The organism is Blastomonas natatoria (genome assembly GCF_003201955.1).
GTDB lineage: Bacteria > Pseudomonadota > Alphaproteobacteria > Sphingomonadales > Sphingomonadaceae > Blastomonas > Blastomonas natatoria.
Genome location: NZ_QJJM01000007.1, coordinates 5891 through 63561, shown reverse-complemented (window position 1 = coordinate 63561; position 57671 = coordinate 5891). Strand labels below are relative to the sequence as shown.

At 63.5% G+C, this 57671-nt stretch carries 54 protein-coding genes and 2 tRNA genes (1 of these 56 cut by a window edge); 38 read left to right on the top strand and 18 right to left on the bottom strand.

Annotation, left to right across the window (positions count from 1 at the left end):
- Positions 1–278, top strand: the 3' portion of a protein-coding gene (locus C7451_RS10110) for a sensor histidine kinase (protein ID WP_110298844.1). Its footprint begins 808 nt before the window's first position; the window shows 278 of its 1086 coding nt (coding positions 809–1086); its start codon lies off the left edge, out of view; the stop codon is at positions 276–278.
- Between the two features lie 33 nt (positions 279–311).
- Here the strand turns inward: C7451_RS10110 and C7451_RS10105 are convergent, their stop codons facing one another.
- Positions 312–743, bottom strand: coding sequence for a response regulator (locus C7451_RS10105; protein ID WP_208625189.1), 432 nt, complete (start codon positions 741–743; stop codon positions 312–314).
- A 262-nt stretch (positions 744–1005) separates the two neighbouring features.
- On the opposite strand from C7451_RS10105, the gene C7451_RS10100 reads away from it, so the two are divergent.
- The 5 genes from C7451_RS10100 to C7451_RS10080 all read left to right on the top strand — a co-directional run bounded on the left by C7451_RS10100 (position 1006) and on the right by C7451_RS10080 (position 5707).
- Complete coding sequence (locus C7451_RS10100) at positions 1006–2826, top strand: DUF885 domain-containing protein (RefSeq protein WP_110298842.1); 1821 nt, start codon at positions 1006–1008, stop codon at positions 2824–2826.
- A 62-nt stretch (positions 2827–2888) separates the two neighbouring features.
- Positions 2889–3176 (top strand): DUF167 family protein, encoded by a 288-nt coding sequence (locus tag C7451_RS10095; protein WP_244181796.1) that lies wholly within the window; start codon positions 2889–2891, stop codon positions 3174–3176.
- Between the two features lie 105 nt (positions 3177–3281).
- Positions 3282–3914, top strand: coding sequence for a lysophospholipid acyltransferase family protein (locus tag C7451_RS10090; protein WP_244181794.1), 633 nt, complete (start codon positions 3282–3284; stop codon positions 3912–3914).
- Positions 3911–4720, top strand: a complete 810-nt coding sequence (locus C7451_RS10085) for a DUF1295 domain-containing protein (protein WP_341866622.1) — start codon at positions 3911–3913, stop codon at positions 4718–4720. Before C7451_RS10090 ends, C7451_RS10085 begins: the two co-directional genes overlap by 4 nt.
- Positions 4721–4798: 78 nt before the next feature.
- The gene (locus C7451_RS10080) at positions 4799–5707 is read left to right on the top strand and encodes a hypothetical protein (protein ID WP_110298840.1); all 909 of its coding nucleotides are present in this window, start codon (positions 4799–4801) and stop codon (positions 5705–5707) included.
- 12 nt (positions 5708–5719) lie between these two features.
- On the opposite strand, the gene C7451_RS10075 is transcribed toward C7451_RS10080, so the two are convergent.
- Complete coding sequence (locus C7451_RS10075; protein ID WP_167398504.1) at positions 5720–6544, bottom strand: universal stress protein; 825 nt, start codon at positions 6542–6544, stop codon at positions 5720–5722.
- A gap of 325 nt (positions 6545–6869) precedes the next feature.
- Here C7451_RS10075 and dmeF point away from each other — a divergent pair, with 325 nt between their 5' ends.
- The 3 genes from dmeF (at position 6870) to C7451_RS10060 (ending at position 9560) form a co-directional block, all read left to right on the top strand.
- A complete protein-coding gene (dmeF, locus tag C7451_RS10070) occupies positions 6870–7850 on the top strand; it encodes a CDF family Co(II)/Ni(II) efflux transporter DmeF (protein WP_110298838.1) in 981 nt (326 codons plus the stop codon).
- 48 nt (positions 7851–7898) lie between these two features.
- Positions 7899–9122 carry a tyrosine--tRNA ligase gene (tyrS, locus tag C7451_RS10065; protein ID WP_110298837.1) on the top strand — a complete coding sequence of 408 codons (1224 nt, stop codon included), beginning with the start codon at positions 7899–7901 and terminating at the stop codon, positions 9120–9122.
- A 99-nt stretch (positions 9123–9221) separates the two neighbouring features.
- A complete protein-coding gene (locus tag C7451_RS10060; protein WP_023837442.1) occupies positions 9222–9560 on the top strand; it encodes a PilZ domain-containing protein in 339 nt (112 codons plus the stop codon).
- A gap of 4 nt (positions 9561–9564) precedes the next feature.
- On the opposite strand, the gene recG is transcribed toward C7451_RS10060, so the two are convergent.
- A complete protein-coding gene (gene recG / locus C7451_RS10055; protein ID WP_110298836.1) occupies positions 9565–11622 on the bottom strand; it encodes an ATP-dependent DNA helicase RecG in 2058 nt (685 codons plus the stop codon).
- Between the two features lie 103 nt (positions 11623–11725).
- On the opposite strand from recG, the gene C7451_RS10050 reads away from it, so the two are divergent.
- Both C7451_RS10050 and mfd read left to right on the top strand, forming a co-directional pair.
- Entirely contained in the window at positions 11726–11992 is a 267-nt protein-coding gene (locus C7451_RS10050; protein WP_060979196.1) for an FAD assembly factor SdhE, read from the top strand.
- Positions 11993–12019: 27 nt separating this feature from the next.
- Positions 12020–15517, top strand: a complete 3498-nt coding sequence (gene mfd, locus C7451_RS10045) for a transcription-repair coupling factor (RefSeq protein ID WP_110298835.1) — start codon at positions 12020–12022, stop codon at positions 15515–15517.
- Between the two features lie 114 nt (positions 15518–15631).
- Here mfd and C7451_RS10040 read toward each other — a convergent pair whose 3' ends face one another.
- Positions 15632–17293 (bottom strand): GGDEF domain-containing phosphodiesterase, encoded by a 1662-nt coding sequence (locus C7451_RS10040; RefSeq protein ID WP_110298834.1) that lies wholly within the window; start codon positions 17291–17293, stop codon positions 15632–15634.
- Positions 17294–17379: 86 nt separating this feature from the next.
- Here C7451_RS10040 and C7451_RS10035 point away from each other — a divergent pair, with 86 nt between their 5' ends.
- Together C7451_RS10035 and C7451_RS10030 are read left to right on the top strand one after the other, a co-directional pair.
- Positions 17380–18168 carry an NAD kinase gene (locus C7451_RS10035; RefSeq protein ID WP_110298833.1) on the top strand — a complete coding sequence of 263 codons (789 nt, stop codon included), beginning with the start codon at positions 17380–17382 and terminating at the stop codon, positions 18166–18168.
- Between the two features lie 94 nt (positions 18169–18262).
- Positions 18263–18337 (top strand) — tRNA-Asn (locus C7451_RS10030).
- A 422-nt stretch (positions 18338–18759) separates the two neighbouring features.
- Here C7451_RS10030 and C7451_RS10025 read toward each other — a convergent pair.
- The 7 genes from C7451_RS10025 to radA all read right to left on the bottom strand — a co-directional run bounded on the left by C7451_RS10025 (position 18760) and on the right by radA (position 26847).
- Complete coding sequence (locus C7451_RS10025; RefSeq protein WP_110298832.1) at positions 18760–19512, bottom strand: sulfite exporter TauE/SafE family protein; 753 nt, start codon at positions 19510–19512, stop codon at positions 18760–18762.
- Positions 19513–19518: 6 nt separating this feature from the next.
- A complete protein-coding gene (gene secA / locus C7451_RS10020; RefSeq protein WP_110298831.1) occupies positions 19519–22242 on the bottom strand; it encodes a preprotein translocase subunit SecA in 2724 nt (907 codons plus the stop codon).
- Positions 22243–22362: 120 nt separating this feature from the next.
- Positions 22363–22641: a hypothetical protein gene (locus tag C7451_RS10015; RefSeq protein ID WP_110298830.1), complete on the bottom strand. Its 279-nt coding sequence runs from the start codon at positions 22639–22641 to the stop codon at positions 22363–22365.
- 70 nt (positions 22642–22711) lie between these two features.
- Positions 22712–24490 (bottom strand): monovalent cation:proton antiporter-2 (CPA2) family protein, encoded by a 1779-nt coding sequence (locus tag C7451_RS10010; RefSeq protein ID WP_110298829.1) that lies wholly within the window; start codon positions 24488–24490, stop codon positions 22712–22714.
- A 4-nt stretch (positions 24491–24494) separates the two neighbouring features.
- Positions 24495–24929 (bottom strand): iron-sulfur cluster assembly scaffold protein, encoded by a 435-nt coding sequence (locus C7451_RS10005; protein ID WP_110298828.1) that lies wholly within the window; start codon positions 24927–24929, stop codon positions 24495–24497.
- A gap of 23 nt (positions 24930–24952) precedes the next feature.
- Positions 24953–25456 carry a CvpA family protein gene (locus C7451_RS10000; protein ID WP_110298827.1) on the bottom strand — a complete coding sequence of 168 codons (504 nt, stop codon included), beginning with the start codon at positions 25454–25456 and terminating at the stop codon, positions 24953–24955.
- Between the two features lie 11 nt (positions 25457–25467).
- Positions 25468–26847, bottom strand: a complete 1380-nt coding sequence (radA, locus tag C7451_RS09995) for a DNA repair protein RadA (protein WP_110299013.1) — start codon at positions 26845–26847, stop codon at positions 25468–25470.
- A 126-nt stretch (positions 26848–26973) separates the two neighbouring features.
- Between radA and C7451_RS09990 the strand changes: the two genes are divergently transcribed.
- From C7451_RS09990 to C7451_RS09970, 5 genes are all read left to right on the top strand, one after another.
- Positions 26974–29310 (top strand): patatin-like protein, encoded by a 2337-nt coding sequence (locus C7451_RS09990; RefSeq protein ID WP_110298826.1) that lies wholly within the window; start codon positions 26974–26976, stop codon positions 29308–29310.
- Positions 29311–29348: 38 nt separating this feature from the next.
- On the top strand, positions 29349–30269 hold the full coding sequence (locus C7451_RS09985) for a TraB/GumN family protein (RefSeq protein WP_167398503.1): 921 nt from the start codon (positions 29349–29351) through the stop codon (positions 30267–30269).
- A gap of 119 nt (positions 30270–30388) precedes the next feature.
- Positions 30389–31000 (top strand): 50S ribosomal protein L25/general stress protein Ctc, encoded by a 612-nt coding sequence (locus C7451_RS09980; RefSeq protein WP_110298824.1) that lies wholly within the window; start codon positions 30389–30391, stop codon positions 30998–31000.
- 113 nt (positions 31001–31113) lie between these two features.
- Positions 31114–31683 carry an aminoacyl-tRNA hydrolase gene (gene pth, locus C7451_RS09975; RefSeq protein WP_110298823.1) on the top strand — a complete coding sequence of 190 codons (570 nt, stop codon included), beginning with the start codon at positions 31114–31116 and terminating at the stop codon, positions 31681–31683.
- Positions 31680–32510, top strand: a complete 831-nt coding sequence (locus C7451_RS09970; RefSeq protein ID WP_110298822.1) for a hypothetical protein — start codon at positions 31680–31682, stop codon at positions 32508–32510. The genes pth and C7451_RS09970 overlap by 4 nt, the downstream gene beginning before the upstream one ends.
- Here C7451_RS09970 and aac(3) read toward each other — a convergent pair.
- Positions 32507–33310 (bottom strand): aminoglycoside 3-N-acetyltransferase, encoded by an 804-nt coding sequence (gene aac(3), locus C7451_RS09965; RefSeq protein ID WP_110298821.1) that lies wholly within the window; start codon positions 33308–33310, stop codon positions 32507–32509. The genes C7451_RS09970 and aac(3) overlap by 4 nt on opposite strands.
- Positions 33311–33515: 205 nt before the next feature.
- On the opposite strand from aac(3), the gene C7451_RS09960 reads away from it, so the two are divergent.
- The 6 genes from C7451_RS09960 (at position 33516) to C7451_RS09935 (ending at position 41069) form a co-directional block, all read left to right on the top strand.
- Positions 33516–35417 (top strand): alkaline phosphatase PhoX, encoded by a 1902-nt coding sequence (locus C7451_RS09960; protein WP_110299012.1) that lies wholly within the window; start codon positions 33516–33518, stop codon positions 35415–35417.
- A gap of 125 nt (positions 35418–35542) precedes the next feature.
- Positions 35543–36538: an SDR family oxidoreductase gene (locus C7451_RS09955; protein ID WP_110298820.1), complete on the top strand. Its 996-nt coding sequence runs from the start codon at positions 35543–35545 to the stop codon at positions 36536–36538.
- Between the two features lie 90 nt (positions 36539–36628).
- A complete protein-coding gene (gene ychF / locus C7451_RS09950; protein ID WP_110298819.1) occupies positions 36629–37729 on the top strand; it encodes a redox-regulated ATPase YchF in 1101 nt (366 codons plus the stop codon).
- Positions 37730–37800: 71 nt separating this feature from the next.
- Complete coding sequence (locus C7451_RS09945; protein ID WP_110298818.1) at positions 37801–39357, top strand: alkaline phosphatase D family protein; 1557 nt, start codon at positions 37801–37803, stop codon at positions 39355–39357.
- Positions 39354–40562: an alkaline phosphatase family protein gene (locus C7451_RS09940; protein WP_110298817.1), complete on the top strand. Its 1209-nt coding sequence runs from the start codon at positions 39354–39356 to the stop codon at positions 40560–40562. The genes C7451_RS09945 and C7451_RS09940 overlap by 4 nt, the downstream gene beginning before the upstream one ends.
- A gap of 42 nt (positions 40563–40604) precedes the next feature.
- Complete coding sequence (locus tag C7451_RS09935) at positions 40605–41069, top strand: MaoC family dehydratase (RefSeq protein ID WP_110299011.1); 465 nt, start codon at positions 40605–40607, stop codon at positions 41067–41069.
- A 13-nt stretch (positions 41070–41082) separates the two neighbouring features.
- On the opposite strand, the gene C7451_RS09930 is transcribed toward C7451_RS09935, so the two are convergent.
- The 3 genes from C7451_RS09930 to mutL form a co-directional block, all read right to left on the bottom strand.
- On the bottom strand, positions 41083–41598 hold the full coding sequence (locus C7451_RS09930; RefSeq protein WP_146215343.1) for a hypothetical protein: 516 nt from the start codon (positions 41596–41598) through the stop codon (positions 41083–41085).
- Between the two features lie 11 nt (positions 41599–41609).
- The gene (locus tag C7451_RS09925) at positions 41610–41903 is read right to left on the bottom strand and encodes a hypothetical protein (RefSeq protein ID WP_110299010.1); all 294 of its coding nucleotides are present in this window, start codon (positions 41901–41903) and stop codon (positions 41610–41612) included.
- An 86-nt stretch (positions 41904–41989) separates the two neighbouring features.
- Positions 41990–43792 (bottom strand): DNA mismatch repair endonuclease MutL, encoded by a 1803-nt coding sequence (mutL, locus tag C7451_RS09920; protein WP_110298815.1) that lies wholly within the window; start codon positions 43790–43792, stop codon positions 41990–41992.
- Between the two features lie 161 nt (positions 43793–43953).
- On the opposite strand from mutL, the gene C7451_RS09915 reads away from it, so the two are divergent.
- The 6 genes from C7451_RS09915 (at position 43954) to C7451_RS09890 (ending at position 49822) form a co-directional block, all read left to right on the top strand.
- Positions 43954–44997 carry a rod shape-determining protein gene (locus tag C7451_RS09915; protein WP_110298814.1) on the top strand — a complete coding sequence of 348 codons (1044 nt, stop codon included), beginning with the start codon at positions 43954–43956 and terminating at the stop codon, positions 44995–44997.
- Positions 44998–45010: 13 nt separating this feature from the next.
- The gene (gene mreC / locus C7451_RS09910; RefSeq protein ID WP_110298813.1) at positions 45011–46033 is read left to right on the top strand and encodes a rod shape-determining protein MreC; all 1023 of its coding nucleotides are present in this window, start codon (positions 45011–45013) and stop codon (positions 46031–46033) included.
- Complete coding sequence (gene mreD / locus C7451_RS09905; RefSeq protein WP_110298812.1) at positions 46030–46545, top strand: rod shape-determining protein MreD; 516 nt, start codon at positions 46030–46032, stop codon at positions 46543–46545. The genes mreC and mreD overlap by 4 nt, the downstream gene beginning before the upstream one ends.
- A gap of 13 nt (positions 46546–46558) precedes the next feature.
- Complete coding sequence (mrdA, locus tag C7451_RS09900) at positions 46559–48478, top strand: penicillin-binding protein 2 (RefSeq protein WP_110298811.1); 1920 nt, start codon at positions 46559–46561, stop codon at positions 48476–48478.
- Between the two features lie 4 nt (positions 48479–48482).
- Complete coding sequence (gene rodA / locus C7451_RS09895; protein ID WP_110299009.1) at positions 48483–49601, top strand: rod shape-determining protein RodA; 1119 nt, start codon at positions 48483–48485, stop codon at positions 49599–49601.
- A 145-nt stretch (positions 49602–49746) separates the two neighbouring features.
- Positions 49747–49822 (top strand) — tRNA-Lys (locus C7451_RS09890).
- Between the two features lie 184 nt (positions 49823–50006).
- Here C7451_RS09890 and C7451_RS09885 read toward each other — a convergent pair.
- Positions 50007–50420 (bottom strand): transposase, encoded by a 414-nt coding sequence (locus tag C7451_RS09885; RefSeq protein ID WP_110298810.1) that lies wholly within the window; start codon positions 50418–50420, stop codon positions 50007–50009.
- Between C7451_RS09885 and C7451_RS20495 the strand changes: the two genes are divergently transcribed.
- The 5 genes from C7451_RS20495 to C7451_RS09860 all read left to right on the top strand — a co-directional run bounded on the left by C7451_RS20495 (position 50371) and on the right by C7451_RS09860 (position 53182).
- Positions 50371–50619: a glycerol-3-phosphate acyltransferase gene (locus C7451_RS20495; protein ID WP_110298809.1), complete on the top strand. Its 249-nt coding sequence runs from the start codon at positions 50371–50373 to the stop codon at positions 50617–50619. The genes C7451_RS09885 and C7451_RS20495 overlap by 50 nt on opposite strands.
- Before the next feature lie 82 nt (positions 50620–50701).
- Positions 50702–50911: an AraC family transcriptional regulator gene (locus tag C7451_RS09875; protein ID WP_110298808.1), complete on the top strand. Its 210-nt coding sequence runs from the start codon at positions 50702–50704 to the stop codon at positions 50909–50911.
- A gap of 432 nt (positions 50912–51343) precedes the next feature.
- Positions 51344–51781, top strand: a complete 438-nt coding sequence (locus C7451_RS09870; RefSeq protein WP_110298807.1) for an ester cyclase — start codon at positions 51344–51346, stop codon at positions 51779–51781.
- A gap of 12 nt (positions 51782–51793) precedes the next feature.
- On the top strand, positions 51794–52462 hold the full coding sequence (locus C7451_RS09865; RefSeq protein WP_110298806.1) for an SDR family NAD(P)-dependent oxidoreductase: 669 nt from the start codon (positions 51794–51796) through the stop codon (positions 52460–52462).
- A gap of 141 nt (positions 52463–52603) precedes the next feature.
- Positions 52604–53182, top strand: a complete 579-nt coding sequence (locus tag C7451_RS09860; protein WP_208625187.1) for a cytochrome P460 family protein — start codon at positions 52604–52606, stop codon at positions 53180–53182.
- A gap of 287 nt (positions 53183–53469) precedes the next feature.
- Here the strand turns inward: C7451_RS09860 and C7451_RS09855 are convergent, their stop codons facing one another.
- Positions 53470–53841 carry a hypothetical protein gene (locus tag C7451_RS09855; protein ID WP_110298804.1) on the bottom strand — a complete coding sequence of 124 codons (372 nt, stop codon included), beginning with the start codon at positions 53839–53841 and terminating at the stop codon, positions 53470–53472.
- Positions 53842–53910: 69 nt separating this feature from the next.
- Positions 53911–54456, bottom strand: a complete 546-nt coding sequence (locus tag C7451_RS09850) for a carboxymuconolactone decarboxylase family protein (RefSeq protein WP_066670912.1) — start codon at positions 54454–54456, stop codon at positions 53911–53913.
- Between the two features lie 95 nt (positions 54457–54551).
- On the opposite strand from C7451_RS09850, the gene C7451_RS09845 reads away from it, so the two are divergent.
- The 3 genes from C7451_RS09845 to C7451_RS09835 form a co-directional block, all read left to right on the top strand.
- Entirely contained in the window at positions 54552–55388 is an 837-nt protein-coding gene (locus C7451_RS09845; RefSeq protein WP_066670915.1) for an AraC family transcriptional regulator, read from the top strand.
- A 1135-nt stretch (positions 55389–56523) separates the two neighbouring features.
- A complete protein-coding gene (locus C7451_RS09840) occupies positions 56524–57147 on the top strand; it encodes a cytochrome P460 family protein (RefSeq protein ID WP_208625186.1) in 624 nt (207 codons plus the stop codon).
- Positions 57148–57149: 2 nt separating this feature from the next.
- Positions 57150–57671: cytochrome P460 family protein (locus C7451_RS09835; RefSeq protein WP_110298803.1), on the top strand; the 522-nt coding region annotated here is incomplete at its 3' end.

Below are 57671 nucleotides of genomic sequence, written 5' to 3'. Positions count from 1 at the left end.
ATTCGGCGAAATATGGCGCGCTGTCTTCTGAGCGGGGAACGGTCGATATCACGATCGCCTCTCGGAACGACGAGATCGCCTTGCACTGGATCGAGGCAAGGGGTCCTGAGATCCTGGGCGAACCGGCATCGACCGGGTTTGGCACCAAGCTGGTACAACTGGCGGTCACGCAACAGCTTGCAGGGTCAATCACCCGGCTTTGGGATCGACAGGGACTGCGAGTGGAGATGCGACTTTCCGCTGATCGATTGAAAAGGGCCGACGGCGCTCCGGTCTGAGCGGCGCCGACGGCGCTGGTGAAGCTGATCCGTTCAGTGAGACAGCAGCGTCAGCCCTGGCGGAGGAGCGGGCGTCGCCGAGCCCTCGCGCGCGGCAAGAGCGAAATCGACCGCCTCGACAACCTGACGGCTGTCTGCCGGCTTGATCATCACTCCCAGCGCTCCTGGGATGGGTATGTCGATCTGGCGAGGGTTGGCCGTCACGAAAATCACGGTGCATCCGATTTCCTGGCCGAGCCACGCGCCAATCGAAGGCCCGGTGGCTCCGTCGCACAGGTTGATATCGACCAGAGCAACCGTGGGCGACAATTCGGCCAGGCGCATCGCCGATTTCCAGTCATCTCCGACGCCCACGACTTCATAGCCGGCATCTTCAAGCCCGACCTGCATGTCGAGTGCGACGAGAAACTCGTCTTCAATGATGAGGATACGGGCGGTCATGGCGATAACGGTGTAAGTTTCCAACAGGCCAACCCATTATGAGCGGCTTCTAAAATGTCAAACCATTGGCCGGGCATAAAGTTTCATCGATAAGTTGATCCATGTTAATCGACGCAATCAATTCGACCCGCTTTTTGAGCCGGCTTTCCACAAACGCCAATCCCGGTTCGACGAGTGCATAACGGCATGATTGCCGTGCGGTTAATGCCATGTTAGCGGCATCGTATATGCTCTCCGCTGTCCAGCGACCATGTGTGGAGCGCATCAAAACAGGGATTATCAACACATGCCTTTGTTCCGTCAGACCATGCTGCTGCTCGCCAGCGCCGCGCTTGCCGCACCGATTGCCACTGCACCGGCCCTCGCCCAGTCGGCGACACAGGCTGCGCCCCAGTCAGAAGATGCCCGCCTGACCGCGCTGTTCGCCGCTGATGACGAGGCCAGCCTGAAACGCAACCCGATCAATGGCCTGTTTCGCGGCGACACACGCTATGCCGACCGCCTTGGCGATTATGTGACCGACGCCTATTTCGATGGCGAACGCAAGGCTGCCGAGGCCAATCTGGCCGAACTGGCGAAAATTGACCGGTCGAAGCTGACCCCGACCAACCAGATTGCCTATGACATTTTCCAGCGGAACCAGAAGGATACGCTCAAGGGCTTGTCGGCCGAGTTTCTGCCGTTGACCGCTGTGCGGCCGATCAACCACTTTTTCGGCTTCCACACCTTCTACCCCAATTTCGCGTCGGGCACCGGCACGGCTCCGTTCAAGACGGTCACCGACTATGAGAACAACCTCAAGCGTCACAAGGAATTCGTGACGCTGATCGATCGCTCGATCGAGCGGTTCAAGCAGGGACAGGCCTCCGGTGTGGTCGAGACCAAGCTGACCATCCGCAACGTGATCGAACAGCTTGACACCCAGCTGGCGCAGAAGCCTGAGGAATCGCCATATTTCGGGCCGACCAAGCAGTTTCCCGCCGATTTCAGCGAGGCTGACAAGGCGCGCTTTACCGAAGCCTATCGCAAGGCCATCACCGACGACATCTATCCGGCCTACAAGCGGCTGCGCGACTATCTTGCCAATGACTATTTGAAGGATGCGCGCGAGGGCGTCGGCCTCAAGTACATGAAGGGCGGTGACAAGCTTTACGGCTATCTGATCGAGCAGACCACGACGCTGCCGCTGACGGCCGACGAGGTTCACAATCTGGGGTTGAGCGAGGTCAAGCGTATCCTCACCGAGATGGAAGCGATCAAGACCGAAGTCGGCTTCAAGGGCACGTTGACCGAGTTCTTCAACTATCTGCGCACCGACCCCAAGTTCAAGATGCCGACCCGCGAGGCCTTGACCCAGGGCTATTACGATATCGGCAAGAAGGTCGATGCGGTCATCTCGACCCAGTTCAAGGTGCTGCCCAAGACCCCGCTGGAAATCCGCCCCTATGAGGAATTCCGCGAGAAGTTCGAGGCTGGCGGCAGCTATCAGTCGGGCAATCCCGACGGATCGCGCCCCGGCATCTTCTATTTCAACGCCTATGACCTGCCCAGCCGGACCACGCCGGGCATGACCACGCTGTATCTGCACGAAGGCGCTCCGGGGCATCATTTCCAGATCAGTCTGGCGCAGGAAAACCAGGATCTTCCGGCCTTCATGCGCTTTGGTGGCAACACCGCCTATGTCGAGGGCTGGGCGCTCTATTCCGAGAAGCTGGGATATCCGATGGGCCTGTTCACAGATCCGTACCAGCGCTTCGGCCATCTCGACGACGAGATGCTGCGTGCGATGCGACTGGTCGTCGACAGCGGCATCCATTCCAAGGGCTGGACGCGCGAACAGGCAATCAAGTACATGCTCGAAAACTCGTCGATGGGCGAAACCGATGCCACTGCAGAGGTCGAGCGCTATATTGCCATTCCCAGCCAGGCGCTCGCCTACAAGATCGGCGCGCTGACCATCCAGCGGCTGAAGGCGAAGGCTGAAAAGGAACTGGGTTCGAAGTTCGATCCGCGCGAATTCCACGATCAGGTGCTCAACACCGGGGCGCTGCCGATGAGCGTGCTGGAAGAGAAGATCAACCGCTGGATCGCCGCGACCAAGGGCTGATCGGCCGCAACGCAATGTCATCCGAAGAGACCCCGCCCTGGCGCATCGTGCCGGGCGGGGTCTTGCTGTTCGTTCGCGCGAGACCGCGCGCCAGAGGAAACGCGATCGGCGGGATTGGCCACGATGCCGACGGGCGAGCTGTTTTGCAGCTTCGCATTGCCGCGCCTCCCGCCGAAGGTGCCGCCAATGCGGCACTCATCAATCTGCTCAGCACGGCTTTGCAAGTTCGCAAACGCGACGTTTCGTTGAAATCGGGCGCGACCGGCCGTGCCAAACAGTTCCGGATCGAGGGAGACGGAGCCGCGCTTGTGGCCAGGCTCGAAGCGCTCATCGCTTCTTGCATCGCCTGATCGCCGCCAGATCGGCGCAATAACATTTGCCAGTCTGCCGCATCTTATGCACTCTGCCTGTCGTATCTGGCGCAAGGACCAGAACGGGGGCGGATTCAGGACATCATGGATATTCACGACGACGTGTGGCCACCGCGGACCGACGACCGTCCCCCCACCCTGCTTTCGCGCCTCGTGCGGCGCCTGCTGCTGATGCTTTATCGCAGCCAGGGATGGCGCGCGGAGGGCGAGGTGCCCGAGCCGCGCCGCTTTGTCATCATCGCCGCGCCGCATACCAGCAACTGGGATTTCCTCTATTTTCTGGGGCTCACAGGCGACCTTGGCATCAAGGCGCATTTCATGGCCAAGACCTCGCTGTTCCGGTGGCCGCTGGGGCGGTTCATGCGCGACATGGGCGGGGTACCGGTCGAGCGCAGCTACAATCGCGGCCAGGTGCAGCAGATGGTCGAGGAATTCGCCCGGCGCGACGAGTTCATGCTGACCATCGCGCCCGAAGGAACGCGCGGCAATGTCCGCCAATGGCGCACCGGCTTTTACCAGATTGCACTGGCCGCTCGGGTGCCCCTGGTCTGCGGGCTGATGGATTATGGTCGCAAGGTCGGCGGGCTCGGCCCCGCGATGATGCCCACCGGCGATTATGCCGAAGACATGAAGAAGATCATGGAATTCTACAAGAGCGTGACCCCGCGCCATCCCGACCGTGCGGGCACCGACATCATCAAGGATAGCCGCCTGTGATCCCCGTGACCGAAGCCGTTCCCCTGTTGCTGCACAACCTCGTGCTCATTTTCGGCGTGATGATCATCCTCTGGGGCGTCGCCGTGGCGATCAAGGACGTATCGTTCATCGATGCGGTCTGGCCGATGGGCATGGTACTACTTGCTGCGGTCACCTTCTGGCTGAGCGATGCCGCATCGCCCGGCGCCGTGCTGCTGCTGGCGCTGACCGCAATCTGGGGGACACGGCTGGGGCTGCACCTGTTCGTGCGGTGGCGGCGCAACGGCGTCGATCCGCGTTACGCCAAGATCATCGCTTCTGCGCAGCAGAAGAAGGGCTGGAGCTTTGCAAAGACCGCGCTGCTCCAGGTGTTCCTGCTCCAGGGACCGCTGCTGTTCATGGTCTGCCTGCCGGCGCAGCTGGGCATCTGGCGGGGCGGCGAGCTGAACGCACTCGCGCTGGTGGGGGCAGTGATAGCGGCCATCGGCATCGCCTTCGAAACCATCGGTGATGCGCAGCTCGAGACATTCCGCGCCAATCCCGCCAACAAGGGCAAGGTGCTGAACACGGGGCTGTGGCGCTATACCCGGCACCCCAATTATTTCGGCGATGCCTGCACCTGGTGGGGCATCTGGCTGGTGGCCTTCTCGACTGGCTGGGACATCGGCCTGGCGAGCCTGATCGGACCCGTATTCCTCAACTTCACCCTGGTGAAATGGAGCGGGGCGGCGATGCTCGAACGCGGCCTCAGGAAGACGCGCCCCGAATATGCCGACTACATTGCGCGGACCTCATCCTTCTTCCCCCTACCCCCGCGCGGAGAATGAGCCTGGGGATGATTACCGGCTCTTAAGGCTTGTGCGCTAATCCTGTCGCCAATCGAGGCAGCAGGCAGCGCAAGACCCATGACCAAACCGCTTGACGACGTAACCGCGATGATCGCGCAGGCCCGGGCGCTTGGACCCGACGAAACACTCGCGCTTCGCCGCGTCGTCTGGCCCGATGGCCGCATCACCCCGAACGAGGCCGCCATCCTGTTCGAGCTCAACCGCGCCAGCAGCGCACCGAGCACCGAATGGGTCGACTTCTTTGTCGAGGCGATCGCCGCCTATATTGTCGAACAGGCCGAGCCGCGCGGCTATGTCAGCGACGAGAATGCCGACTGGCTGATCGCGGCCATCGACCACGACGGCAAGGTCGACAGCCTGGCCGAGCTCGAATTGCTGGTGAAGGTGATTGAAAAGGCCGAGAACGGGCCCGATCGCCTCAAGCGCTATGCCCTTGAGCAGATCCGCAATGCCGTTCTGCATGGCGAGGGCCCGACACGCTGCGGCGGCGGTCTGCAGCCTGGAAGCATCGGCACGACCGAGGTTCGCCTGCTGCGGCGCGTGCTCTATGCCACCGGCGGCATGGCCCCAGCGCATATCAATCGCGAGGAAGCCGAATTGCTGTTCGCGATCAAGGACGCGACCCTGGGCGGTAACAATGCGCCCGAATGGCAAAGCCTCTTCGTGCAGGCGATGCGACTGCATCTGATGACCGACCAGCGCTTTCGCGCACTCAGCCGAGCCGATGCGGCACGGCTGCATGCCTTCATGACCGATACATCCGCCGTAATAGGCAGCTTCTTCGGCCGCATGTTCCGGTCGCTCGGCAATGTACCTCCTCCGGCCGATCGCCCGGCCCCCGCCCCGTTGGCCGAAACCGGCATCAGCGCTGAAGAAGACGGCTGGCTGCAGGCCATGGTCGATGCCGATGGTGCGCTCGATCCGCTCGAGTGCGCGCTGCTCAAGGCATTGGCCGAAGACCGCTGACCCTGATTCGGGTTACTTGCGCTTTCTGACCATCAGCACATCGGACGGAACGGTTTCCAGCAACCTGCTGGCCGTACTGCCGATGGCCGCATGCGCGAGGCCGCTGCGCCCCTGCGTGCCAAGCACCAGCAGATCGGCCTTTTCCTCGTCCATCCAGGCCCACATCACGCCTTCGAAGCTGCCCTCGATGACATGGCTGGTGATGCGCGCACGATCGTCCGCCGCGATTTCGTAGCGCGTCAGGAATTTCTCCATTTCCTCGCGCGCTTCGGCGGCCATCTCCTTGGCAACGCCATCGGCCTTGAGAAATCCGGGATAGGCGACGTGAAAGACGCTGATCAGGTCGATCTTGGCATGGGGAAACAGCGCCAGCGCTGCCTTGAGCGCTTCTGCCGAACAGTCCGAGAAGTCAGTAGCGACCGCGAGGCGGGCATAGGGGCGGTGCGCACCCTGTTTGACCACCAGGACAGGCACCACGGCGTGCCTCACCAGATGATCGACCGCCGTTCCCAGCACGAAATCGCGCAAATTGTTGAACCGCGCGATCCCAACAACGATCAGGCAGGCATCCTGAACGATGGCAGCCTCGGCCAGCTTCTCGGGCACATTGCCTTCGCCCAATATGATTTTCCAGCTTTCGACCTGCGGACCGAAATCCCGCCGCAATCGGCGGACAACATCAGCTCTTTCATGGCCGTCGCCAGTGAGCGCGCCCGCCGCGACATGCGCGATGACCGGCTGGCAATCGAGGTCCTTGGCAATAGCCAATCCCCGCTCGACATGCCGGTCGCTGCGCGCGCTGAGATCTGTTGCGATGATGATATTCGACTTCTTCATGGCCTCTCCTTCCAGGTTTCGGCTTTTCCGCAGGCGGATGCGCAAGGCGACGCGCGCTGCAGAATGTTCGATCAGGCAGGGACGGCCCCCAGCCACCCCGTCGCAGGGGGCTTGACCCGGGCGCGGCCAACAGGGGTACCGCGCCGTTCGCAATAGCCTATCGCGAAAATCCGCACGGCATTCATTGCGATCGATCAAAACTGCGCAAGGAAGGTCCTGGCGAAGATCGGGATCGCACTTGCATGTGCGGGGCGGGGCTGACAAACTTGGGGGCGAGCCGGGAAGCATATCCGGCCCCTCCCCTGTCATCTGCGGAACATTCGTCATGCACCACGATGCTGCGCTGGAAAATCTGACCCACGATCACGTGTTTGCCGGCCACCGGGCCGAGGAAAGCGAACGCCGCACCTGGTATGTCGTCGCGCTGACTGCCGTCACCATGATCGCCGAAATCATCGCCGGTTGGTGGACCGGGTCAATGGCCCTGCTTGCTGACGGCTGGCATATGGGCAGCCATGTCGCCGCGCTGGGGCTTGCGGGGTTCGCCTATCATTTTGCGCGCACCCATGCAGCAGACCGACGTTTTTCGATGGGCACCGGCAAGGTCGGATCGCTGACCGGATTCACCAGCGCGCTACTGCTTGGCATGGTCGCGCTGCTCATGGTCTGGGAATCGGCGCACCGGCTGCTCGATCCGGTCATCATCGATTATCGCTCGGCGATCGTCGTCACGGTCATCGGTCTCGCGGTCAATGTGGCAAGCGCCTTTCTGCTGGGCGGACACGAGCATCATCATCACGATGAACATGAACATGAACATGAACATGACCATGATCACGACCATCACGACCATCATCATGACCATAATCTGCGCGCTGCCTATGTGCATGTGCTCACCGATGCCTTGACATCGGTGCTGGCGCTGGTGGCACTGGGCGGCGGCTTGTGGCTGGGCCTCGCATGGCTGGACCCGCTGATGGGGATCGTTGGCGCCGCCGTCATTCTCTGGTGGGCAGCAGGGCTCGTGCGCCAGTCATCGCGGGTGCTGCTCGACATGGAAGCAAACCCTGCCGTCGCGCAGCAGATTCGCCAGCGCATCGAAAGCGATGCCGATAACCGTGTCGTCGATCTTCATCTCTGGCAGGTCGGTACCGGCCATCTTGCGCTGATCGTATCGCTGGCGACACATTTTCCCCGCCCGCCCGCGCATTATCGCGCGCTGCTTGGCGATCTGCCGGCGCTGTCGCATTGCACGTTCGAGGTCATCCCGTGCGAGGATCGCCGATGTTCACCCGGACAGGCGTGACAGACCGGCTTTTCGACCACGCCCATCGATGCTAAGCGCGCCGCCATCATGAACCAATATTCTTCCGATCTGCTCCGCCTGCTCGATGCACGCGGCTATATCCACCAGCTGACCGATGCAGCCGCGCTCGATGCGCTTGCCGCCAAGCAGGTCGTGCCGGGATATATCGGCTTCGATCCGACTGCGCCTTCGCTTCATGTCGGATCGCTGGTGCAGATCATGCTTCTGCGCCGCCTGCAGCAGACCGGGCACAAGCCGATCGTCGTCATGGGCGGCGGCACCGGCAAGATCGGCGACCCCAGTTTTAAGGATGAAGCCCGCCGCTTGCTGACAACCGATACGATCGCGGCCAATGTCGCGTCGATCAAGCGCGTGTTCGAACGCTTCCTGACCTTTGGCGATGGTCCGACCGATGCGATCATGGTCGACAACTCGGACTGGCTCGACAAGCTCGAGTATATCCCCTTCCTGCGCGATATCGGCCAGCATTTCTCGATCAACCGGATGCTCAGCTTCGATTCGGTCAAGTTGCGGCTCGATCGCGAGCAGTCGCTCAGCTTTCTCGAATTCAACTACATGATCCTCCAGGCCTATGATTTCCTGGAATTGTCTCGCCGCGTCGGCTGTCGCCTGCAGATGGGCGGCTCGGATCAATGGGGAAATATCGTTAACGGCATCGAGCTCGCGCGCCGCGTCGACGGCACCGAGGTCTATGGCGTGACCACCCCGCTGATCACGCTCGCGGACGGCGGCAAGATGGGCAAGACCGAGAAGGGCGCGGTGTGGCTCAACGAGGACGCGCTTCCGGCTTATGATTACTGGCAGTTCTGGCGGAACACGCAGGATGCCGATGTCGGCAAGTTCCTGCGCCTGTTCACCGACCTTCCGCTCGAAGAGATCGCTCGGCTGGAAGCGCTTGAAGGCTCGGAAATCAACGAGGCCAAGAAGTTGCTGGCTGATGCTGCCACCGCCATGTGCCGTGGCGCCGAGGCCGCACAGGCTGCGGCAGAAACCGCGCGCGCCACATTCGAACAGGGCCAGGCCGGCGGTGATCTGCCCAGCATCCGCGTACCTCCTCAAGGCATGTCGATCGTTCAGGCGAACACCGCGCTCGGCTTCACCGCATCCAACAAGGAAGCGAAGCGCAAGATCGAGGAAGGTGCCGTCAAGGTTAACGGCGAGAAGGTACAATCCTTTGATTTCATGGTTAAACCCGGCGACAAGCTGAGCCTTGGCCAGAAGAAGCACGGCCTCGTCCTGGCAGAGGATTGACATAGCGACTGACAAGTAATCCCGCTCGACTATTTACACTTTGTTGGTAAATTTGCCCGAAGGTGAACTTCAGCAAACATGCTTCAACGGGTGGTGAAAATGTCCAGAGGTGCCAAACTAGCGGTGGTGGAAAAACGTCAGGCAGCACGTCATGTCGTCAGTCATCCGACGATCGCCGAGCACAGGCACCTGGGGGATATCAAGACCCATATCGTCAATATCTCGGCCAATGGCTTCATGACCGAAGGCGACATGCCGCTCGCAAAGGGCGAGCGCATCACCGTGCGATTGCCGGTGATCGGCCGGATCGAGGCGCATCTGATCTGGTCGCTGGGAGGACGCGCAGGATTCCAGCTTGAGCGGGTCATTCGTCTGAACGAATTTAACCAGATGGTCGAGCAGCTCGGGGGCTCTCCGCCGCCGTTCGGTCGGCGCTGAAGCCTCAGCCACCCCTGAGAAGCTTCGCGCCGTAGTCGCGCTCGAGCAGATAGAGGGCGGTGCGCGCCGCCTGCCCGCGTTCGCTTTCCAGCCCCCCGTCGCGGTCCATCAGCAGACGGGCATCGTCCGTAGCAGTGGCAATAAGGCGTTGCACCTGTTCGGGCGTCGCGATGCGAAAGGCGCTCTCGCCCGACTGCCTTGTGCCGAGCAGTTCACCGCCACCGCGCAACCGCAGATCCTCTTCCGCGATATGAAAGCCGTCCTGGCTTGACCGCATCAGGGCAAGCCGCGCGCGCGCCGTCTCGCTGAGCGCGCTTCCGCGCAGCAGCACGCAGACCGATTTCTGGTCGCCCCGCCCCACGCGCCCGCGCAGCTGGTGCAATTGCGCCAGGCCGAAACGCTCGGCCGCCTCGATGATCATCAGTGTCGCATTGGGGACGTCAACTCCGACCTCGATCACCGTGGTCGCGACGAGCAAAGCGGTCTTGCCGCTGGCGAAATCGGCCATCATCGCGTCCTTGCGCTCGACCGGCATCTGGCCGTGGACAAGAGAGACCTTCCCCGGAAAGCGCTCGGAAAGCTGCGCTGCACGGGTTTCCGCCGCCGCAAGATCGCTGGTCTCGCTGTCCATCACCAGCGGGCATACCCAATAGGCCTGGCCACCGCGCTCGATATGCCGGGCGAGGCCATCGACAATCTCATGCAGACGGTCATCGGCGATCACCCGCGTCTCGATGGGCTGACGCCCCGGCGGCAGCTCGTCGAGCCGCGACACGTCCATCTCGCCATAATGGCTGAGCGTCAGCGTGCGCGGGATGGGCGTTGCCGTCATAGCCAGCAGATGCGGCGTCGCCCTGCCCTTTTCCTGCAGCATCAGCCGCTGCGACACGCCGAACTTGTGCTGCTCGTCGATCACGGCAAGCGCGAGATTGCGGTAGCGCACGGCGTCCTGGAAAAGCGCGTGCGTGCCGATGGCGATCTCGATCGATCCGTCGGCCAGCCCCATCAGCGTCGCCTCGCGCGCGCGGCCCTTGTCGCGCCCGGTGAGCACCGCGATGCTGACGGGAAGCCCCGAAAGCATGCGCGAGATCGTGTCGAAATGCTGGCGCGCCAGGATTTCGGTGGGTGCGAGCAGCGCCGCCTGCCCGCCGCATTCCACTGCGTTCAGCATCGCCATAACGGCGACCAGCGTTTTCCCTGCCCCGACATCCCCTTGAAGAAGCCGCAGCATCGGTACCGGCTGCGCCATGTCGCCGTTGATCTCCGCGATCGTCCGCTGCTGCGCCCCGGTCATTGCGAAGGGCAGCTTGAGCTTGTCGCGCAGATGCCCGTCGCCTTGCAGCGCAACGCCCTTGCGTTTGCGGTTCGACTGGCGGATCAGCGCGAAGGCGAGCTGGTTGGCGAAAATCTCGTCATAGGCCAGCCGCTCGCGCGGTTTTTCGTCCATGCCCTGATGCGCTGCGGCGAGCGCCTCGTGCCAGTCGGGCCAGCCCTCGCGCGCCTTCAGCGTCGGCTCGATCCATTCGGGCAGCGGCGGCAGTTGCGCCAGCGCCTGGGCCGCCAATGACGCGACGCGCTTCTGCCCGAGCCCCTCGGCGAGCGGATAGACCGGCTCCGCTTCGCCGATCTGCCCGGCGTCCTGCGGAGCGACGACATGGTCAGGATGGACAATCTGCCAGGCTTCACCCCAGATTTCCAGCTTGCCCGCCGCAAGCCTGGTCTCGCCCAGCGGCCAGAGCTTCTTCGCCCAGCCCGGATTGCCGCCGAAATAGACGAGTGCGATGTGATTGCCGATCGAATCCTCGGCGATCACCCGGGTCGGCCCGCGTCCAGGGCTGGAGCGATAGCCGGTGGCGGTGAGCGCGATGATGATCTGTTCGCCCGTGCCGGCCTGATCGGCATTGTCCACATGACGTCTGCGGATGAACCCGGTGGGCAAGTGATAGGCCATGTCCTTGACCCGAGCGATGCCCAGCCGTGCGAACGGCTTTTGCAAGCTGACGCCGACGCCCTTCAGGCTCTCGATCTCGGCGAATGCGGGGTTGAGTATATCGGGGCGCATGGCTATCGCAAAAAGCGCAGGCAGTTGAATGCTCTGCTGGTCAGGTTTCTGTCCCCCGTCTTAGGCAGGCCCGGCCCACCCCGCAAGCAAAGGAACTTCTGGCATGGACCGCGAAACCCGATTGCGCCGCCTGGCCTTCCGCGCCTGGCACCGGGGCACGCGCGAGGCGGATTACATGATCGGCGGCTTTTTCGACCGCTATGGCAAGACCTGGTCGGACGAAGAGCTCGACTGGTTCGAGACGCTGATCGAGGAGCAGGACGTCGACATCATGGCCTGGGCCATCGGCAAGCAGCCGGTGCCGGAGCAATTCGAAGGGCCGCAGATGCAGGCCTTCCAGAAGCTCGACTTCATCAACATTCCGCGCTGATTGCACCGGCGCACAAGGCTAGACCCCGTGGACAGCATCAGCCGCATCCTTCAAGCGACAGCGCCGCTGACGCTCGCCAGCGTCGCGCCCGGAGCGCTACCCTTGCTACTGGCCGACCTTGCCCGCGCGGCAGCGGCGCGCAAGCAGGGCGGGCGCGTGGTCTTCATCGCGCCCGACGATGCGCTGATGCACGCGGTGGCCGAGACCGCGCCCTTCTATGCGCCCGACCTTGAGGCGATCGAGTTCCCCGCCTGGGATTGCCTGCCCTATGACCGCGCCTCGCCCTCGCTTGGCATCACTGCGCGGCGGCTCAAGGCATTGTGGACGCTGCAGCAGCCTGCCGGCGGCCCGCAGCTGCTGGTCACCACGGCCAATGCCGTCACCCAGCGCACGCTGACCCCGTTCCGCATCCGCCAGGTCGGCGCGGAGCTGAAACCCGGCATGACGATCGCGCGCGAGGCGCTGATCGAGAAGCTGGTGCGCCAGGGCTATGCCCGCACCGATACCGTCGCCGATTCGGGCGAATTTGCGGTGCGCGGCAACCTGATCGACATCTTTCCCGCGGGCATGGACTCAGGGCTTCGGCTCGATTTTTTTGGCGACGAGCTCGACACGATGCGCGCCTTCGATCCGGGCACGCAGCGATCGACCGAGCGGGTCGAGCGGCACATCTTGCTGCCCGCATCCGAAGTGCTGCTCGATGCTGACAGTATCAAGCGCTTCCGCGGCGCCTATCGCGAGGCATTCGGCGCCAATGCCACCACCGATCCGCTCTATCAGGCGATCAGCGACGGGCGCAGGCTCGCGGGCATGGAACACTGGCTGCCGATGATCGAGGAGCGGCTGGTGCCGCTGTTCGAGCATCTCGACGATGCCGACATCGTGCTGCGTGATGCGGGCGCGGATGCCGCCGCCGACCAGCGTTTCGAAAGCATCACCGATTATCACGCCAATCGCCAGCGCGGAAACGAGGACAAGGCCGGCAGCTATCGCCCGCTCAAGCCCTCGGCGCTCTATCTGGTGCCCAAGGAATGGCGTGCGGCGGCGGATGAAACCCCGATCCACCTCGTCAGCGGCCATGACGAGCCCGAATCGAGCCGCGTGCTCGGCCTGGGCTATCGCACCGCACGCGATTTCGGCGCCGAGCGCGCGCGCGGCGACAATGTCTATGCCGCCGCCGCCGCGCATATCGATACGCTTCGCAAGGCCGACAAGGGCGCGATCATCGCGAGCTATTCGGAAGGCTCGCGCAGCCGGTTGCTCGGCCTGCTCAAGGACCATGGCCTGGCGCGCATGGCGCTGGCGGACAGCTGGCAGGAAGCCCTCGGTCAAGCCGCGACCGGCATGGCCTCGATGGTCGTGCTGCCACAGGATCACGGATTTGCCACCGACCGCTATGAAATCCTGTCCGAACAGGATCTGCTGGGCGACCGGCTGGTGCGGCGACGCAAGAAGCGCAAGTCCGCCGATGCCTTTCTCGCCGAACTGCAATCGCTCTCGCAGGGCGATCTGGTCGTGCATATCGATCACGGCATCGGCCGCTATGAGGGGCTGGTCTCGATCCCGGTCGGCAAGAGCCCGCACGATTGCGTCTGGCTGACCTATGCGGGCGGCGACAAGCTCTATGTTCCAGTCGAGAATATCGATGTCCTCACGCGCTATGGCTCCGAGAGCGAGGGCGTGGCGCTCGACAAGTTGGGCGGCGAGGCCTGGCAGCGGCGGCGCGCCAAGCTGAAGGAACGCATTCAGGCGATTGCCGGTGAGCTGATGAAGACCGCGGCGGAGCGCGCGCTGCGCACCGCCGATGTCGCCGAGGTCGAACCCGGCGTCTATGCGAGCTTTATCGACCGCTTCCCGTACGAGGAAACCGAGGATCAGGAACGCGTGATCGCCGAGGTGCTGGAAGACCTCGCGTCGGGCAAGCCGATGGACCGGCTGGTCTGCGGCGATGTCGGCTTCGGCAAGACCGAGGTGGCGATGCGCGCCGCGTTCGTCGCCGCAATGTCGGGCATGCAAGTCGCGATCGTCGCGCCGACCACGCTGCTCGCGCGCCAGCACTACACCAATTTCGTAGAGCGCTTTCAGGGCTTCCCGCTCAATATCGGCCGCCTGTCGCGCCTCGTCACCGCGAGCGAGGCCAAGGCGACGCGCGAGGGCCTGGCCAATGGCACGACCGATATCGTCATCGGCACGCACGCGCTGCTCGCCAAATCGGTCGAGTTCAAGCGGCTCGGCCTCGTCATCATCGACGAAGAACAGCGCTTCGGCGTGGTCCACAAGGAGCGGCTGAAGGCGCTCAAGGCCGATGTCCATGTGCTCACGCTGACCGCGACGCCGATCCCACGCACGCTGCAAATGGCGATGAGCGGCCTGCGCGAACTTTCAGTGATCCAGACGCCGCCGGTCGACCGGCTCGCGGTACGCACCTATGTGATGCCCTGGGACCCGGTGGTGCTGCGCGAGGCGCTGCTGCGCGAACATTATCGCGGCGGCCAGTCCTATTTCGTCGCGCCGCGCATCGCGGACCTCGACAAGCTCAGCGAATTCATCCGCGACGAGGTGCCCGAGATCCGCCACATCATGGCGCATGGCCAGATGGCTCCTTCCGATGTCGAGGAGCGGATGAGCGCGTTCTATGACCGAAAGTACGACGTGCTGCTTTCCACGACCATCGTCGAATCGGGCATCGACATCCCCAGCGCCAACACGCTGATCATCCACCGCGCCGACACGTTCGGCCTTGCCCAGCTCTACCAGCTGCGCGGGCGCGTCGGCAGGTCCAAGACCCGCGCCTATGCCTATCTCACCACACCCGAAAACCGCGTGCTGACCGAGACGGCGGACAAGCGGCTCAAGGTGCTGGGCGATCTCGATACGCTTGGTGCGGGCTTCCAGCTTGCCAGCCACGATCTCGACATTCGCGGCGCGGGCAATCTCGTCGGCGACGAACAGTCGGGCCATATCCGCGAGGTCGGGTTCGAGCTGTACCAGTCGATGCTCGAGGAAGCGATTATGGAGGCCAAGGCAGGCGGCCTGTCGCTCGACCTGCCGCGCCAGAAATTCTCGCCGCAGATCACCGTCGATGCGCCGATCCTCATCCCAGAGGATTATGTGCCCGATCTGGCGGTACGCATGGCGCTCTATCGCCGGATGAACGACCTTACCAACCGGGCCGAGATCGAGGCATTTGCAGCGGAAATGATCGACAGGTTCGGCCCGCTGCCCGATGCGACGAGCAACCTCATCAAGCTGATCGAGATCAAGCTCAACTGCATCATCGCCTGCGTCGCCAAGATCGATGTCGGTGCGCGCGGGGCGTTGGTCAGCTTCCACAACGACAGCTTCCCCGACGTTCCCGGCCTGCTCGCCTATGTCGAGCGGCTGAAGGGCACCGCCAAGCTGCGCCCCGACCAGAAGCTGCTGATCCAGCGCGTGTGGAGCGATCCTGCGTCACGGATCAACGGATTGATCCAGCTTTCCAAGGGCCTGGCGGGGATCGTGAAGAAGAGCGCGAAGGCGGGGTAAGGCGCTGTACGCCCTCTCTCCTTTAGAGGAGAGGGTTGGGAGAGGGGCAATGTGCCAACGCTGGCGCCACCCGCCCCTCTCTGCTGCGACTAGGCGGCAAGCCGCCAAGTCTCGCTATCTCTCCCCTGAAGGGGAGAGAGCTGAGATCGCAAACTCCGCGAACAGCTCCGCCTCCATCGCCTTGCCGCGCAGGAAGCCCTGGAAATAGTCGCACCCCTCGTCTCGCAGCGCGGCAAGCTGCGCGTCACTCTCCACGCCCTCGGCAATCACCTTGAGGTTAAGCGCCTTGGCCATCGCGATGATCGAGCGCACGATGATCCTGTCCGCCTCGGCGCCGCCGATATCGCGTGTCATCGCATGGTCGAGCTTGAGATAGTCGAGCGGAAGGTGCTTCAGGTACAGCAAGCTGGAATAGCCGGTCCCGAAATCGTCGACTGCAATCCGTGCCCCGGCCTCACGCAGTGTTCCGAAGCGTGCCGACGCCCGCTTCAGATCCGGCACCAGAGCCTGTTCGGTCATTTCCAGGGTCAGTCGCCAGGGGCTGAAGCCCGTCTCGCTCAGCATTGCCAGTTCGCGCTTCGCGAAATCCTTCTCGCCAAGATCCTCGGCGGTGACATTGAGCGACAGCCTCAGCGGCGCCAGCGGTCCGGTCCATTGCGCGGCCTGCTGCATCGCCTTCAACCGGATGTGCCGTGACAGGACCCGAGTAAAGTCCGCCTTGTCAGCGAGCGCGAACAGGGTGCCGGCGCCGATTTCGCCATGGTGCGGATGGCGCCACCGCGCCAGCGCCTCTGCCCCGACGAGCCTGCCCGTCTCCACGGCAAATTGCGGCTGAAAAAGCACTGAAATCTCGTCGCGCTCGATTGCCTGGACAATGTCCTGTTCCAGCCTGTAACCGCTTTGCGGGGTGCGGTCCGACTGCCGGTCGGCCCAGCGAACAGGATCGGCGGCGCTTTCGCGTGCGTTGGCCAGCGCCGCTGACAGACGATCGAGCAAGGATACCGGGGTTTCGCCCTCGCGCGCCAGCGCCAGCGCTGCACGCGCAGTGAGGCGCAGGCGGTGCCCTGCCACCTCGAGGGGGTCTGACACCGTCCGCAGCATGCGTTCGGCCATGACCTGCCAGCCGAGGCGCTCTTCCGGCATGCTATAGGCAACAAGGAAATCACCACCAGCAAGCCGCAAGGTCAGCGCGGAACCGCCTGCCAGTCTTGTCGCCTGGCGCTCCAGGCGTTTCTCCATCGCTTCAAGAGCCGCGTCGCCAATGGCGGTGCCGTATGTGGCGTTGACCGCAGGCATGCGGCGCAAGCCGATCAGCATGGCGTGCATGGCCCCTTCCCCTGCCACCGCGAAACTCGCAATGCGCTGGTGTATCTCTGGCAGGTGCAACTGCTGGTCCTGCAATTGCGAATAAAGCATGCGCAGCTGCAATCGAACTGCGGCAGGCGCGAAAGGGGCGACGAGCGCGTGGCTCCACCCGGGGAGCAGGCACGGATTGGCTTCGGCCCAGGCAAGGTCGCAGATCAGCAAGGCCAGCCCCTGGTGGCCCTGCGGCAACGCCGGTTCCGACGCCTCGGCCGCGCCGCGCAAGTCGGCGACCAGCAGATCGACGGCCCCGTCCCGGCACTCCGTAAAACCGGCGTCGGCCAGCATGGGCACCAGCGCCGGATCGGCGATGCTGTCATCCGTCAGTCGCCATGTCGGGCTGTAGCCAAGTTTGCCGCTGTCCAGAAACCGCCCCCAATCACGTGACTGCCGGGTATAGCTGCGCGCTGCCATGGCATGATGCGCTTACCGCCCAAGAATGATTGGCGCATTAGCACCGATCCGTTAAGACCCTGTCACCCCATAACAAGGCGTGGAACATGCCCCAATCGGTTCTTGACCGCAAAATCGCGCTGGCCGTCTCGCCCACCGAACGGGCGCGCAAGGCGGCGCGCGAGGTGCAGGCGGCGCACGACTGGGCTGATCTGGACCAGGCCGATATCGTCGTCGTGATGGGCGGCGACGGCTTCATGCTGCAGACGCTGCACCAGATGCTGGAGCGCGGCCGCATCGTGCCGGTTTACGGGCTCAATCTCGGCACCGTCGGGTTTCTGATGAACCTTTGGCGCAGCGGCGACAGCATCGTGCATCGGCTCGAGCGGGCGCAGAGCTTCGAGGTGCTGCCGCTGTCGATGACAGCCACCACGATGGCAGGCGAGCGCGTCACCTATCCCGCAATCAACGAGGTCTCGCTGCTGCGCGAAACCCGCCAGACCGCAAAGCTTGAAGTCAGCGTCAACAACGCGGTGCGAATCAGCGAGCTGGTGTGTGACGGAGTCCTGGTGGCGACTCCCGCGGGCTCGACCGCCTATAACCTGTCCGCCAACGGGCCGATCCTGCCGCTGGGTTGCGGCATGCTGGCGCTGACCCCGATCAGCCCGTTCCGCCCGCGTCGCTGGAAAGGGGCGCTGCTGCCCGATTCGGCCCAGATCACCTTTCGCGTGCTCGAACCCGGCAAGCGCCCGGTCAGCGCGGTCGCGGATCAGCGCGAAGTGCGCGATATCCGCGATATCCAGATCGCGATCGACCCCAACCGCCGCCTGTCGCTGATGTTCGATCCGGGCCACAGCCTCGACGACCGGATTTCGGCGGAACAATTTATCGTCTGAACAGCAAATCAGACGCTTGCCAAACCAAAAAACCCGGTGCTATAGGCGCGCTTCTCCCGGGGAGCTTCGGCGCTTCGGGAAGGCAAAAGAGCGTTCCCCGATAGCTCAGCGGTAGAGTAGGTGACTGTTAATCACTTGGCCGTAGGTTCGAATCCTACTCGGGGAGCCAGCCTTTTTTGAAGCGGGCCGGTCATGGCGCGCATGCGCCAGCCTGAAGTTCGGATAGGTGCTCCGGCTGCGAGCAATCAACCCTCGTCCCTTTTCCTGTCGCGGTCCCTGCTGATGCGGCGTTGCCGACGATAGACCTGTTTGTGCGATCTGTACCGTGCGAGGAAGATTGCAGCGGTCGTGCACAGGACGATCAGGGCGATCAGGCCATAGGCCATGATGAGGCGTGTTTCGATACATAGATCCTTGGGGCAGGCTGAGCCGATCCGTAACGGTGGCAACGGATAGGACCACTATTGGTTGCGCCGAGCCTGCCGACGCGCAGCTTCGCTTGGCGGGGCGACACCCGGCATGGCATGGCATGCCTATACCGCGTTTCTGCCGTTATCGCTCGTCTTTGTTGATCTGGCAGAAATGATGCAATCAGCCGCCGAAACGCTGCCACAGCAACTGCGCTGCCACATAGAGGATGAGCGCGGCGGTGGCGATACGGATGGCCTTCTGGGGCAGGATCCGAACCCCGGCATGGCTGCCAATCTGACCGCCGACAAGCACAGCCAAGAACAAAGGCCAATAGGCCGAGATCGCGGTTGGCGTCGCGGCCGCATCCGCTTTCATTGCTTGCCCGGCCAGCCCCGCGAGCGAGTTGACCAGGATGAACACGCTGGCGCTGGCCGCGATCTGGCGGGCGCTCGCCCAGCGCAGCAGGTGCAGCACAGGCGCGAGGAATATCCCGCCACCAATGCCGACAATACCGCTGAAAAAGCCGACACCCATGCCGATCGGCACGCTGACCCAGTTCAACTGAGATCGCGGCGCCCCGTCCTTCCCCGGCTCGCGCTGGACCAGCATCAGCAGCCCCGCAATCAGCAGCGCCGAACCGAGCAGCGCAACGAACAGCGGCTTGTCCACCGGCAGCCGCCCGCCCGCCCAGGCACAGGGCGCAGACAGCAGCAGGATCGGCCAAAGCGGCTTCCACGGCACCTGCCCCGCCCGCGCAAAGCGGATGGACCCGCCGGTGACCACGATCAGGTTGCACACGAGAGCGATCGCCGGAAGCAGCTTGTAATCGGTCCCGGCGAGCACCAGCAGCGCGTTATAGGTCGAGCCGCCGCCAAAGCCGACGGATGCGTAGAGCAGAGCCGTCAGCGCGAAACCGGCGGCCAGCCCCCACATGGATGATTACGCCGCCTTGCCGTGACAGTGCTTGTACTTGCGGCCCGAACCGCAGGGACACGGCGCATTGCGGCTGATCTCGCTGCCAACCAGATCGACCGGGGCATCAGGAAGCGGCGACTGGCGCGGCGGCAGCGTTGCAGTGACGGTGCCCAGCGTGCCGCCGTCGATATCGGCGCTGTTGTCCTCGCCGGTGAACGGATCGAAATGGGTCGTCAGGAAATCGGGCAGTTCGGGCAGAGCAGGAACCTCCGGCTCGCGGATTTCCAGGTTCATGATCGTGCCGGTCACGTCCTCGCGGATCACCTCGAGCATGCGTTCGAACAGGCCGAATGCCTCGCTCTTGTATTCGTTGATGGGCGTCTTCTGCGCATAGGCGCGCAGGAACACCACCTGACGCAGCGCATCGAGCGTTGCGAGATGCTCCTTCCAGTGATGGTCGAGGCTCTGGAGCAGCACCGACTTCTCGATCGAACGCCACATGCCGGTCTCGATCTCGCTCGCCTTGGCCTCGACCTTCGACTCGGCCATGTCGCGAATGCGTTGTTCGATCAGCTCGGGCTCCACCGCGTCTTCCTGCAGCCAGGCATCGATATCCGGCTCAAGGCCAAACACCTCGCTGACGCGTGCCTTCAGCTGGCTGATGTTCCACTGTTCGGGATAGGTGCCCGGGGGGCAGGCTTCGCCGACGATCGCGTTGACCGTATCGGCGCGCATATCGGACACGACATCATCGACGGCGTCTGCGTCCATGATCTCTGCACGCTGTTCATAGATGACCTTGCGCTGGTCGTTCATCACGTCATCATATTCGACGACCTGCTTGCGGATGTCGTAGTTGCGCGCCTCGACTTTCTTCTGCGCGGTCTCGATCGCCTTGGACAGCCATTTGGAACCGATGGCCTCGCCATCGGCGAGGTTGTTCTTCATCATCCGCGAAAACAGGGTGTCGGGTCCAAAGATGCGCAGCAGATCGTCCTCGAGGCAGAGATAGAAGCGCGACAGGCCGGGGTCGCCCTGACGGCCCGAACGGCCGCGCAACTGGTTGTCGATGCGGCGGCTTTCGTGCCGCTCGGTGCCCAGCACGAACAGGCCGCCAGCATCGAGCACCTGCTGCTTTTCGGCAGCAACCTCGGCCTTGATCCGTTCGATCGCGGCGTCGCGCTCCGGCCCCTCGGGCATGTCGCGCAGTTCATCATCGATACGGAACTCGACATTGCCACCCAGCTGGATGTCGGTGCCGCGGCCCGCCATGTTGGTGGCAATGGTCACCGCGCCCAGGCGGCCCGCCTGCGCCACGATATGCGCTTCCTGCTCGTGGAAGCGCGCATTGAGCACGCTGTGCTTCACGCCTTCCTGATTGAGGAACTCGGACAGCATTTCCGACTTCTCGATCGAGACCGTGCCGACCAGCACCGGCTGGCCGGTCTCGTATTTCTCGCGAATCGCCTTGGCGATGGCCTGAAACTTGTCGGTCGTGTTCTTGTAGAACTCGTCCTCCTCGTCGATGCGGCGGATCGGGTTGTTGGTCGGGATGGTGACCACGTTCATCTTGTAGATGTCGAAGAATTCGGCCGCTTCGGTCGCCGCCGTACCGGTCATCCCCGAAAGCTTCGGGTACATGCGGAAATAGTTCTGGAAGGTGATCGAGGCTAGCGTCTGGTTCTCGGGCTTGATCTGCACGCCTTCCTTGGCCTCGACCGCCTGGTGCAGGCCGTTCGACCAGCGGCGACCATCCATCATGCGCCCGGTAAACTCGTCGATGATGACGATCTGGTCGTCCTTGACGATATAGTCGATGTCGCGCTTGAACATCACATTCGCCTTGAGCGCCTGATCCAGATGGTGGACGATCTGGGTGTTCTCGACATCATAGAGATTGCTGCCAGTCAGCAGCCCCGCCTCTTCGAGCAGCCGCTCGGCCTTTTCGGTTCCGTCCTCGGTGAGGATGACCGAGCGCGACTTCTCGTCCTTCTCGTAATCCGCCTCGTCGAGCTTGAGCACGATCGCGTTGACCGCGATGTACATCTCAGACTTGTCGTCGGTCGGGCCGGAGATGATCAGCGGGGTGCGCGCCTCGTCGATCAGGATCGAATCGACCTCGTCGACCACCGCGAAATTGTACGGACGCTGCACCATCTGGCTGCGCTCGTGCTTCATGTTGTCGCGCAGATAATCGAAGCCCAGCTCGTTGTTTGTCGCATAGGTGATGTCGGCGGCATAGGCCTCGCGCCGCTGCGTCTCGTTGAGATTGGGCACGATCACTCCGGTAGTGAGGCCAAGGAAACGATAGACCTGGCCCATCCATTCGGCATCGCGCGCGGCGAGATAGTCGTTCACCGTGACGACGTGCACGCCCTTGCGCTCGATCGCGTTCAGGTAACAAGCTAGCGTGGCGACCAGCGTCTTGCCCTCGCCGGTGCGCATTTCGGCGATCTCGCCGCGATGGAGCACGATACCGCCGACCATCTGCACGTCGAAATGGCGCATGCCCAATGTGCGGATCGAGGCTTCGCGCACGGTGGCAAAGGCTTCGGGCAGGATGTCGTCGAGCGTCTCGCCCGCTTCCAGGCGCGCGCGGAACTTCAGCGTCTGATCGCGCAGTTCCTCGTCGGACATGGGCGAGATCTGCGGCTCGAAGGCGTTGATCTTGTCGACGATCTTGAGCAGGCCCTTGACGTAACGGTCGTTGGCAGAGCCGAAAAGCGATTTGGCAATGGCGCCGAGCATGGCGGTAATTCCTTGAAAAACTTATGAGAAATGGTCGAACGCCAGGCGCAGGCGCGCAAATCTGGCAGGCCCCGGTCAATCAGGGCTGAAGACGCATCCAGAGACGCGCCGGATTCCAGATTATTGCAGTAGCCGGTCCGAACGGTGGACGGTGCGCGGCGCGACGCGGACGGTGCGCGCGATCATGCGATGCTGGCTCGGACGCAATGCGATGACAAGCGGCAGCAGGGTGACGACAAGCAGCACTGCCGCAGTCATCACGACCTGGCGATCCTCAGCGAGGATCTGCGAGTCGCGAACCACCCCATTGCCTGCCGCCATGGCCGGATCGGCCAGGCGAACGCCATCTGTCACCGAAAATCCGGTCAATAGCGCAAGCAGGGCAAGAAGCAGTTTCACTGGTGTCTGTTCATCCGATCAGCGCGGTACATAGGCAAAGGCAGGCCGTTCGTCCATGGTCTTGCTCGGTTCATCCTGCGGCATCGGCTTGCGGATCGAAAGCTTCGGAATCGGCCGCACCGAAGCTCAGGTGCATGCCCGCCCTGATGCTGCCGGCCTCCATCTGCAGCTCCAGCCGCTCGCAATCGCGCCTGCGGAACTCTTCGACCACGCGGTCGGCAACGATCGGATCGATACCGGTGCGCAGCAAGGCGGTATGCGCCAGCTTGACCGAGGATTCGAACAATTCTCGCTGGGCCGCGGCAATGGGGGCGAGCTTGAGCGAGAGAAGCTGGCGACGATCGTTGGCGCGAACAAAGATCTTCGCCTCGGGAAAAGCATGCGCAATGGGCGCAATCTGGTCGGGCCCGAAATTCTTGTCGTCCATGCAGAACAGCAGCGCGCCTGCGCCCTCTGCCCCTGCCCGGCGCAGCAGGTCGATGCGGGTGCCATCGCCATAGAAGACCTTGCGGCCGAATTCGCCGCTCAGACGGATCTGGTCGGGGTTGATGTCGATCAGCGTCACCGAAATGCTCGCCCCGGCAAATATCTGCGCAACCGCCTGGCCGAACCGGCCATGGCCGATGACGATCGCGTTGGACTGGCGCGCCTGTTCGGGATCGACCATGTCCTCGGTGCCCGATCCGCGCACCCCGCCGAACAGCCGGGTGGTGAGCATCAGGAACGGCGTGGTCGCCATCGACAGCGTGACGATCGCGCCGAAGCGGCTTGCGGCGGCCGGTTCGATCAGCAGCGCCGCCTGCGCTTCGGCAAACAGCACGAACGCGAACTCGCCGCCCTGGCTGAGCAGCAGCCCGAGCACGAAGGCGGCGCGGTTTTCCATTCCGAAAGCCTTGGCGATGCCGAAGATGATGCCGACCTTGATCGCGACAAGCGCCAGCGCCATCGCGACGATGAACATCGGGTCCGACATGATCACGCGAATGTCGAGCATCATGCCGACGCCGAGGAAGAACAGCCCGAGCAGAATCGAGCGGAAAGGGTCGATATCCGCCTCCAGTTCGTGCCGAAACGGCGAATCCGCCAGCATCACGCCCGCGATGAACGCGCCCAGGGCCGCAGACAGCCCGATCGAATCCATCAGCGCGGCACTGCCGAATACCGCGAACAATCCGGCGACGATGAACAGCTCGCGCTCGGCCACCTTGCCGATCAGCTTGAGCAGCGGCGCAAGGCCATAGCGCCCGGCGATCACCAGCCCGCCGATCGCCGCCACGGCATAGAATGCGAGCAGCCATCCCGGCGTCTGCGGCCCGGTCTGCGGCGCACGCGACAAGGCAGCGATGATCGTCAGCAGCGGGACGATCGACAGGTCCTGGAACAGCAGGATCGAAAACGCGCGCTCGCCGGTCGGCGTGTTCAGGCGCCCCTGCGATTGCAGCAGCGGCAGCACCTGCGCGGTCGAGGACAGGGCGAGCGGCAGGCCGAGGCCGAGCGCCGCGCCCCAGGTCGATCCGGTGACGACGTAAACGAAACCGGCAAGCACGATGCCGCAAACGACCACCTGCGACAGTCCCAGCCCGAAAATGTCCCGCTTCAATTGCCACAGGCGCGCCGGAGCGAGTTCGAGCCCGACCAGGAACAGCAACAAGACAATGCCGATCTCGGCGAAACCGACGATCAGTTCGGGGTCCGCGACCAGACCCAGTACCTGCGGCCCTATGATGATCCCGCCGACCAGATAACCGAGCACCGCACCCAGTCCGAGCCTGCGGAACAGCAGCACGAAGGCGAGCGCGGCGGCGAGCAGCACCGTGCCCGAGAGGAAGATATCGCCGCCATGTTCCATGCGTTCAGGTGTCCGTTCGGGCCGAGAGATCGAGCGCTGCGACCGCCGCGCGCCAGGGCAGCATAATCGAACCGTGCCGCGCCGGATAGGGCGAGGCGCTGGCGAGATGCTCAATCCCCGGCCATGCGCCGGGATCGCCGCGTTCTCCCGCGAGAAACGCGGCGAGATGGTCACGCGCCGCCACCAGCGCGTCCGGGCCCTGCCCCACGACATGCGCCGCGAGGATCGCGGTCGATGCCTGGCCGAGTGCGCAGGCGGTCGCCTGCACGCCGAAGCGTTCGACCTGCCCTTTCCCGTCCAGCGCCAGCCCCAGCTTCACCACGGATCCGCAGCTTTTCGAGCGCAGCTCGGCACGGTGCGGCAGATCGTCGGTCAGCGGATGATCCGCCAGCGACACCGCGAGCGCGAGGATGGCTGGGGTATACAGCACCTCAGCCATGGCGGCACCGGCGGCGCGGCGGTTTACTCATCGCCGACTGACTGTTGATAATCGTACAGGTCGACCAGGGCAGTGCCGCTGGCGTTGAGCAGCGGATAGGTGCGGCTGTCGGTGATCCATTCGGGCTGGCCCTGGTTCGGCCAGACGATACCGTGCAGCATGGTGACCAGCAGATAGGTCAGGGTCGCCAGGATCAGCCCCTTCACCGCGCCGAAGCCGAAGCCGAGCACCCGGTCGATCGGCCCCAGCACCGATTTGCGCGTGCGGCTGCGCAGCGTGGTCGCGATCAGCTTTCCGATCAGATAGACGCCGAGATAAATGCCCACCAGCGCCAACGCCGCCGCGCCCGCATCATTGCCCACCGGCTCCTTGAGCAACGCCGTCACCGGAGCATGGAACAGCCGTAGCGCAAAGATACCCGCCACCCAGGCGATCAGCGAGATCGCTGCGTAGACGAAGCCGTTCAGGAAACCCAGAATCGCGCCGCCCGCGAGCAGCGTGAGGACGAGGACATCGAATGCGGTCATGGGGCGAACCGCTAGTTGCGGCCCAGCAGTTGGTCAACGAGATTTGCCAGCCGGGCGTACGAAGAAAGCCGCATGCCGCCGGTGTCGCCCGAAGCCTTTGCCGTCACGCTCGCAGGCACCAGCGCCTTTTCGAAACCGAGCTTCGCCGCCTCGCGCAGCCGCAGGCCCGCATGCGCGACCGGGCGCAGCTCGCCCGACAGCGCGAGTTCGCCGAACACGATCGTACCTGAGCCCAGCGGGCGCTCGGACAGCGCGGAGACAAGAGCGGCCGCCACCGCCATGTCGGCCGCGGGATCGGACAGCCGATAGCCGCCCGCGACGTTGAGATAGACTTCCGCCGTCGAGAAGCTGAGCCCGCAGCGCGCCTCCAGCACTGCAAGCACCATCGCCAGCCGCCCGGAATCCCAGCCGACCACCGCACGGCGCGGGGTCGCCCCGCTCGAAAGCCGCACGGTCAGCGCCTGAATCTCGACCAGCACGGGCCGCGTGCCCTCGAGCGCGGGGAAGACCGAGGTGCCCGGCATCTGCGCATCGCGGTCGCTGAGGAACAGGCTCGACGGGTTGCCGACCTCGGAAAGCCCCGCCTCTTCCATCGCGAACACGCCGATCTCGTCGGTCGCGCCGAAACGGTTCTTGATCGAGCGCAGGATGCGATACTGGTGGCTGCGCTCGCCCTCGAAGCTCATTACCGTGTCAACCATATGCTCGAGCACGCGCGGTCCGGCGATGCTGCCGTCCTTGGTGACATGGCCGACCAGAATGACCGCACAGCCGCTATCCTTGGCATAGCGGATCAGCTCCTGCGCCGAGGCGCGCACCTGGCTGACCGTGCCCGGCGCACCTTCGATCAGGTCGCTGTGCATCGTCTGGATCGAATCGATCACCAGCATGACCGGCGAGGCCATCGACCGCAGCGTGGTCAGGATGTCGCGCACCGATGTCGCCGAGGCGAGATCGATCGGCGCATCGGCCAGGCCCAGTCGCATGCCACGCAGCCGCACCTGATCGGCCGCTTCCTCGCCGCTGATATAGACGATGGCGTGCCCTGCCCTCGCCATGTTCGCCGAAGCCTGAAGCAGCAGGGTCGACTTGCCGATGCCGGGATCGCCGCCCATCAGCGTCGCCGATCCCGCGACCAGCCCGCCGCCCAGCGCGCGGTCGAACTCGGCGATGCCGGTCGAGATGCGCGGCGGCAGCTCGACCGCCGCATCGAGCCGGGCGAGCTGGATCCGCTGCCCGCCGGTCTGCAGGTCGTGCCGCGCCGAAAAGGCGGTCGGCGCAGCCTGCTCGCTCAGCGTGTTCCACTCGCCGCAATCGGGACACTGGCCCTGCCAGCGGTTGGTGACGCTGCCACAGGCCTGACAGACATAGGTTTTGCGAGGCTTTGCCATGGCCGCCGCATAGCGCGAACAAAACTGGAACTCAATTCCTGCTTTGCTCTTGCCAAGCAGCGTAACATCGATAGCGTGGCGACGTACCGACATAAGAGACTGAAAGAGAAGGTCCACGCCGCCATCATGCGTCAGAAGGAACTCCGCATTGCCCTGGTCTGCTATGGAGGCATCAGCCTCGCGGTCTACATGCATGGTATCACCAAGGAAATCTGGCGTGCCACCCGTGCCAGCCGCAATTTCCACGCCGGCGATCCTCCCGCGAGCGGCAGCCAGAGCGTCTATCGCGAATTGTTCGAGGCCTTTGCCGCACAGAGCCAGGTCAAGCTGCGCCTGCTGCCCGATATCATCGCCGGGGCGAGCGCTGGCGGCATCAACGGCGTGTTTCTGGCGCAGGCGCTGACCAGCGGCCAGTCGCTCGAACCGCTCACCCGCATGTGGCTGGAATGCGCCGATATCGATCAGCTTCTTGACCCGGATGCGCGCCCCTTTTCCCGCTTCACCAAGTTCTGGGCGCAGCCGCTGGTCTGGCTTCTGCTGCGGCGACCCGGCGGCGCGCTCGACCGCAGTGTTGCGCCGGAAGCGCGCGCGGAGGTGCGGACCAAGCTGTCGCGCCTCGTGCGTGCACGCTGGTTCGCCCCGCCATTCAGCGGCACCGGCTTTTCCGGGCTGCTCTACGAAGCGATGGAGGCGATGGCGGCCACGCCCGCAGGTCGGCGCCTGCTGCCGCTGGGTCAGCCGCTCGACCTGTTCGTTACGGTCACCGATTTTCGCGGGCATCTCGAACGGTTGCGGCTCAACAGCCCCGCCGAGGTGGTCGAAACCGAACATCGCCTGTCGATCGGCTTCCGATACTTGCGCGGCCGCGACGATTCGCTCGCGGACCCGGCTGAACTCGTATTTGCCGCACGCGCGACCGCGAGCTTCCCGGGGGCCTTCCCGCCGTTCAACGTCGCCGAGATGGATCGGATGCTGGCGCGGCGCGAGCGGCACTGGCCTGGACGCGAGGCCTTTCTGCAACGGATCTTTCCGCAGCAATATGCCGAGGGCGAGGCAGAAAGCGCGGTGCTGATCGATGGGTCGGTGCTGGCCAACGCGCCGTTTGCCCAGGCGATCGACGCGCTGCGCAACCGGCCCGCGCATCGCGAGATCGACCGGCGTTTTGTCTATATCGACCCCAAGCCCGATATCGTCGGCGGCATGGACCAGTCGCGCGAACGCGATGCGATGGGCCAGCGCCTGCCTGGCTTCTTCTCCACCATCTTCGGCGCGATCTCGGACATTCCGCGCGAACAGCCGATCCGCGACAATCTGGAAGGCATCGAGCGGCGTTCCTCGCGCGTGCGCCAGATGCGCGCCATTACCGATGCCCTGCGCGCAGAGGTGGAAGAGACGGTCGGAAAGCTGTTCGGCTACACGCTGTTTCTCGACAGTCCAACACCGCAGCGGCTGACCAAATGGCGCAACAAGGCGCAGGACCGTGCCGCACATATGGCAGGCTTTGCCTATGCCTCGTACGCGCAGCTCAAGCTTGCCACCATTATCGAGGACATGGTCGATACGCTTCGCCGTGCGCATCGCGGACCGCGCGCGCTCTATGCCGAACGGCTGCGCGAGGCGATCCGCACCGAACTGCACCGCAGCGGCATGGACCGGCTTTCGGGCAAGGGCGGCGGAGCAAGCGACGAGGCGATCCTGTTCTTCCGTACCCAGGATCTGGGCTTTCGCATCCGCCGCCTGCGTTTCCTGGCGCGGCGGCTGGGCGAGGATATCGCGCAATCGGGGCGCGCTCCGCCTGAAGCCGTGGTTGCGATGCACGAAACGCTCTACGCATGTCTGGCACAATATCTCGATCGCGAGACGACCGACCATCTCGGCCAGAATTTCGCGGACATTGCTGCAGGAGCCATCGATGACCCCGGCATGGCGATCGCCGAACTGGCCGAACGCCGCGACCTGCGCAGCGCCGATGCCATAGTCGACGAACAGCTGGCCGGTGCGCTCGCGCTGCTGCCGCGCGAGAGTCGTCGTTCGCTGCTGCTCGCGTATCTGGGCTTTCCGTTCTACGATATCGCCACCCTCCCGCTGCTGCAGGGCGAAGGGCAGAACGAGTACGACCCGATCAAGGTCGACCGGATATCGCCCGATGATTGCCAGTCGCTGCGCCACGGCGGTGCGGAAGCGACGCTCAAGGGCATTCAGTTCAACAGCTTCGGCGCGTTTTTCAGCCGCGCCTATCGCGAGAACGACTATCTCTGGGGTCGGCTGCACGGCGCAGAGCGATTGATCGACATCATCGCCTCGGCCATGCCGGCAGGCACGACGTTCCCGCCGCACCTGCTGGCAGATTTCAAGCGCCGCGCTTTTCTGGCCATCTGCGACGAGGAAGAGGCAGTGCTGACCACCGATCCCGAACTGGTTCCGGGCATCCGCCGCGAAATAGAGAGCGCGTTCGGCGGCTAGGCTTTCCTTTGCGCTGGCCGATGCCTAGTTTGGCGCGCATGAATTCCAAGATCGCCCGTTGGCTGATGCTGCCGCTGCTCCTGCTGATTCAGGCGTGCAGCGGTTTTCCCTTTCTCGACATGGGAATGGCCGCCTGGGACGGCCCGAAAAAAGGCACGCCAGCGCTCTGGCACGTGACGAGCCCGCAAGGCGGCGAGGCCTGGCTGTTCGGCGGCATTCATGCTCTGCCATCCGACCTCAAATGGATCAGCCCGAAGATGAAGCAGGCAATGGACCGGTCCGACCGGCTGGTGCTCGAGGTCGTCGGCCTCGAGGACTCTGCCGAAATCACGCGAACGTTCCAGCAGCTTGGCAACAGCCCGGGCCAGCCGCCGCTCGCCGACCGCCTGCCGCCCGATCTGCGCGACAAGGGTGAAGCTCTGCGCTCTGTCAGCCGCCTGTCGCCCGCGCGGTTCGAGACGCTGGAAAGCTGGGCGGCAGCGATTTCGCTCGCTGGCGCCGCCACCGCCAATCTCGCAATGGTCCGCGAAGAGGGAGTCGAGCGCGTGCTTGCCGCGCGCTATCGCCGCCGCGACAAGCCGGTGATCGGACTGGAAACCCCTGCCCGCCAGTTCACCTATTTCGACGAGTTGGAAGAAGCCGACCAGCGCGCGATGCTCGAGAGCGTGATCGCCGATGCCGACAATGCCCCCAAAGCCTATCGTGACATGGTGACGAGCTGGCTCAGGGGGGAGCCCGAAAAGCTCGCCGAAGCCGCCAATCGCGGCCTGCTCCAACGCCCGCAGATCCGCGAACGCATTCTGGTGCGGCGCAATCGCGACTGGGCCGGGCAGATCGAGGACCTTCTGAGCCTGGGGGCGAGGCCCTTCGTGGCGGTCGGTGCGGCGCATCTCGCGGGCGATGACAGTGTGCAGGCGCTGCTTGCGGCTAAAGGCTACACGATCACGCGGGTGCAATAAGCCTGAAACGCTTGCTTTTCCGGAGAGTCGCGCCTAAGGGCACCGCTTCCCCGACGCCATGGTCATCCCTGGAGGCGTGGCCGGGGATATTTTGACCATCTGTAATCTGGAGACAGACCATGAGCGATACGCTTACCCTGTCGGCCCAGCTGCGTGATCGGGCAGGCAAGGGAGCCTCCCGTGCACTCCGCCGCGAAGGCCGTGTACCCGCCGTCATTTACGGCGACAAGAAGGATCCGGAAACGATCCATGTCGAAGAACGCGCGCTGAACAAGCTGCTCGGCACCGGCCATTTCATGAATTCGATCGTTGAGATCGAAGTCGATGGCAAGACGATCGTCACCCTGCCCAAGGACGTGGCGTTCCACCCGGTCAGCGACCGCGCGATCCATGTCGATTTCCTGCGTATCGCCAAGGGCGCGACCGTTGAAGTCGCCGTGCCCGTCGTGTTCGTCAACGAAGAAGCCTCGCCCGGCCTGAAGCGCGGCGGCGTGCTCAACATCGTCCGTCACGAGCTGGAACTGGTCTGCGACGCAACCAACATCCCCGACGAGATCGAGATCGACGTCACCGGCGTCGATGTCGGCGATTCGATCCACATCTCTGCGGTCAAGCTGCCCAAGGGCGCGACCTCGGCGATCACCGACCGCGATTTCACCATCGCCACCATCGTTGCTCCCTCGGCGCTGAAGTCGAGCGAAGGCGACAACGAAACGCCGGCTGGCGAGTAATCCATCTTTCTCGCCCTCTCCCCCTCGGGGGAGAGGGTCGGGAGAGGGGAATGTCGAGAGGCTGGCAAAATGCCCCTCTCCCCGCCCCTCCCTGAAACAAAGGGAGAGGTTCCATGCAAATCTGGGTTGGCCTGGGCAATCCCGGCCCCGAATATGCGATGCACCGGCACAATGTCGGCTTCATGGCGATCGACATCATCGCCGACATGCACGGTTTCGAGCCGCCCAAGCGCCGCTTCCAGGGCTGGGCGCAGGAAGGGCGGCTGGGCAATCAGAAGCTCCTGCTGCTCAAGCCCGCGACCTTCATGAACAAGTCCGGCCAGGCGATCGGCGAGGCGATGCGCTTCTTCAAGCTCGAGCCTGAAGCCGTCACCATCTTTCACGACGAGCTCGACCTGGCCCCGTTCAAGGTCAAGGTGAAGCGCGGCGGCGGTATCGCCGGGCATAACGGCCTGCGATCGGCCGATCAGCATATCGGCCCCGAATTCCGCCGCGTGCGGATCGGAATCGGCCATCCCGGCAACAAGGACCGGGTGACCAGCCATGTGCTCGGCAATTTCGCCAAGACCGAACTCGACGACCTGACCGACATGCTCGGCGCAATCGGCGCGGAAGCGGGCTGGCTCGCCAAGGACGACGACGTGCGCTTCATGAACGACGTCGCGCTGCGGCAGCAGGCATGACCGCAACCGACCGCAGCGATGCCCGGCTGCTTGCACTTTTCGCGCTCCTTTCGTTGATCGCTTCCGGCTGCGGCATTGCGGCGATGGTGTTGAGCGGTACGCCGCAGATCCGCTGGATCCCCAATATCGCGGCCTGGGCGGTCGGCGGCGGCCTGGCCTTTGCCATCGCGCGGGCAACCCCCTCGCCCCGGGCCTGGATCGGAATTGCCGTCGCCGCGCTGGCGCTGGTTGCAGCGACGCTGGCCGGACCCGATCAGCAGGGCGTGCACCGCTGGCTCTCCGCCGGTCCGCTTTTCGTCAATATCGCGTCGCTCACCCTTCCCGCAGCGATCGTGGCAATGGCGCGCCTGGGCGCGCAGCATCGTCTTGTGCCGATCATCGCAACGCTGCTTGCCGCAATCCTCGCGATCCAGCCCGATGCCTCGCAAGCCTTCGCGCTTGCACTCGCAGGGTTCGCGATTCTGGTCACCGACAAGCGCATCGCCGCTCTGGTCACGGCCATCTGTCTGGTCGGCATCGCTGCGCTGTCGCTGCTCCGCGCCGATCCGCTGCAGCCGGTGCCGGAGGTCGAACAGATCGTCCAGCTAGCGCATGCCGCCACACCCGCCCTCGCCTGGGCCGCCGTCGCCAGCCTCGCCGCGATCCCGGCGATGCTGTTCGCGCTGCGGCTGCAAGACACCGCCGCGCGCGCGATCGCGCTCTATATCGGGGCGGTCAGCGTCGCGCCGATCTTCGGCTGGTTTCCGGTGCCGCTGGTGGGCGCCGGCATGAGCTTCCCGCTCGGCCTGTGGCTCGGCATCGGCCTGCTCGCCGCACGGCAGCGTTAAGGCCCGAACCGGCTTTCGAGCCAATCGACCGCAAAGCGCGTCATCGCGGGCGCATCGACCAGCAGCGCACTGGCCGCGCCGATCGTGCCCTGGCTGCCTTGGCCCGTTGCGACGAAATCGCGCACCACTTCGTCGAAATAATCATCGTCCAGGCCTTCGACCGCCGGATTGCCGGTATCGAACTCCTCGACCGTGCGCCACACCGTCTGCCCATCTTCCAGAAACGGCACGTCCCAGCGCACCACGCGCTTGCCCGGAATATCGGCGAGATGTTCGGCATGGTGGAGCAGCGTCATCGTCTCCCAGGGCGCGCCGATCATGGCGACCTTTCCCCCTGCCTCGACCAGCCGCGCGAGCGGCGTGCCGGGGCCATAGCCGTAGTCGAGCGGGTGCGGATCGAGCAGCCACTTTGCCTTGGCCCCGAGCGCGACCATCGACGGGCCGGGACTGACACTGCGCAGCGCGCCCAAGGTGGTCCGCAAGAATTCCGGAAACGCGCCATTGTCGCGGATCGCGCGCGAGGCGGCAGGATCGAAGGGCAGAACATGATCGCGCCATTCGCGCAGGATATGCCCTTCCTCGTCGCACGCCGCTTCGGGTGCGCCCTGCCAGTCGGCATAGGCCATGATCGTGCCTTCCGGCCCCACGACCTGCCGCAGCGCCGCAATCAGCGTGTCGGGGCCCGCGATCATCGGACCGATGCTGCGCAACCCGGCATGCACCAGAACGATATCCTTGGCGCCGATGCCGAGCGCGAACAGGTCGCGGGTGAGATCATCGACAGTCAGCAAGGTCCGCATGCCCCGGATAACTGCTGATAATCGAAGGTTTTGACAAGATCGAAGCCAAACCCCCGGATCTGCTACATAAATTCGTCTCAAAAGCGACTTGATGCCGTCACCATCCGGCCATCACAATCGCGCGCAACTCGGGCAACACACGCGCACGCCGCTCCAGCGCGGGGCTGAATGCGGCATCAACTACCTGATTTTCGGGGGAATCACTGTGTCACACCTTACCGACGCCGCGCGCGCGCCCTATCGCACCGAAATGGCCGATCACGACAATCCCAATTGCCTTGAGGCGATTGTCGCGGCCAACCCTTCGCGCCGCAGGATCCTGGTGAACGGTCTGTTCGGCCTGGCGCTGGCGCCGATGGTCGCAAGCTGCGGCGGCGACGGCAATGGCGCAGGCAACAACGTGACGCTGCCTCCCAATACCGGAACCGCACCTACGCCTACCCCGGCTCCGGCGCCTGCCCCCAGCTTCTCGGTGACTTTCAATTCGGTCGCTGCCAACCAGAACGACCGCGTCACCGTGCCGACCGGTTACGAGACCAGTATTCTGCTGAAGGCGGGCGATGTGATCGAACCCGGCGTTGCCGGATTCGGCGGCGCGTTCCCCACCCCCGGCCAGGCAGAAAAATGGGCCGGCGGCAACCATGACGGCATGGAGCTGTTCGCGATCCCGAACACCGACGCCAACACGTCGGGCGTGCTCGCGGTGAACTTCGAATATCCTGATTTCAACATCCTGATGAGCGATGCAGACGTGGCTGCGATCACCAGCAACCCGGCATCGGCCACGGCGGCCCAACGCCAGCTCGCACTGTCGGCGGTCGGTGTCGGCGTGGTCGAGATCGCCAAGGGCGCAGACGGCAAATGGTCGGTCGTCCCCAATTCGCGCTACAACAAGCGCTATACCGGCAATTCGGCCTATCGCGTCGGCGGTCCGGCTGCCGGCTTGCTGAGCAACCCGATCAAGGGCACGCTCAACAACTGCGCAAGCGGCCGCACGCCGTGGAACACCTATCTCACCTGCGAGGAAACCACGGACAATTATTTCGATCCCAGCCAGCCCGCCAACGACTATGGCTGGGTGGTCGAGATCGACCCGTTCCAGGAACTCGCCGCCCCCACCAAGCGCACCGCCATGGGTCGTTTCGACCATGAAAATACCGCGTTCATGGCCAATTCCGACCGCCGCGTCGCCTTCTACATGGGTGACGATGCAACCCCGGGCTGCATCTACAAGTTCGTCTGCGAACGCGCATTCAGCGCCACCAACCGTGCTGCGAATATCGACATGCTCGATTTCGGCCAGCTCTTCGTCGCGCGCTTCAACGCCGATGGCACCGGCGAATGGCGTCTGCTGCAACAGGGTCAGAACGGTCTGGTCGTCGGCGCACGCGATCCGGGCGATATCAGCCAGTCGACCACCCCGCCGGCTCCGCGCACGGTCGATTTCCGCAACCAGGCCGATGTGCTGATCAACACGAAATCTGCCGCGCGGGTCGCCGGTGGCACCGTCATGGATCGTCCGGAATGGATCACGGTCGCGCCCGACAACACCGCGATCTTCGTTGCGCTCACCAACAACTCGGGCCGCCGAGTGACCGATGCCACCAACCCGCGCGTCACCAACCGCCACGGCCACATTCTGAAGATGCGCGAATCGGGCGATTCGCCGCTTGCCACCACCTTCACCTGGGAGCTGTTCCTGCTCGCGGGCGATCCGGCGCTGCGCTCGGGGGGCGAGAATCTGGTCGGCAATATCAGCGGTGACACCTTCTCCAGCCCCGATGGCATCCGCATCGATCCTCAGGGCCGTCTGTGGGTGCAGACCGACCACTCGGTTCCGGGCAATTCGGGCGTCAGCGGCGTGACAATCGATCAGGCCTTCGGCCACAATGCGATGTTCTATGTCGACCAGAAGACCAAGCAATCCAAGCGCTTCCTCGTCGGTCCGCTCGGCTGCGAAATCACCGGCATCGCCTATACGCCCAGCCTCACCGACTTTTTCGTCAACATCCAGCACCCGACGGGCAACTGGCCGATCAACGGCGAAAAGCCGCGTTCGTCCACTGTCGTGGTGACACGGACCGACAAGCAGCCGGTCGGCAACTGACGCGGCCACATCTGATGCGCGGACCTCATGGGTCAACGCAGCGATCGGGCTCAACTATCTGAAACATTGCGGTCGCCAGCATCCTTTGCGATGCTGGCGACCGCAACCCTTCAGGAGTGACAGCCATGGCCGAGTTCCCCCATCGACGCGATATCCTTGCCGGCGGCGCTCTTGCCGGAATGGCGGCGTTTGCGCCTGGAGTCGCCGCGCAGGCATCGGCAGCGCCAGATCTCAAGGGCAAGGCGATACTGATCACCGGGGCCGCGACGGGCTTCGGTTTTCTCGGTGCACTGCATTATGCGCGTGCTGGCGCGAAAGTGTTCGCGACCATGCGCAACCTGCCGCGGCCTCAAGCATCGGAACTGCTCAGCGCGGCGGAGACCGAGAAGCTCGACATATCGGTGATCGAACTCGATGTCCTGTCGGATGCCATGGTCGCCAGGGCGGTACGCGAAGCCGAGGCGCAAGCCGGCGGTGCGCTCGATGTCATCATCAACAATGCCGGGATCGGCATTACCGGCCCGATCGAACTGCAGGACATGGAGGCGACGAAGCTGATCTTCGACACCAACGTGTTCGGTGCCCAGCGCGTCGCGCGCGCGGCGCTGCCTGCGATGCGCAAGGCCAAGCGTGGCCTTGTCGTCAACATCTCCTCGCAGCTCGGCCGGGTGATCGTGCCCAATGGCGGGCATTATTCGGCGACCAAGTTCGCGCTTGAGGCCTTGAGCGAGCAGATGGCCTATGAACTGGTGCCGCATGGCATCGACGTGACCATCATCGAACCGGGCGGCTATCCCACCGATGTCTGGCGCAACCGCAACCGCTATACCGGCGCGCTCAAGGCGCGGCTCGATACCGAGCGCGCTGCAGCATATCCCGCCGTCGTGGCGCGGATGGGCATGGAGGACGGCAGCGGTCGCTCGGCCGACCCGATGGACGTGCCCCGCGCGATCGCCGAGATCATCGCGCTGCCCGCTGGCCAGCGCCCCCTGCGCCGCGCCGTGCATCCCGGTCCCAAACCGCAAGAGGCGATCAACGAGCTTTCTGCCAGGGTGCAGGTCCAGATGCTGGGCGGCTCTCCCTATGGCCCCTGGGTCAAGGCAGTGCACGAAATCGGCTGAGCGGAGGCACTGGAATTGCCCCGGCAATGGCGCTAGGGCGCAGCCAGGATCGGCGGAGGCGCCGACAAACACTTTCAGGCTGGGAAAATCATGGGTTTCAAATGCGGTATTGTCGGGCTGCCGAATGTCGGCAAGTCCACGCTGTTCAACGCGCTGACCGAGACGCAGGCGGCGCAGGCGGCGAACTATCCGTTCTGCACGATCGAGCCCAATGTCGGCAATGTCGCCGTCCCCGATCCGCGGCTCGACAAGCTGGCCGCCATCGCGGGTAGCCAGAAGATCATCCCCACCCAGCTCGCGTTCGTCGATATCGCAGGGCTGGTGCGCGGCGCATCCAAGGGCGAAGGCCTTGGCAACCAGTTTCTCGGCAATATCCGCGAGGTCGATGCCATCGTCCATGTACTGCGCTGCTTCGAGGATGACGACATCCAGCATGTCGAGAACAAGGTCGATCCGATCTCGGATGCGGAAACGGTCGAAACCGAGCTTTTGCTCGCCGATCTCGAAAGCCTCGAAAAGCGCGTCCCCGGCCTCGTCAAGCGCGGCCAGCAGGGCGACAAGGAATCGAAGATCGGCGCGTCGGTGCTCGGCAAGGCGCTGGAATTGCTGCGCGAAGGCAAGCCTGCGCGGCTGACCGAGCCTGCCGATGACGAGGAAGCGCGCGTACTCGCCCAGGCGCAACTGCTGACCTCAAAGCCCGTGCTCTATGTCTGCAATGTCGACGAAGGCAGCGCGGCGGACGGCAACGCATTCAGCGCGCGCGTGTTCGAAAAGGCCAAGGCCGAAGGCGCAGAGGCCGTCGTCGTCTCCGCCGCGATCGAATTCGAACTGGTCGGCATGGACCATGACGGGCGGATGGAGTTCCTTTCCGACCTAGGCCTCGAGGAAACCGGCCTCGCGCGCGTCATCCGCGCCGGCTATAACCTGCTCCACCTCCTTACCTTCTTCACTGTCGGTCCCAAGGAAGCACGCGCCTGGACGGTCGAGGTCGGCTCCAAGGCGCCGCAGGCGGCGGGCGAAATCCACAGCGATTTCGAACGTGGCTTCATCCGCGCCGAAACCATCGCCTATGACGATTATATCGCGCTGAATGGCGAGGCAGGCGCGCGCGATGCCGGCAAGCTGCGCCAGGAAGGCAAGGAATATGTCGTGCAGGACGGCGATGTGCTGCACTTCAAGTTCAACGTCTGATCCGTCACCGCCCTGTCAGAAAATCCGGGCATGGCGGTGCAGGGCCGCTGCCCTAGGAAGGATCGAACGCCATGCTCTCACGCCGTCTGTTCATCGCCGCCGCGCCGCTTGCCCTTGCGACCCCCGGCATCCTCAGGGCGCAGAGCGTGTTCCGGACCTTCCCCTTCGCGCTCGGCATCGCCTCGGGTGATCCCTCGCCCGACGGCTTCGTGATCTGGACCCGGCTCGCGCCTGATCCCTTCGAAGCGCATGGCGGCATGCCTATGTCGGCGATGCCGGTCGACTGGGAAGTGGCGAGCGATGACCGTTTCGCCAATATCGTCGCCAAGGGCCAAACATTCGCGCGTCCGGAAACCGCACATAGCGTGCATGTCGAGGTGACCGGGCTGCAGCCGCAGCGTTCCTATTGGTATCGCTTCACCGCAGGCGGAGAGCGCAGCTTCACCGGGCGTGCCCGGACGTTGCCACTGGCGCAGGCAGCGGTCGATCGGCTGAAATTCGGTGTCGCTGGCTGCCAGAATTTCGAGGACGGCTATTACGGCGCGTACAATCATCTGGCGCGCGAGGACCTCGACTTCGTGTTCCATTATGGCGATTATATCTACGAATATCGCGGCAGCCCGACGCGCGCGAACTATTTCGGCGGCGGCCTGCAGGTACCGGTGCGCCAGCATCTGGGACAGGAGCTTTACGACATCGGCGATTATCGCCTGCGCTATGCCCAGACCAAGGCCGATACCGATCTTCAGCGCGCGCATGCGATGCACAGCTTCTTTCACACCTTCGACGATCACGAGGTGGAGAATAACTGGGTGTCCGACATCAACGAAAATGCCGATGTCCCGGCGGACGTCTTCGCGCTGCGCCGCGCTGCCGCGCTCCAGGCCTGGTACGAGCATATGCCCATCCGCCGTGCCAACATGCCGCGCTTCGGCACCGGCATCTTCCACCGCACCGCGCGCTTCGGCAATCTGGCCGAACTGCAATTGCTCGACACCCGCTCCTATCGCAGCGACCAGGCCTGTGACGACGGCTTCAAGCCGCTCTGCGAGGGCGTGGGCGAGAAGACCGCGCAGGTTTTGGGCGCGGAGCAGGAAGAATGGCTCGCGCGCAACCTCAAGCGCAACAGCGCGCGCTGGAACTGCCTGGCGCAGCAGATCATGATGATGAGCCTCGACCGCAGGCGCGCCGCGAACGAGGACACGCGCATCGCCAATATGGACAGCTGGGCCGCCTATGAGGTGCCGCGCCAGCGCATGCTCGCCCGGATGGCGGGTCTCGGCAATGTGGTGGTGCTGACCGGCGACGAGCACCAGAATTTCGTCGGCGATCTCGTCCATCAGGACAAGGTGGTGGGCACCGAGATCGTCGCCACCTCGATCAGCAGCGGCGGTGACGGATCGGACCTGCGCTATGGCAGCGAGCAGATGATGAAGAACAATCCCGAGCTCAGGTTCCTCAACGATCAGCGTGGCTATGTGGTGTGCGAGGTCACGCCCGATGCCTGGCTCGCCCATTTCCAGGTGGTCGACAAGGTGTCCGTGCGCCAGAACAGCATCAAGCGGCGTGCCACGGCAGAGATTGCGCACGGCACGCCCGGCGCGCGGATGACGGGGCTGCCGGCATGATTGCGCGGCTCATCGCCGCGCTGCTTGCGCTGGCGCTGGCCGCCCCAGCCTTCGCTAACGAAGGCGAACCGCCGGTCACCATCCTGATCTCGATCGACGGCATGCGCCCCGATTATCTCGATCGCGGTCTTACGCCCAATCTTGGCGAATTGCGCAAGCGCGGGGTCGCGGCAGCGATGCGGCCGAGCTTCCCGAGCAAGACCTTCCCCAACCATTATACCATCGTCACCGGCAAGCGCCCCGACCGCAACGGCATTGTCGGCAACATGATGATCGATCCTGTCCGCCCCGACCAGAAATTCAGCATGGGCGATGCCCGCCAGGCGCTCGACCCGTTCTGGTGGCAGGAAGCCGAACCGATCTGGATCACGGCCGAGAAAGCCGGCATCCGCACCGCAACCATGTTCTGGCCGGGCAGCGAGATCGCACATGGAGGCCTGCGTCCGAGCGACTGGATGCGCTTCGACCAGAATATCGGCAACGCACAGCGCGTGAACACAGTGCTCGACTGGATGCGCCGCCCCGCCGCCATCCGCCCGCGCCTCGTCACGATGTATTTCGATACCGTCGACACCGCCGGTCACCGCTTCGGCCCCGGTCGCTCGCCCGAACTCGATGCGGCGATTGCCGAGGTCGATGCGCGTATCGGCGATCTGGTGCGCGGCGTCGAGGCGTTGGGGGTAAATGCGAATTTCGTCATCACCGCCGATCATGGCATGGCCGAGACGGCCGAGGACCGGGTCATCCAGCTCGACGATCTGATCGACCGGGCCAGCTATATCGCAGTCGAGGCAGGCCCCTATGCCGCCATCGAACCGGCGGCGGGGACCGACGAGCGCGTCTATCAGGCATTGCTCAAGCCGCACGAACACATGGCCTGTCATCGCAAGGAAGACCTGCCCGCGCATCTGCATTACGGCAAGAACCCGCGCGTCGCCGCGATCATCTGCATCGCCGATATTGGCTGGACGATCCTGTCCGGCCCGCCTTCCTGGCCGGTCAAGGGTGGTGCGCATGGCTTTGATCCCGCCAATGCGGACATGCAGGCGCTGTTCATGGCCTTCGACCCCTCGATCAGGCCGACCGCAAGCCTGCCGCTGTTCGACAATGTCGATGTCTATCCGCTGCTCGCTGCATTGACAGGCACCTCGGCCCTTCCGTCCGACGGCAATGCCGCCACGCTCGCCCCGCTGCTGGCGCGCTGATTTCGCTTGCAAATACAAGGTTGCGCATCAAGACTTATGTCCATGATCCATTATGAAGACCTGGAAGTCGGCACGACTTCGAAATTCGGCCATTATGACGTCACCCGCGAAGAGGTGATGGAGTTTGCGCGCAAATATGATCCGCAGCCGTTCCATCTCGACGACGAGGCGGCGGCACAGACGCATTTCGGTCGGCTGTCGGCGAGCGGCTGGCATACCTGCGCGATGATGATGGCCATGCTGGTCGAGAACATGAAGACCACGCGTCAGGCGGGCCTGGGATCGCCGGGCATGGACAATCTGCGCTGGGTCAAGCCGGTCTATCCGGGCGACACGCTGCGCATCGAGACCACGATCATCGAGAAGCGGCGGTCCAAGAACCGCCCCGACATGGGGCTGTTCAAATCCGATGTCGTCATCTTCAACCAGAATGACGAGCCGGTGATGACACTGCGCAGCAACGGCCTCATCAAGGTGCGCCATCCCGAAGCGCCGATAAAGGATTGAGGGTTTTGGGGCCTCAGTTGCAGGCCCAGAAACCATCCTTGTAGACGAAGGCGGGACCGTCGCTGTCGCTGACCTGCATGCTCGCCGCATTGCCTGCGGCATCCTTGCCCGAAGCGGTCACCATCAGCGTCACGCCCTCGCCGGAAAAGCTGCCGCCGGTCTGCGCCACGATGCCCGAAGGCGCGACATCGATCGCCTTCCCAGCGATAGAGACAAACGCCTTGCCTCCAGTCTTGCTGGCGACAAGCACCGGCAGCGCACCCTGAGCCGGGCTGAACCGGCAGGCGCTGCTGTCCAGCCCCGCTTCGCTGATCGCGCTCGACAGCAGCGGCTCAAGCTTCGATCCCTCTGCATCGACCGCCTGCAGTCCGGTCGCCACCGCAGGTGTCGCACCGCCAGCCGAAGCCGAGGCGGTGCCGGACTGGGTCGAGGTTGCGCCATCGAGCGTCACCATCTCTTCCGATTGCGGCTTGTCGCTGCTGCACGCGGCGAGCAATGCGAGCGGGAGGATCAGGGCACAGCGCGTCATCAAAAGCTCCATCAGCCGGGAATTATTCCGACCGCGAGTTCGGCCCAGACCAGCAGGAATGCAAGCGCAATTGCGCCCATGAGAACCGCGCGCAAAAGCGGCTTGCGGACAGTCCTTACGCCGGCCTCCGCGCACAGCCCCGCAATTCCGAGCATCACAGCCAGGGTCGCGAAATCCTCAGCCCCCCAATTGACCTCGCGCGTGAACTGCATCGCGACGGCGGGCGCGGCCAGCAGCACGACCGCAGCGCCCCACCCGATCCGGCGCGCTGCGGGAAGATTGCGGTTTGCGATCACTGCATTCATGATTTGTGCCTCCATCCCCTGCCAGTTCAGCTTTTATAGCGGTTTTTGAGAGACTTGCACAGGCTCTCGCGCAGATCGACCTGAGTTCACTTCCGTCCGAACAGCTTCTCGATATCGCCATGCGCCAGCTTGACCCAGGTCGGGCGGCCGTGGTTGCACTGGCCCGAATGTGGGGTGATCTCCATTTCACGGAGCAGCGCGTTCATCTCGGCGACCGACAGGACACGGCCCGCGCGGACCGATCCATGGCACGCCATGGTCGACGCAACGAGATCGAGCCGCTCCTTGAGCGACAGCGCCGCATCAAAGCTCGCGAGTTCATCGGCGACGTCCTGGATCAGGCCATGCACGTCCCCAGCCCCCAGCAGCGCCGGAGTGGCGCGCACCAGCACCGCGCCGGGTCCGAAGCGCTCGACCTCCAGCCCGAATTCGGCAAGTTCGGCCGCGCGCTCCTCGATGCGGTCGCAGGCGGTCTCGTCCATCTCGACCACTTCGGGGATCAGCAGCGCCTGGGCTGCCACCCTGCCCCCATCCGCCGCCTTGCGCATCCGCTCGAGCACCAGCCGCTCGTGCGCGGCATGCTGATCGACGATCACCAGCCCGTCTTCTGCCTCGGCAACGATATAGGTCTTCGCGATCTGTCCGCGCGCGATCCCCAGCGGATAGCGCTCGGCCATCGGCACCGGCGCTGCGGCCGGCTCGGCACGGCCCATCGGAGCGGCGGCCAGGAAAGGCTGGCTGCGTTCGGCAACGCCCGCAGCGGCCAGCCAGGCGGGTTCCTGCTGCGGCGCGGTCGCCATCAGCGGTACCGGCGCACTGAACATGTCCGGATCGCGTGCAGGCGGCGCAACAGGTTCGCTCTGCCACCGGGCGAGCGCGCCTTCGGCGGGACGCTGAACCGCACGGAACCCGCCCGCGTCGAGTGCACGCCTCAGGCCCGAGACGATCATCCCGCGCACCATCGCCGCATCGCGGAAGCGCACCTCGGTCTTGGCCGGATGAACGTTCACGTCGACCTCCTGCGAAGGAACGTCGAGAAACAGCGCCACCACCGGATGCCGATCGCGCGCCAGCATCTCGGCATAGGCCGCGCGCACCGCGCCATTCAACAAACGATCGCGCACCGGCCGGGCGTTGACGAACAGGAACTGATGGTCGGCAACACCGCGATTATAGGTCGGCAAGCCTGCAACGCCGCTCAGCCTGACGCCTTCCCGCTCGAAATCGAGCAGCACGGCATTGTCGGCCAGGGTCCGCGCCGTCAGCGCGGCAACGCGCGACAGGCGCGCTTCGCCTGCCTGGACGGAAAACACCCGGCGCCCATCCGATTCGAGCGAAAAGGCAATGTCGGGCCGCGCCATTGCAAGCCGCTTCACCACGTCGCTGCACGCGGCATATTCGCTGCGCGCCGAACGCAGGAACTTGCGGCGCGCCGGAACACGCGCGAACAGGCTCTCGACGCGAATGCGGGTGCCGGGCGGCAGTGAGGCGGGGCCGTCCTCGATCACATCGCCATGGTCGACCACGCGCCGCCAGCCATCGCCTGTCGCGGTGCGGCTGGCGATCGAGAGGCGCGCGACGCTGGCGATGCTGGGCAGCGCCTCTCCCCGGAAACCCATGGTCGTGACGAGTTCGATCGCATCATCGGGAAGCTTGGAGGTGGCGTGCCTTTCCAGGGCGAGAGCGATGTCCTCTGCCACCATGCCGCAGCCATTGTCGACAACCTCGATTCCCGCCAACCCGCCATCGGTCAGCGCGATGGAAATCCGGTTTGCGCCGGCATCGATCGCGTTCTCGACCAGCTCCTTCAACGCACTGGCCGGTCTTTCCACCACTTCGCCTGCTGCGATCCGGTTTATCAGGGCGTTTGGCAGCCTTCGTATTGACATGGACACGCCTCTAGCCCAAGCGCGGCTTGGACGCGACTCCCGAGTTCCCAGCACTTTTCTGCCTTGGTCTGGCCGGGCGCACGGGTTAGCCTCCGCCCCGGGATATCTGCACACATCACGGTCCGTCAGCCGCTCCCTCCATTTAGTTCTGGAAAGTCTGCATGTCGTTCATCTCCAAACTCTTCCGGTTCGGTTCGCACAATATGGCGATCGATCTGGGCACCGCGAATACGCTTGTCTATGTCCAGGATCAGGGCATCGTGCTGAACGAGCCTTCGGTGGTGGCGCTGGAGACGCTGAACGGCATCAAGCGGGTCAAGGCGGTCGGCGTCGATGCCAAGATGATGATGGGCAAGACCCCCGATTCGATCGAGGCCATCCGTCCCTTGCGTGACGGCGTGATTGCCGACATCGAGGTCGCCGAACACATGATCAAGCACTTCATCCAGAAGGTGCATGGCAAGCGCAGCATCTTCAGCTATCCCGAAATCGTGATCTGCGTTCCTTCGGGCTCCACATCGGTCGAGCGCCGCGCTATCCGCGATGCCGCCTCGAATGCAGGTGCAAGCCAGGTTCTCCTGATCGTGGAACCCATGGCTGCCGCAATCGGCGCAGACATACCGGTGACCGAGCCCGTCGGATCTATGGTCGTCGATATCGGTGGCGGCACGACCGAAGTCGCGGTTCTCTCGCTGCGCGGTCTCGCCTATACCACATCGGTGCGCACCGGCGGCGACAAGATGGACGAGGCGATCGTCTCCTATGTGCGTCGTCACCACAATCTGCTGATCGGCGAGACCACTGCCGAGCGGATCAAGAAGGATTTCGGCATCGCAGTCGCCCCGCCGGACGGCATCGGCCACACGATCCAGATCAAGGGTCGCGATCTCGTCAACGGCGTGCCCAAGGAAATCTCGATCAACCAGGGCCAGATCGCCGAGGCGCTGTCCGAACCGATCAGCACCATCGTCGAGGGCGTGCGGATTGCGCTCGAGAATACTGCACCGGAACTGGCGGCCGATATTGTCGACCAGGGTATCGTGCTGACCGGCGGCGGCGCGCTGATCGCCGGGCTGGATGCGCATCTGCGTGAAGAGACCGGCCTGCCGGTTTCGGTTGCGGAGGATCCGCTGACCTGCGTTGCCATCGGCACCGGTCGCGCCATGGAAGATCCCATCTTCCGCGGCGTGCTGATGACCGCCTGACGGCAGGCAAAGCATGGCGCCGCCCCGCAATCGGCGCCCCGGGTTCTCCCGCAAGGCGCAGCTGCAGATTTTCACCGGGTATTTGCTCGCCTTCACGGGCGCATTTGCCGGATTGCTGCTGCTTGCCCTGTCGCATTTCGATCCTGCGGCCTTTTCGGCGGTCCGATCGCTCGCGACAGAGGTCAGCGCCCCTCCGGCGCGGCTTCTGACCGGGATGCGCGTGGGCGTCCAGCAAGGCTGGCGTGAGGTTTCTGCCTATTTCTATGCCGGATCGAAAAATGCCGAGCTGCAACGCGAGGCGGAACGCAATCGCATCCGCCTGATCGAGGCGCGCGCGCTGAAACAGGAAAATCGCGAACTGCGCCGACTGCTCGGGCTGATAAAGCAGGAGGGCCGACCGGTTGCGACTGCCCGTCTGATCAACTCAAGCGCCTCAAGCAGCCGCCGCTTCGCAACTCTCGATGTCGGCTCGCGCCAGGGGGTTCAGCGCGGCCAGCCAGTGCGCGCGCAGCGAGGGCTGATCGGCCGCGTGCTCGAGACTGGCCCGAACACCTCGCGCGTCCTGCTGCTGAGCGATGCAGAAAATGTGGTGCCCGTGCGCCGCGCTCGTGATGGCACCGTGGCGTTCTCGCAGGGGCGCGGCGATGGCCGGGTCGATATCAAGCTGATCGATATCGGCATCAACCCGTTCAAGGTTGGTGATGTGATGGTGACCTCGGGCAACGGCGGCATCTATCCGCCCAATGTTCCCGTTGCGATCATCGAGAAGCTGACCGGCGATGGGGCTATCGGCAAGCTTCTGGCCAATCCGGCCGCCACCGATTTCGTGATCGTGCAGGAAATGTACGAACCCGAACTCGCCGACCCGGCGGCGAGCGGCCTGCCCCCTGCCAACACGCAAGCCGCCGCGCCACTCGCTGCGCCGCGCAGGGCAGAGCCGGCGACGGACGCCGCGCCGGAGACGGCCCAAACGCCGGCGACCACACCGGCCGATCCCGCGTCTCAGCCACGGGCCGAGGGGCAGCAACGGCCATGAACGCGCCATATCGCGCCAGGTTGAATCGCGAGCCATCCGCTTTTCGCAAGGCTGCGGTGCCGATTGGCTCGGTGCTGATCGGGTCGATGACTCCTCTGCTGCCGATTGTCGCATCGGCTCCGGTGCTGCCGCCCTTCGGCCTGATCGTGCTGATCTGCTGGCAGCTGCTTCGCCCGGGAATCTGGCCGGTCTGGGCGGGCGTGCCCTTCGGCATGTTCGATGACATCCTGAGCGGCCAGCCGGTGGGCAGTGCGGTGCTGTTATGGTCGATCATCCTGATCGCGCTCGACCTGATCGAACAGCGCTATATCTGGCGCAACTACTGGCAGGACTGGTTCATTGCCGCCATAGCGCTTATATTTGCGCTCACAGGAGGTCTCGCAATCAACAATTTTCTCGCCAGCGACACGCGCTTTTCGGTGCTCTACCCCCAGATGATCCTGGCGATCTTCCTCTATCCGCTGGTTCTGCGGCTGGTTGCCCGGCTCGATCATATCCGCCTCAAGCGCTGAGGACGGACTGACCATGCTACGCCCGGGCAAGCTGATCACCCGCAATTCGCTGAACATCACCTTCAATCGCCGCACGATGCTGATCGGCGGCGCGCAGGGCCTGGTGGGTGCGATCCTGGCCGGCCGCATGGCGTATATCTCGATCGTCGAGAACGAGCGGTACAAGATGCTGTCCGAGAGCAACCGGGTCAATCTCACGCTGATTCCGCCGCGACGGGGGTGGATCATCGACCGCAACGGCAAGCCGCTCGCCAACAACAAGGCGGATTTCCGCGTCGATCTGATCCCGCAGCGGGTGCGCGATGTCGAAGGCACGATCAGTCAGCTGGGCAATATCCTCAAGATGACGCCCGATGCCATCGACGACCTGCGCGCCGCGATGAAGGATGCGCGCGGCCTGCAGCCGGTGCCGGTCGCCTCGGGACTGACCTATGAGGATTTCGCTGCGCTATCGGTTCGGCTGCCCGATCTGCCCGGAGTGGCTCCGCAACGCGGTTTTTCCCGTCAGTATCCCACTGGCGCTGCGGTCGGTCACCTGCTTGGCTATGTCGGCATCGCCAATGCGGAAGAATATGAGGAAAACAAGAACCCGCTGCTGATCACGCCGGGCTTCAAGATCGGCAAGGACGGGCTGGAGAAATATTTCGAACCCCAGCTTCAGGGCAAGCCTGGTGCGCGCAAGGTCGAGGTCACGGCACGGGGCAAGATCGTTCGCGAACTGGGCGTGCAGGAGGATGTGCCCGGCAAGCCGCTGAAACTGACCATCGATGGCGGACTGCAGGAATTCGTGGCGCGTCGCATGGGTCGGGAATCGGGGGCCGCCGCGGTCATCGACTGTCAGACGGGCGGCATCCTGGCCTTTTCCTCGATGCCGAGCTTTGACCCCAACAGCTTTTCCGACGGCATCGGGCGGCTTGAATATGCCATGCTGTCGCAGGACGAGCGGGTCCCACTTCTCAACAAGGCGACGCGCGGACTCTATCCGCCCGGATCAACGCTCAAGCCGATGGCTGCCGTCGCCTGTCTGCAACATGGCGTGGATCCGGAGGAAACTGTCAACTGCCCTGGCGGCTATCGCCTCGGCAACCGATTTTATCAGTGTCTTGGTCGGCACGGCCCGGTGAACATGGTCCGGGCGATCGAGAAGAGCTGCAACACCTATTTCTACGCGCAGGCGCATCGCCTAGGCTATGACAAGATCGCCATGGTCGCGCGCGAAATGGGGCTCGGCGAGGATTTCGACCTGGCCGGGCTCAACCAGCGATACGGCACCATTCCCGACAGCGAATGGAAGATGCGCAAGTACAAGCAGGCATGGACAGCATCGGACTCGCTCAACGCAGTCATCGGCCAGGGCTATGTCATCGTGAACCCGCTGCAGCTTGCGGTCATGACCGCCCGACTGGCCTCGGGCCGCAAGCTCTATCCGCACCTGATCCCCGACGACAAGGTCGCGCCCACCCTGCCCTATCCGCCCGAGCATCTCGCCGTCGCCCAGCTGGGCATGGCACAGGTGGTGAGTCAGGGCACGGCGGCCCGCTCCAAGCTTCCGCTGGACGGCATTGCCATGGCGGGCAAGACCGGGACTGCGCAGGTGCGCGGTTTTGGCTCAGGCAGCAGAGGCGGCGCCGGCGTTCCGTGGAAATATCGGGATCACGGCCTGTTCGTATGCTTCGCACCGGTCGAGCAGCCGCTCTATGCCGCTGCGGTCGTCATCGAACACGGCCTGGGCGGATCGCGCGCCGCCGCACCCGTGGCCAAGGATTTCATGACCTATATGTTCGATCCGCAAAAGGCGATGGACAGCCTGCTGGCCATGGAGGCTGCCTGGGGTGGCGATATCCAGCAGCGCATGGCTGCCGAATTCGCGCTGTTCCGCGCGCGAGCCGAAGGCCGCGTTCCCGAGGCTCCGTCAGAAGAGGCCGCTGACTGAGATGCTGGCCTTCGTTCCCCGCCCGGTGGCGGAACTGCCCTGGCAGATCATACTGATCACCGTCGCCATTGCTGGCTTCGGCGTCATCGTGCTCTATTCCGCTGCTGGTGGCAGCGTCTCGCCCTGGGCAGGCATCCATGCCCTTCGGTTCGTGGTTTTTCTTACGATGGCCTTGGTCATCCGCCTGTTCAGCGAAAATTTCGTAAAATGGGCCACCTTTCCCGCCTATGCCGTGTTTGCGGTGCTGCTGCTGCTCGTCGAACTTGCCGGCGCGGTCAAGGGCGGCAGCCAGCGCTGGATCGAGCTCGGCTTCATCCGGCTGCAACCTTCGGAATTCATGAAGCCGCTGGTCGTTCTGGCAATCGCGCGCTTCTACGAGATGCTCCCCATCGGACAGGCGCGCAGCTGGTCTGCGATCTGGCCCCCGCTGGTGCTTATCGGCGTGCCCTGGTTCCTGGTGATGACCCAGCCCGACCTTGGCACCTCGATTGCGGTGATGACAGGCGGGGTTACCGTGATGTTTCTGGCCGGCGTGCCGCTCAGGCTGTTCGTGGGGGCTGGACTGGCCGGCGCCGCCTTCATCCCCTTTGCGTTCTTCTTCCTGCTCAAGGAATATCAGCAGAACCGCGTGCTCACCTTTCTGGACCCGGAAAGCGACCCGCTTGGTACCGGCTATCATATCAGCCAGTCCAAGATCGCGATCGGATCGGGCGGGATTGGTGGCAAGGGCTATCTGCAGGGTTCGCAAAGCCATCTCGATTACCTGCCAGAGGGTCACACCGATTTCGTCTTTGCCACCATGGCCGAGGAATGGGGCCTGATCGGCGGGCTGTTCGTGATCGTGATGTTCGGCCTGCTGCTGCGCTGGGCGACCATGGTCTCGCTTAACGCGCCGAGCCGCTTCGGCAAGCTGGCGGGCGGCGGCCTGACGATGGTGATCTTCTTCTACATTGCCATCAACCTGCTCATGGTGATGGGCCTTGCCCCGGTAGTGGGCATTCCGCTGCCGTTCCTCAGCTATGGCGGTTCGTCGATGATGACGATCATGATCTGTATCGGGCTGCTCATGGGCATCGAGCGCAACACGCGCCAGAACGGCGGCGCTGGACGACTTGCCCCCTGAAAAGCAGGGATCGCGGGCCAACCGATAGGAGACCAGCAAAAAACTCCCCCTTTTTACCAAAAAGGGTCTTTTCATCCGTCTCCAATCTTATATAGGCAGCGCTCTCCCGGCGGCGGCTGATTCGAGCCTGCCTCCACGGATGGATGGACGCATAGCTCAGTTGGTAGAGCAGCTGACTCTTAATCAGCGGGTCCTTGGTTCGAGCCCAAGTGCGTCCACCATATTTTCTCTATAAATTAATAGGTTATGCCTGATTGGGAAGGGGCTATTCGGCAGCTTGTTTCTTCTAGGTAGCTTTCTAGGTAGCTTTCTAGGTAGCTCGGCGAAGTGCTCAGGATCGAGCCTTGGCGGTCGGGTTTGTGTGGGAATCAAGTCAGGCCGATGGGCCGAAGTCCGCTTTGCCCCTTAGGCAGACCGTCCAGTTGCCAGACCACCGATCATAAGAGTGGCGGACATGAAGGTATGGGCGCAGTGATCGTATCGCATGTAGATGCGCCGCCAGTCCTTGATCCTCCCGAACATGTTCTCGACCTTGCGCCGCTGGCGATAGAGCGGCAAATCTTGTGCAATCGGCACTTTCCGGTTCGATTTTGACGGGATGTAGGATAGGATCTTGCGTTGGGGCAGTGCCACACGGAGCCAGTCGGAATCATAGCCCTTGTCGTCCGGCAGAACCTTTGCATTCGCCCAATCGCTCTTCTCGCTGGCGGTGGTGGTTGCGGCCGGACTGGCTGCCGTCGAATTCGACGTTTGGTTGCCCTGATCTGTGATGGCCGCTGCGCTGCTGGCGATCTTGGGACACAGCAGGTCGATCTTCATCCGGTTTTCGGGCGAGAAGTCAGCGGCGACCGGCTTGGGCGTGTTGCTGGCTGTGTGTTGGCAAGTGGGATTGGGGGCGGCGATCCCCTTCGTGATTGTCCCGCTGGTGTCGCGGATCGTCTCACATAGTTCGATACTGGCGGCACTCGCCGCACTTGCCTTAAGGCTGGTACTTCGGCAGCCCACCCCGTTTTCCTGATGGCACTGATGGGAGCGACATATGTCGTCCGGCCTTGCGCCCTGGCAGGTGCACCGCGTCATCGATATGATGGCGGTGTCTGATGGCGGTGTCTGATGGCGCGCATGTTTCGCTCCCGGCGATGGCCAGCGTTGTCGGCCTTTCGACCTATCACTTCTGCCGGGCCTTCAAGCAATCCACCGGCCCGCCGCCGCACCGTTGCCAGAACAGGCTGCGGCTGGAGCGCGCCAAGGACCTTTTTGACCACCTCCCGGCTTTCGATCATCGAGTTGGCGCTGAGCCTTGGTTTTGACTCGCGGCAGGGCCTCGCCTGGCTATTCCAGCGCGTGCTGGGCATGAATACTTCCGAGTGGCCCCGGCAACGCACGCTATAAGGCGGTTTGCCGCAAGATCGGTCGTTTGGCGCAATTTCGGCCAAGCACGGCAAATCCTGCATGCGTATTGATGCGGCACGACAGGTTTCGCAGACTCGCATGGATTCGAGGAAACACCGTATGAACGACCCTCGCCTGATCGGTCCTGCTCGGGGCGAGAGCTTGGTCCTGCTCGGGGCGAGAGCCTGGTCCTGCTCGCCGCAACCAAGAAACAGATGGGCGAAGTTCCCAGGATTCTTGCTGCCAAAGCGCAGTTATTTGCTTGGCCCGGCGGCTATGGCTGTTGAGGCGCACGAGCATTGTAGGCAGTATAAGCTAATCAAGGCGAATCTGAACCGAGGAGCAAAAACATGGACAATCTGGCAATCGTACGCCGATTCACCACCGAATTTCTCGGTCGCGCCGATCTTGCTGCCGCAGATGCGACCATGCACCCGGATATTCGCGGGTTTACCGGACTCAAGCCAACTGGTCCGATCGAGGGTATCGATGAGTATAAGGCGACACTGACGGGTTTCGTCGATGCGTTTCCGGCGCAATCACCCGTTGAGATCATCGACCAGTTCGAATCCGCTGATGGCACGCGCGTGGTAACGCGCTTTCATTCGCGCCAATGCCACGCCAAGGACTATTACGGAGTCGCCGCGACCAACCGGATCATCCTGTTCGACGAAACCCATGTCGCGCGGCTTAAGGACGGCAAGATCATCGAGAATATCGTTTCGGCCACCAATCTTGAGTTCGAGATGCTGATGGCCCCCGTGCTGTCGCCGATGATCCTTGGATAGGCGGGTCGCAATATGACACAATCAAAAGGGCCTGCGATCATCATCGGCTATGGGCCGGGCGTCAGTGGTGCAGTCGCCGAGGCGTTTGCAAAAGAAGGCTATCCGCTGGCGCTGATTGCGCGTGACACCACCAAGCTGGATGCGGCAGTGACGGCGTTTCGCGCAAGCGGCATCGCGGCGCGCGGTTTTGCTGCCGATGCCGGTCATGCGACCGCGCTGACCACGGCACTCGATGCCGCGCGCGATGCCTTGGGCGATGCCGAGGTTTTGGTCTATAACGCGGCACTGTGGCGCCCGGGCCCGGTGCTGGCGACGACACCCGAAAGCTTTGATGCGGATTTCCAGCTGTGTGTGACCGGCGCGCTGGTCGCCGCGCGGGCGCTCGCCCCGGCGATGATTGCAGCAGGGCGCGGGACTTTGCTGTTCACCGGCGGCGGCCTTGCGCTTTACCCCTCCCCTCAGGCACCATCTCTGTCGGTCGGCAAAGCCGGCATCCGCGCATTGGCGCTGATGCTGGCCGCAGAGCTGGCACCCAGCGGTATCCGCGTTGGCACCGTCACGATTGCTGGCGAGGTTGCGGCTGGCACGCCGTTCGCTCCGGAGAAGATCGCTGACGCCTTCCTCGCGCTGCATCGTTCGCCGCCTGACCCTACGACAGCAGAGGTCGTTTTCAGGGGTTGAACATCCTGGTTTGATGGGTTAGGAGAGTAGAATTGAGCGGCATACGGCTCTGCAATACCGCTATAAACCCTTGGAGTGCCACGCCGACGCCAAGAAAGAAATGGTTTGCACGTAACTCTATCCCGGACTGGATCAATTGACATGCAACACTCTCGCTGGATGACTGCTGGGCTGCGTGCGTTATTGCTCGCCAATGTTTTGATCGTGACGGCCTGTGCGCCTGAGTCGCAGCCCCCCTTAACCGTCGCCGACACTGGCGCAACTGCTAAGGGCGATTTGCGGGTGCCGACCGATTATCGCGATACCTATCAGTATCTCGGCACCTGGGCCGTGGCGGACGAGAAGGTGGCTGGATCGAAAGAGATGCACATCGTCTATGCCTCGCCCGGTGCCGCAGCCGGGCATCGCGCCAACGGAAAATTCGCGGACGGTACGACGCTGGTGAAAGAGGTGTTCGAGGCGACGACAGGACCAATGACGACAGGCACGGTCAGCCATACCAAAACGCTGAAAGGCTGGTTCGTCATGGTCAAGGACAGCAAGAACAGCCATCCCGACAACAAATTGTGGGGCGACGGCTGGGGCTGGGCATGGTTTGACCAGGGCGCGCCGACCAAGACAACATCGACCGATTACAAGGTAGATTGTCTGACCTGCCACGAGCCGGCCAAAGCCACCGACTGGACGTATGTCGATGGCTATCCGGTGCTGAAGAAATAAAGGGGTGCGGCACCCCTGTTGGAGTGCCGCACACCGCCTCGCCTTGCGACGAGCGGGCTCGTTTTCATCGGCTGGTCGCTGTTGGCTGATGCTGCAAAAGCCAGAACGGAGAGGCATTGAGCTCTGTAAGGAAATTTCACCTCTCGACTGAAACATGGCGCTGAGGGCGTTGGCCCACAACCCCGGTCGTGGAGCCACACGCCAGTCGTGCCAAACCCTGCATGCCGCGACCGGGACATGCAGGGTGGCATTGTTGATAACAAAACTCGTGTCCTTGAAAGAAGGGCTCAGGCAGCGGCGTTCTGCCGGACTGATGGGTTGGCACGCGCGGTAAAGGCAACCACCGCGAGCACGCCAGCCGCCATGACCGGATAATAGATTGATGCGAGGAAGCCGAAGCCGAGGACGAACGGCGCAACAATGAACGCCACCCCAGCCGCGAGATCGAGCAACAGGTGGAGGTCAAAAGACACCAGCTTGATTATACCGAACGCATAATCGGTGAGCAGGCTGTAGAGGATCAGGCCGGAACCGCCCGCGACGGACAGCCAGAGCTCAATGCCCTGAAGACCGAGCAGGAAGGGCAACACGATCAGCGCACCAGCGGCGATATAGTCCAAAGCGCCATGCAGCTTCGGGGTGAGGAATTGCAGGTTCATGGGTCGTGTTCCTTTCAAATCAGGTTGGGGCGCGGGCCGATGCGTTGCACCGGCCCGCAAGCAATACGATCAGGCCGCAATCGCCACATCGACGACCGGGAAGTCGATCTTGGTCTGGGCGACGTTGTTCATGAAGTTGGTCAGCACATTGTGCGCAACATTGCCGACGATTTCGACAATGCGGGCATCGTCAAGACCGGCGAGACGGGCTTCAGACAGATCGGCGTCGCTGACCTGACCGCGCGTTTCGACGATACGCAGCGCAAGCGTCGCAATGGCGTTGTCGATCGCGCTTTCGCCCTTGCCCTGACGGGCAGCGCGGATGGCAGCGGGCGACAGGCCGGCACCCTTGCCGAGCAGCGTGTGTGCCGACAGGCAATAGTGGCAGCTGTTATACTGGGCGACAGCGAGCGAAACGATTTCGCGCTGTGCGGCGGTCAGAACGCCCTTGGTCAGCGCATCGGCGAAAGCGAGGTTGCCGTTCAGCACGGCGGGGGCCTGAGCGAAGGTTGCAAACAGATTGGGGACCATGCCAATCTTCGCCTTGACAGCGCCGAGGGTTGCCTGGACGCCAGTGTCAGCGGTGGCGAGTTCTACGGGGTTGATACGGGGCATTTGAATTTCCTTTCATGATCGGTGCGGGGTTGCACAACAGCTATATGGGCTGCTATCGATGCAGATAGGTGCCAACTTCATTGCAGATCGTTCAAATGGATAACCTTGCCGCCCTGTTTGCGCACACCGCCCCGAGCGCGCGGGCGTTCTTCTCGGGCAATTTGTGCAACGCGGCGCAGTTTACCGAATGTGGCTATCTTCACCTCCTCAGAAAGGGGGAACTGACGTTAAGCCGCACTGGCGCGGCAGACATAAAGATCAGCGAACCCATGCTGGTTTTCTTCCCCCGCGGGCGGGCGCACAGCTTGACGGCGCCCCCAGAAGGAGGGGCTGATCTTGTGTGTGCCAAGGTCGATCTGGGCGGCGATGTCGGCAACCCGATTGGCGAAGGACTGCCCGAGCTTGTCCTGTTTCCGTTGGCCGAGCACCCGGCGATGGGGCCGGTCTGCGAACTGTTGCTTGCCGAAGGGTTTGGTGAGGACGACGGGCGGCAGGCCGCCATCGACCATCTGTTCGATTATCTTTTGATCCTGATCGTGCGGCATGTTGTGGCCAGTGGCACGGTAAGCGGTGGTGTGCTGGGCGGCCTTGCCGATCCCCGGCTGGCCAAGGCGTTGACGGCAATGCACGAACAGCCCCGGCGGTCATGGTCGCTCGATGATCTTGCCGAAGTGGCCGGCATGTCACGCACCCGCTTTGCCACGCATTTTCGCGCGTGCGTCGGGAGGACGCCGATGGACTATCTGACCCGCTGGCGAATGACGCTGGCGCGCGAACTTCTCGCCAAAGGCAAGCCGGTCAAGATCGTGGCCGGACGCGTCGGATATGACAGCGCGGCCGCCTTTTCGCGGGTGTTTGCCAGGGTCACCGGCGAGGCACCGCGTCAAGTGGCGCACGCATCGAAGAAGCGCGATCAGCCGGACAATATCTGAACCGTCACCAATGCGAGACCGGCTGGGCAAGGCTGGCGTGGCGGCATGGCCGCATGCTGCGCAATGATGCACGCTGCCGCACCCAACGCCAACGTCGCACGCCAGCCAGACCTGGACGACGGCTGCACCCCTTCAACGCCTGTGCTTGTGCTGCGGAGATAGGCTGCAAGGGCGGATAGAACGAAGGTGAAAATCGCAATCATGACATGGGGCGCTCGCTTGGGACAGACGCGCCCTATGGCCGCGAATGGCGCACCGCTTGACCCGGAAATCTTGCCGTGCGTTCCAAATGGTGCGCCTCGCGGCAGCGCATTTCAGGCAGCCTGTCTGTCCTTTGCGCGAGGACCGTTGGCGGGTCAGGGCGCCGGTGGCTATGCGATCAATTGGCAGCCATGCAGATCTTGACGATCAGCCGAGGCGTTGGCCCCAAATGTTCGCCACGGCCAATATGGCGCAATATCGTTCGGTCAATAGCAGCATTGCGCGCGCGGACTCTGTCACAAGCGGTTAGTTTGCCTGCAATCCAAACGCCTTTGGACAACTTGACTGCGCACCAACCAGCTAACCGGAGGGAGGCGGCCATCAAGACTCAAATCTCGCTCCCGGCTGATGGGCCTCGGGTGCATGATGACCGTTGCGCCTTCCGCGAATGCCATCCAGCCTTCGCGACGGCCGGCGTGTGCGCAAGGTTGCGTAACCCGAACCCTCATCTGATTGCAGGGCCTCAAGTCCGGATACGCGCTGTCTGTTCAAGCTCTCGTTCCTGCTGTTTTGGAGCTTTGGCCAAGCTTCGCAGCCACCAGGAACCGGGCGTCGGTCGCCTTCCCCACCACCGCCGACGCCCGCATTTTTCCTTTCAGCGCAACGCCTCGCACCGCAAGGGGCGACGCTGCAGGCAGTCAGGACTACGTGATCTCTCACTCAGGACCATGTCGGCTTTCGACCGGCGTCTGGACGTCGGCGCGTCTCGACCGGTGGATGCAATACCGAGCCAAATTCGCGCCCGGCACGAGGATGTATCTTGCAGCCTCCGATGCCGGGCAGCGAGCAAAGCTTGTCGCGTAGCTTCAGTGCGTTTTGGCGCCCGTCACAAAACGCTGAAACCGAGATCATAACAGTTGGTAAAGAGGAAATCATGATGACCAAAACTAGCTTCGCCGCATTTTCTTTGGGATGTTCTCTGCTTGTTCTTGCAGGCTGCAGCAAGTCAGAAGCAACAAAGGCTGGTCCGGTCGATGAAACTGCCGTGGCCAGCCCTGCCGTCGAGCGATACATGCCGGAATACACCGCCGCGGGCGAACTTGTGTTGCCCAAGAAGTTCGAACGGTGGGTGTATATGGGCTCCCCGTTGACACCGCATGGGTTGAACAATGGCAAGGCCAATTTCCCCGAGTTCCACAACGTCTATATCCAGCCATGGGCCTATGACGAATACAAGAAGACCGGTGTCTTCCCGGAAGGGACAATCCTGTTCAAGGAGCTTCAGCTGACCATCAAAGGGACATATCCGGACGGTTCGCGCGACGAGCCCTCGGGGCGCGGATATTTCCCCGGCAAGCTCAATGGCGCCGATGTTTCGGTCAAGGACAGCAAGCGTTATGCGGACACGCAGAACTGGGGATATTATAACTTCAATCATGGCGAGCCCAAATTTGAGACTGCCAAATTGAGGCCGATCGGTGAGTGCGCGCAATGTCATATCGATGGTGCCAAGAAAGATATGGTGTGGACGCAGTTCTATCCGCGGCTGGATCAATAGAGATGCTGCCCCGTGGTGCCACAGTTGTCGGGTTGCGAGCGTTATCGTTGGCCGGTGCCCTGATCGTGACGGCCTGTGCGCCGCAACCGAAATCAAGTGCCGTTGTTGACAGCGTTGCTGTCGACAGCGGCGCTGACGCCTCAGGCACCTTGCGGGTACCGGCCAATTATCGCGATACCTATCAGTATCTCGGCACCTGGGCTGTGGCAGACGACAAGGCAGCTGGATCGAAGGAGATGCACATGGTCTATGCCTCGCCCGGTGCCGCAGCCGGGCATCGCGCCAACGGCAAGTTCGCGGACGGCACGACGCTGGTGAAAGAGGTATTCGAGGCGTCGACAGGACCAATGACGACAGGCACGGTCAGCCATACGAAAACGCTGAAAGGCTGGTTCGTCATGGTCAAGGACAGCAAGAACAGCCATCCCGACAACAAATTGTGGGGCGACGGCTGGGGCTGGGCATGGTTTGACCAGGGCGCGCCGACCAAGACAACATCGACCGATTACAAGGTAGATTGTCTA

Coding starts and splice junctions, on each gene's coding strand:
- pth (WP_110298823.1), top strand. CDS start 31,114: ATGCAAATCTGGGTTGGCCTGGGCAATCCCGGCCCCGAATATGCGATG.
- C7451_RS09860 (WP_208625187.1), top strand. CDS start 52,604: ATGCAACACTCTCGCTGGATGACTGCTGGGCTGCGTGCGTTATTGCTC.
- C7451_RS10025 (WP_110298832.1), bottom strand. CDS start 19,512: ATGTGGGGGCTGGCCGCCGGTTTCGCGCTGACGGCTCTGCTCTACGCA.
- C7451_RS09945 (WP_110298818.1), top strand. CDS start 37,801: ATGCTCTCACGCCGTCTGTTCATCGCCGCCGCGCCGCTTGCCCTTGCG.
- C7451_RS09955 (WP_110298820.1), top strand. CDS start 35,543: ATGGCCGAGTTCCCCCATCGACGCGATATCCTTGCCGGCGGCGCTCTT.
- ychF (WP_110298819.1), top strand. CDS start 36,629: ATGGGTTTCAAATGCGGTATTGTCGGGCTGCCGAATGTCGGCAAGTCC.
- dmeF (WP_110298838.1), top strand. CDS start 6,870: ATGCACCACGATGCTGCGCTGGAAAATCTGACCCACGATCACGTGTTT.
- secA (WP_110298831.1), bottom strand. CDS start 22,242: ATGCTCGGCGCCATTGCCAAATCGCTTTTCGGCTCTGCCAACGACCGT.
- C7451_RS09985 (WP_167398503.1), top strand. CDS start 29,349: ATGAATTCCAAGATCGCCCGTTGGCTGATGCTGCCGCTGCTCCTGCTG.
- C7451_RS10010 (WP_110298829.1), bottom strand. CDS start 24,490: ATGGAACATGGCGGCGATATCTTCCTCTCGGGCACGGTGCTGCTCGCC.
- C7451_RS09875 (WP_110298808.1), top strand. CDS start 50,702: ATGGCGGTGTCTGATGGCGCGCATGTTTCGCTCCCGGCGATGGCCAGC.
- C7451_RS09940 (WP_110298817.1), top strand. CDS start 39,354: ATGATTGCGCGGCTCATCGCCGCGCTGCTTGCGCTGGCGCTGGCCGCC.
- C7451_RS10075 (WP_167398504.1), bottom strand. CDS start 6,544: ATGAAGAAGTCGAATATCATCATCGCAACAGATCTCAGCGCGCGCAGC.
- C7451_RS09885 (WP_110298810.1), bottom strand. CDS start 50,420: ATGAAGATCGACCTGCTGTGTCCCAAGATCGCCAGCAGCGCAGCGGCC.
- C7451_RS09990 (WP_110298826.1), top strand. CDS start 26,974: ATGCGTCAGAAGGAACTCCGCATTGCCCTGGTCTGCTATGGAGGCATC.
- C7451_RS10040 (WP_110298834.1), bottom strand. CDS start 17,293: ATGGCAGCGCGCAGCTATACCCGGCAGTCACGTGATTGGGGGCGGTTT.
- tyrS (WP_110298837.1), top strand. CDS start 7,899: ATGAACCAATATTCTTCCGATCTGCTCCGCCTGCTCGATGCACGCGGC.
- C7451_RS09840 (WP_208625186.1), top strand. CDS start 56,524: ATGATGACCAAAACTAGCTTCGCCGCATTTTCTTTGGGATGTTCTCTG.
- C7451_RS09915 (WP_110298814.1), top strand. CDS start 43,954: ATGTCGTTCATCTCCAAACTCTTCCGGTTCGGTTCGCACAATATGGCG.
- mreD (WP_110298812.1), top strand. CDS start 46,030: ATGAACGCGCCATATCGCGCCAGGTTGAATCGCGAGCCATCCGCTTTT.
- C7451_RS10060 (WP_023837442.1), top strand. CDS start 9,222: ATGTCCAGAGGTGCCAAACTAGCGGTGGTGGAAAAACGTCAGGCAGCA.
- C7451_RS10005 (WP_110298828.1), bottom strand. CDS start 24,929: ATGGCTGAGGTGCTGTATACCCCAGCCATCCTCGCGCTCGCGGTGTCG.
- mreC (WP_110298813.1), top strand. CDS start 45,011: ATGGCGCCGCCCCGCAATCGGCGCCCCGGGTTCTCCCGCAAGGCGCAG.
- C7451_RS20495 (WP_110298809.1), top strand. CDS start 50,371: ATGGCCGCTGCGCTGCTGGCGATCTTGGGACACAGCAGGTCGATCTTC.
- C7451_RS09935 (WP_110299011.1), top strand. CDS start 40,605: ATGATCCATTATGAAGACCTGGAAGTCGGCACGACTTCGAAATTCGGC.
- C7451_RS09865 (WP_110298806.1), top strand. CDS start 51,794: ATGACACAATCAAAAGGGCCTGCGATCATCATCGGCTATGGGCCGGGC.
- C7451_RS10100 (WP_110298842.1), top strand. CDS start 1,006: ATGCCTTTGTTCCGTCAGACCATGCTGCTGCTCGCCAGCGCCGCGCTT.
- C7451_RS09850 (WP_066670912.1), bottom strand. CDS start 54,456: ATGCCCCGTATCAACCCCGTAGAACTCGCCACCGCTGACACTGGCGTC.
- C7451_RS10080 (WP_110298840.1), top strand. CDS start 4,799: ATGACCAAACCGCTTGACGACGTAACCGCGATGATCGCGCAGGCCCGG.
- C7451_RS09980 (WP_110298824.1), top strand. CDS start 30,389: ATGAGCGATACGCTTACCCTGTCGGCCCAGCTGCGTGATCGGGCAGGC.
- C7451_RS09855 (WP_110298804.1), bottom strand. CDS start 53,841: ATGAACCTGCAATTCCTCACCCCGAAGCTGCATGGCGCTTTGGACTAT.
- C7451_RS10090 (WP_244181794.1), top strand. CDS start 3,282: ATGGATATTCACGACGACGTGTGGCCACCGCGGACCGACGACCGTCCC.
- C7451_RS09870 (WP_110298807.1), top strand. CDS start 51,344: ATGGACAATCTGGCAATCGTACGCCGATTCACCACCGAATTTCTCGGT.
- recG (WP_110298836.1), bottom strand. CDS start 11,622: ATGCGCCCCGATATACTCAACCCCGCATTCGCCGAGATCGAGAGCCTG.
- C7451_RS09970 (WP_110298822.1), top strand. CDS start 31,680: ATGACCGCAACCGACCGCAGCGATGCCCGGCTGCTTGCACTTTTCGCG.
- C7451_RS09930 (WP_146215343.1), bottom strand. CDS start 41,598: ATGACGCGCTGTGCCCTGATCCTCCCGCTCGCATTGCTCGCCGCGTGC.
- C7451_RS09925 (WP_110299010.1), bottom strand. CDS start 41,903: ATGAATGCAGTGATCGCAAACCGCAATCTTCCCGCAGCGCGCCGGATC.
- mutL (WP_110298815.1), bottom strand. CDS start 43,792: ATGTCAATACGAAGGCTGCCAAACGCCCTGATAAACCGGATCGCAGCA.
- radA (WP_110299013.1), bottom strand. CDS start 26,847: ATGGCAAAGCCTCGCAAAACCTATGTCTGTCAGGCCTGTGGCAGCGTC.
- C7451_RS10035 (WP_110298833.1), top strand. CDS start 17,380: ATGCCCCAATCGGTTCTTGACCGCAAAATCGCGCTGGCCGTCTCGCCC.
- mrdA (WP_110298811.1), top strand. CDS start 46,559: ATGCTACGCCCGGGCAAGCTGATCACCCGCAATTCGCTGAACATCACC.
- C7451_RS10000 (WP_110298827.1), bottom strand. CDS start 25,456: ATGACCGCATTCGATGTCCTCGTCCTCACGCTGCTCGCGGGCGGCGCG.
- C7451_RS09845 (WP_066670915.1), top strand. CDS start 54,552: ATGGATAACCTTGCCGCCCTGTTTGCGCACACCGCCCCGAGCGCGCGG.
- C7451_RS10050 (WP_060979196.1), top strand. CDS start 11,726: ATGGACCGCGAAACCCGATTGCGCCGCCTGGCCTTCCGCGCCTGGCAC.